The sequence below is a fragment of the Streptomyces sp. NPDC013187 genome, assembly GCF_042899705.1.
Classification (GTDB): domain Bacteria; phylum Actinomycetota; class Actinomycetes; order Streptomycetales; family Streptomycetaceae; genus Streptomyces; species Streptomyces hawaiiensis_A.
The window spans coordinates 279650-335893 of record NZ_JBIBAF010000005.1; the positions used below are offsets into that span (position 1 = coordinate 279650).

Genomic DNA, 56244 nt, shown 5'->3' on the forward strand with positions numbered 1-56244 from the left:
GCGGGCTTCGACTGGTCGGGCGCGGACGTGCTGTTCGTGTCCGCCGGCCTGGACCGCGCGGACCTCACCGAACCCGCCCGGCAGGCCCTGGACACCTTCCTGGACGGGCACGGCCTGGTCGGCCGGGGTGCTGCGGGAGCGGCCCTGAACGCGGCGGCGGGGCGGCTGGCGGTCAAGCCGGTGGAGGGCAACGCGGACGCGAACGGCGTGGTGCGGGTGCGCAATGCCGACGGCATCACGCGTGACGCACTGGCCCGCGGCTTCGTCTACGCCCCGCTCTGGTTCACCGACCCGGGCCCCGGTGTCCGCGTGGAGCAGTCGTACGCGACCGGGAACCCGCTGGTTGCCGGGCACTGGCGGCCGCTGCGGGACGGCTCCGGCGGTCCCGCCGCTGCCGCCGGGCAGGCCTCGGTCGTGAGCGGGGACCACACGGTCCTGTTCGGCACCGAACCACTCTTCCGGGGCCACCCCAAGGGAGAATTCCCGCAGGTGGCAAAGGCATTGTTCACAGTGGCACACAGCGCTTCAGTCAAGGAGAGCGGATGACGCAGGAGATCCACGGCAGCGTGGCGGACGACTTCGAGGCGGTGCGCGAGGAGTTCACCGCGTTCGTCGCCGGGGAGCGGGCCGACTACGAGGGGCAGCTGTGCGCCTACGTCCGCGGCCGGAAGGTCGTCGACCTGTGGGCGGGGACCGACGCCGACGCCCTCTACGGTGTGTTCTCGTCCACCAAGGGCGCCGCCTACCTGGTCGTGGCCCTGCTCGTCCAGGACGGCACGCTCGAACTGGACCGCAAGGTGACGTACTACTGGCCGGAGTTCGCGGCCGAGGGCAAGGGCGCCCTGACGGTGCGGGACCTGCTGGCGCACCGGGCGGGCGTGGTCGGTACCGACACCGGCTTCACGCTCGCGGAGCTGGCGGACGACCGCCAGCTCGCCGAACGTCTCGCCGACCAGCGGCCGTTCTGGCGCCCCGGCACGGCGTTCGGTTATCACGGGCTGGTCGCCGGTGCCCTGGCCGGGGAGGTGGTGCGCCGTGCGACCGGCCGCACCCTCCAAGAGGTCTACCAGGAGCGGATCAGGACCCCGTACGGGCTGGACTTCCACCTGGGCCTGCCCGCGCCCGAGGAACCGCGCTTCCGGGGCACCCAGCCGATGGCCCCGACCCCCGAGCAGCAGGCCGTGCTCGACGCGACGCCCACGGGCCCGCACACGCTGGCCTCGATCGCGTTCAACGGCAACGCGGCCGAGCCGACCGACCTCGTCTCCCTTCCGAACATGCCGCTGATCCGCGCCAAGGGCCCGGCGTCGGTGGGCGGGGTGGCGTCCGCGCGGGGCCTGGCGGGGATGTACGCGGCGGCGATCAGCGGGGTGGGCGAACAGCCGGCGCTGCTGAAGCCGGACACGGTGGCGGAGTTCGGGCAGGTCCACTCGGTCGGCTACGACCTGGTGGCCCGGGCCCACAGGTCCTTCGGGCTCGGCTTCCAGATGACGGCTGACACGTGGTACCCGTTCCTCGGTGCCGGGACGATCGGGCACGGCGGCGCGGGCGGCTCCCAGGCCTTCGCGGACCCGTGGAGCGGCCTCTCCTACGGTTACACGCGCCGCCGGTACGCCTTCCCCGGTGGGGCGGCCCCGGAGAACGGCCGGCTGGCACGGGCGGTCCACACGGCGGCGCTCGCCCTCTGAGGGCTTCTTTCACCACGAGCGCCCGATCGGGTGGTGTGGTGAAGGACCGCTGGGGCCCGGGCACGGGCGGAGGCCGCACCCCACGTCCAAGGGTGCGGCCTCCGCGTACGCAACGAGCGGGGTCAGACCAGCGTCACGGTGATGTTGCCGCGGGTCGCCTTCGAGTACGGGCAGACCTCGTGGGCCTTCTCGATCAGGGACCGGGCGGTGCCCCGGTCGACCTTCGGGATGTCGGCCGAGATCTCGACGATGATCCCGAAGCCGTCCCCGTTCTTGCCGAGGCCGACCTTGGCGGTGACAGTCGAACCGGAGAGGTCGGCCTTCTCCTGACGGGCGACGACACCGAGAGCGCCCTGGAAGCAGGCGCTGTACCCGGCGGCGAAGAGCTGCTCCGGGTTGGTGCCGGCGCCGCTCCCGCCCATCTCCTCGGGCGGGTTGACGACGACGTCGAGCTTGCCGTCGTCGGTGGCGACCCGGCCGTCGCGACCGTTCTCGGCGGTGGCGACGGCGGTGTACAGGACGTCGGACTGCTGGATCGGCATGCGGTTGGGTTCCTTAGGTGGTCCGCCGCGGCTCGCGCCCGGGCCGGGACGGATTCGGAAACAAGTTACCGCATGCCGGAATCCCGAAGGAAGGCGTCAGAGCTTGACGATCATCTTCCCGGTGTTGTCGCCGCGCAGCACACCGAGGAACGCCTCCAGGTTGTTCTCGATGCCCTCGACGACGGTCTCCCGGTACTTCAGCTCGCCGGAGGCGACCCAGGGGGCGACCTCCTGCACGAACTGCGGCTGCAGGTCGTAGTGGTCCCCGACCAGGAAGCCCTGGATACGGCCGCGGGTGGCGATCAGGCGGGCGAGGTTCTTCGGGCCCGGGGCGGGCTCGGTGTTGTTGTAGACGGAGATCATGCCGCAGACGGCGATCCGGCCGCCCTCGTTGAGGGAGCCGATGGCCGCCTCCAGGTGGTCACCGCCGACGTTGTCGAAGTAGACGTCGATCCCGTCGGGGGCGGCGGCGCGCAGCTGCTCGGCGACCGGCCCGTCCTTGTAGTTGAAGGCGGCGTCGAAGCCGTACTCCTCCGTGAGGAGCTTCACCTTCTCGTCCGAACCGGCGGAGCCGATGACGCGGGAGGCGCCCTTCAGCTTGGCGATCTGGCCGACCTGGCCGCCCACGGCGCCGGCGGCACCGGACACGAAGACGGTGTCGCCCTCCTTGAAGGCGGCGGTGCGCAGCAGGCCCGCGTAGGCGGTGAGGCCCGTCATGCCCAGCACCCCGAGGTACGTCGACAGCGGCGCGGCGTCCGGGTCCACCTTGACGGCGCTCTTCGCGCCGACGACCGCGTACTCACGCCACCCGAAGAAGTGCAGCACGTGATCCCCGACGGACAGTCCCTCGGCGTTCGACGCCACGACCTCGCCGACGGCACCGCCCTGCATGACCTTGCCGATCTCGAACGGGGCGACGTAGGACTTCGCGTCGCTCATCCGGCCGCGCATGTACGGGTCCACGGAGAGGTACTTGTTCCGGACGAGGACCTGACCCTCACCGGGCTGCGGTACGTCCACCTCGACGAAGGCGAAGTCCTCGGGCTTCGGCCAGCCGACGGGACGGCTCGCCAGGTGCCACTCGCGGCTGACGGCGGGGAGGGTGGGGGTGTCGGTCATGGTGCGCCTTACCTCACTGGCTCGATGTTTCAGTACCTGAAACAACCATGCTCCTGAATATTTCAGGTTGTCAAATAACCGGGTACCCTCGAAGGCATGGCTTCTACCACACCGACGCCCGAAATGACGGGCACCCGCCCGGATCAGCTGACTCTCGACGTCGTCGAGCTGATCGGGGAGGTCGTGGCGCGGTTCCACGAGGACTACGAGTCGGCGGCGGCGGAGCACGCCCTCACCGGCGCGCAGGCGCGGCTGCTCAGCCTGTTGTGCCTCGAGCCGCTGCCGATGCGGAGGCTGGCGCAGCAGCTGAAGTGCGAGCCGTCGAACGTCACCGGGATCGTGGACCGGCTGGAGGCGCGGGGCCTGGTCGAGCGGCAGCCGAACCCCTCCGACCGCCGGGTGAAGGTCGCGGCGGCGACGACGGAGGGGCGACAGGTGGCCCGGAGCCTGCGGGAGTCACTGCGGTTCGCCCGGGAGCCCCTGGCCGGACTCTCCGAGGAGGAGCGGGTGGCGCTGCGGGACACGCTGCGGCGCATGCTGGGCTGAGGCCGGACCCGGCCGTCAAAAGGCCTCGCAGCCCGGGACCGGGTACGGCGGCGGCCTGTTCGCGACGCGACGGTACGCGGCCGGCGCCGTCAGGAGAGTCGGTGCTCCGCGACGGGGCGCGACACCCCGTCCGCACTCGCCATCGGCGCCTCATTGTCGTGGCCCCGGGGCGAAACCGACCGAGCGGCCGCTACGTGCACCACCAGAGGAACCGTTTGCACGGCTCGGAGGCGGACGGCTCCGGCTCCGGGGGCTGAGTGGTCGGATCCGCGGTCGGGCCGGGGCCCGGGCCGGAGGTCGGCGGGGCGGCCGTGGGGGCGGGCGCCGGGCCGCTGGAGGCGCCTCCCGCCGCCGACTCGGGGTCCTTCGACGGTTCGCCGCTCTCCGGGGACTCCGAGCTCTCGTCCTTCGGGGACGCGGAAGCGGACGGCGTGTCAGATGCCGTCGGTGAAGCGGAGCCTGAGGGGTTGTCGGTCCCAGCCCTCCCGCCGCCCGAACCGCTGCCCGGTTCCCCCGCCTCGGGCGAGGCGTCCCCGTCCGCCGACTCGCCCCCGGCCGCGGCCGGTCTCGGTTTCGAGCCGGGGGCGTCCATGCCGAGTTCCGCGAGGCTCAGGCCGCCGGCCGCCAGTACGAACCCGGCGGCCACGAACAGGGTGCGGCGGCGCCGGCGGCGATGTGCCGCGGCCTTGCGGTCCCGCCGGCTCGACCCTCCCGGGCCGTCGGGGGCCGGGCCGCGCCCGCGTCCGCGCCGTCGGGCCGCGCGCCCCGCGCGCTCGCCGTCGTCGCCGTACGTGCCGTCGTCGTCATCGCCGTACGCGTCACTGGCGTCGTCGCCGTACGTGCCGTCGTCGTCATCGCCGTACGCGTCACTGGCGTCGTCGCCGTACGCGTCGTCGTGTCCGTCGTAGGGGGTGTGCGACTCGTGCGATCCCGCCGCCCCCTCCGGCATGCCGCCGACGTGTCCTGACGCGGTGGCATCGTATCCGCCGTACACCGGGTCGCGCCGACGCAGTGTTTCGGCCGAGGTGCCGCACCCCGGGCAGGCGAGGGCGCCGTTGAGGTGCCGTCGGCACGGGTCGCAGTAGTCCATGACGCGGGAAGATTAAGTTCCGCGCCGGTCACGTTCCTAGAGCCGCCTGTGAAGGTTCTGTACGGACACGGCCGCCACCTGGTTTCGAAACTGTCGAAACCGTTATGCGCGCGACCCATTGACACCCCCACCGCCCGATCCTTACTGTCACGCCAGCATTTCGAACGTGTGCCGAAATCTCGAACAGGCCGAGGCGCCGGAACGCGAACGGGACGCTGACGGAACAAACTGACAGAACGAGCCGACGAAGCTGCGAGGGAAAACCGCCGTGCGCATCACCGGAATCAGCACACACGTGGTCGGGACGCCGTGGCGCAACCTGACGTACGTCCAGGTGCACACCGACGAGGGGATCACCGGAGTCGGCGAGACCCGGATGCTGGGACACACCGACGCCCTTCTCGGCTACCTGAGGGAGGCCGAGGCCAACCACATCCTCGGCTCCGACCCCTTCGCCGTCGAGGACCTCGTCAAGCGCATGAAGTACGGCGACTACGGCCGTGCGGGCGAGATCGTCATGTCCGGCATCGCCGTGATCGAGATGGCCTGCTGGGACATCAAGGGCAAGGCCCTCGGAGTCCCCGTCTGGCAGCTGCTGGGCGGCAAGGTCACCGACAAGGTCAAGGCGTACGCCAACGGCTGGTACACCACCGAGCGCACCCCGGAGGCCTACCACAAGGCCGCCCAGGGCGTGATGGAGCGCGGCTACCGGGCGCTGAAGATCGACCCCTTCGGCACCGGCCACTTCGAGCTGGACCACCAGGAGACCCTGTACGCGGTCTCCCTGATCGAGGCCGTCCGCGACGCCATCGGCCCCGAGGCCGAGCTGATGCTGGAGATGCACGGCCGCTTCTCCCCCGCCACGGCCGTGCGCCTGGCCAAGGAACTGGCGCCGTTCAAGCCGGCGTGGCTGGAGGAGCCGGTCCCGCCGGAGAACCTCAAGGCGCTGGAGAAGGTCGCCGCCAAGGTCGACATGCCGGTCGCCACCGGTGAGCGCATCCACGACCGGATCGAGTTCCGCGAGCTGTTCGAGAGCCAGGCCGTCGACATCATCCAGCCGGACGTCGGCCACATCGGCGGAATCTGGGAGACCCGGAAGCTCGCGGCGACCGCCGAGACGCATTACATGCTGGTCGCCCCGCACAACGTGGGCGGCTCGGTGCTGACCGCCGCGTCCCTCCAGGTCGGCTTCACCTCCCCGAACTTCAAGATCCTGGAGCACTTCAACGACTTCGCCGACGCGGAGATCAAGAAGGTGGTCAAGGGCGCCCCGCAGGTGAACCCGGAGGACGGCTGCTTCCACCTCTCCGACGCCCCCGGCCTCGGTGTGGAGCTGGACGTCGACGCCGCCGCCGAGTTCCCGCAGCAGCAGGCCCGTTTCGACCTCTGGGCGGAGGGCTGGGAACAGCGCAAGCCGAAGGGCTCGCAGTGAGCACCGCCGTCGTCGTCGACGCCCCGGGCGAGCACCGTCTGGTGCCGCACGAGCCCCGGCGGCCCGAGGCCGGCGAGGCGCTGGTCCGGGTGCACGCCTCCGGGATCTGCGGCAGCGACCGCGAGGTCTACCAGGGCAACCGCCCCGAGGGCTACGTGCGTTACCCGCTGACCCCGGGCCACGAGTGGTCCGGGACGGTTCAGGCCGTGGGCGCCGGTGTCCCGGAGTCCCTCGTGGGCCGCAAGGTGGTCGGTGAGGGCTTTCGAAACTGTCAGGTCTGCGACCGCTGCCACGCGGGCGACACGACCCTGTGCACGGCCGGCTACGAGGAGACCGGGTTCACGCAGCCGGGCGCCATGGCGGCCACGCTGACCCTCCCGGCCCGTCTCCTGCACGCCCTCCCGGACGACTGCGACCTGACGGCCGCGGCCCTCCTGGAACCCGCCGCCTGTATCGCGGCCGCCGCGCTGAAGGGCAACGCGCAGCCCGGTGAGCGCGTCGCCGTGGTCGGCACCGGAACCCTCGGCATGTTCGCCGTGCAGTTCCTGAAGGCCAACTCACCGGCCGAGCTGCTGGTGATCGGCACCCGCCGGGACCGTGAGGCGCTCTCGCGTCAGTACGGTGCGACGGACTTCCGGACGAAGGACCAGCAACTCCCGGACGACATCGACGTGGTGATCGAGACGGCCGGGTCCGCGGACGCCGCCCGGATCTCCGCCGCTCTGCTCAGGCGCGGCGGGCGGCTGGTCCTGACCGGCATCCCGGCGCCGGGCGCCGAGGGCCTCGACCCGACCGACCTCGTCGTGAAGCAGCTGGAGGTGCACACCGTCTTCGGTGCGCCGCCGGACGCCTGGGCGCACACGGTGCGGGTGTTCGCCGCCGGTCTGCTCGATCCGCTGCCGCTGGTGACGCACGAGCTGCCGCTCACCGAGTTCTCGCAGGCCATCGAGCTGGTCGGGGCCGGTGATCCGAAGGTGGGCAAGGTCCTGCTCCGCCCCTAGACGTACGCCGGTACGGGGGCAACCTGACGGCTCCCGTACCGGCGTACACCCAGCTGCGCCCCCTGCCCGGCTGTGCCCACCGTCCAGCCGGGCCCCCGAGCCCAGCCGTGCCCCACCCAGAGCCGCGAACCTCGTCCGAAATATCGAACCGAAGGACAGTCCTGTGACCGACGCTTCCGCCACCGCAGCCCGCAGGCCCGGTGAGCCGGCGCTCTCCGCGCTGGGTCTGAGCGCGCCCGCCCCCGACCCCGCCGACGCCTCCGCGCACTCCTTCCCCGGCGGTGGCCGCTGGCGCACCGAGATCCCCTCCTGCGAGGGTCCCGAGGCGCTCGCGGTGGTTCTGAAGGAGGCCTCGCGGCTGGACGTGCCGATCCACCGGATCAGCCAGGGCAGCGGCGTGTGGATGCTGACCGACTCCGAGATCACCGAGATGGTCGAGTCGACCGGTGAACGCGACATCGAACTCTGCCTGTTCACCGGCCCGCGCGGCACCTGGGACATCGGCGGGTCCACGCGCACCGACTCACGGGGGGCCGGGCTGCGCGCCCGCGGCCACGACGCCGTCGCCGGTTGCGTCGAAGACGCCGTCCGGGCGACCGAGTTGGGCGTCAAGTGCCTGCTCGTCGCCGACGAGGGCGTGCTGTGGACGCTGCACCGGGCGCGGGCGGCCGGCATCATCCCGGCCGACACGACACTCAAGGTCTCCGCGCTCATCGGACCGGTCAACCCGGCCGCGTACGCGGTATACGAACGCCTCGGCGCCGACTCGGTCAACGTGCCCAGCGACCTGACGCTCGATCACCTGACCGAGATCCGCCGGGTGTCGGGCGCTCCGATGGACATGTACATCGAGGCCCCCGACGACCTCGGCGGCTACGTCCGCATGTACGAGGTGGCCGAACTCATCAGACGCGGGGCCCCGTTGTACCTGAAGTTCGGCCTGTCCAAGTCCCCCGGGATCTACCCCTACGGGCACCACATGCGGGAGCTGACCCTGGCCACCGCGAAGGAGCGGGTGCGGCGTGGCCGGCTCGCCCTGGACCTCCTGGCCCGCCACGGAGCGGACGGCGACATGGCGCCGCTCGGGTCCCGGCTGCCGGGTGATCTGCAACGGTTCGAAATCTCGTCATAACGTTCCGGATACTCGGCTTCACAAAAGAAGACACAGCCGACCACAATCCACCACATCTCTTCTCGGTCTTTCCGGCACGACCACCCGGATCGACTTCGCGCCTGAGACCGAGCCCTGCCACAGATCAAGGATGATGATCATGCGTAACCGCAGAGCCGCTCTCACCGCCATAGCCGGAGCCGCGTCCCTCGCCCTGACCCTGTCCGCCTGCGGCCAGAGCGGCGAGGGCGGCAGCAAGGAGAGCGAGGGCGACACCAAGGGCGCCACCATCGGCATCGCGATGCCGACCAAGTCCTCCGAGCGCTGGATCGCCGACGGCAAGAACGTCGTCACCGACCTCGAGTCCAAGGGCTACAAGACCAAGCTGGTCTACGGCGAGGACGACCCCGACCAGCAGGTCTCGCAGGTCGAGAACCTGATCACGCAGGGCGTCAAGGCGCTGATCATCGCCGCGATCGACAACAAGTCGATGAACAACGTGCTCCAGCAGGCCAAGGACGCGGGCATCCCGGTCATCTCCTACGACCGCCTGATCCTCGGCACGCAGAACGTCGACTACTACGCCTCCTTCGACAACGAGAAGGTCGGCGAGCTCCAGGGCACCTACATCGTCGAGAAGCTCGGCCTGAAGGACGGCTCCAAGAAGGGCCCCTTCAACATCGAGCTGTTCGCCGGCTCCAACGACGACAACAACACCCGCTACTTCTTCCAGGGCGCGATGAACGTCCTGCAGCCGTACATCGACAAGAAGCAGCTCGTCGTCCGCTCCGGCCAGACCAAGCTCAACCAGGTCACGACCCTGCGCTGGGACGGCGGCACCGCCCAGAAGCGCATGGACGACATCCTGACCTCGGCCTACAAGAGCGAGCGGGTCGACGCCGTCCTCTCCCCCTACGACGGCATCTCCATCGGCATCCTCTCGGCCCTGAAGTCCGACGACTACGGCTCCAAGAGCAAGCCGCTGCCGGTCGTGACGGGTCAGGACGCCGAGGTCGCCTCGGTGAAGTCGATCATCGCCGGCCAGCAGTCGATGACCGTCTACAAGGACACCCGTCAGCTCGCCAAGGTGTCCTCGAACATGGTCGACGCGCTGCTCAACAAGAAGAAGCCCGAGGTCAACGACACCAAGACCTACGACAACGGCTCGAAGGTCGTCCCCGCCTACCTGCTGGAGCCGGTCGCGGTCGACAAGTCGAACTACCAGAAGGAGGTCGTCGACTCCGGCTACATCAAGGAGAGCGACCTCAAGTAGTCCCCGCCACCGACCGACGCTCCACCACTGATTGGAAGGCACGACCATGGCGGGACCCGTCCTGGAAATGCGCTCGATCGTCAAGACCTTTCCCGGCGTCAAGGCGCTGTCGGACGTCACACTGACCGTCCGCCAGGGCGAGGTCCACGCCATCTGCGGGGAGAACGGCGCCGGCAAGTCGACCTTGATGAAGGTCCTCTCCGGCGTCCACCCGCACGGCACGTACGAGGGCGACATCCTCTTCGAGGGAGAGGTCTGCCAGTTCAAGGACATCCGGGCCAGCGAAGAACGCGGCATCGTGATCATCCACCAGGAACTGGCCCTGGTGCCCTACCTCTCCCTCGCGGAGAACATCTTCCTCGGCAACGAGCACGCCACCCGGGGGATCATCAGCTGGACCGAGACGCTGCGGCACGCGAGCGAACTGCTGCGCCGGGTCGGTCTGGCCGACCACCCCGACACCCGCGTCGCCGACATCGGCGTGGGCAAGCAGCAGCTCGTGGAGATCGCCAAGGCCCTGTCGAAGAAGGTGAAGCTGCTCATCCTCGATGAGCCGACCGCCGCGCTGAACGACGAGGACAGCGGCAAACTCCTGGACCTGATCCTGGAGTTGAAGAAGCAGGGCATCACCTCGATCATCATTTCCCACAAGCTCAACGAGATCCGCAAGGTCGCCGACTCGGTGACGATCCTCCGCGACGGCCAGACCATCGAGACCCTCGACGTGAAGGCCGCGGAGACCACCGAGGACCGGATCATCAGCGGCATGGTCGGCCGCGACCTGGAGCACCGCTTCCCGGAGCGGTCGCCGCACGAGCCCGAGGAGGGCGCCGCGCCGGCCCTGGAGATCCGGGGCTGGACCGTGCACCACCCGATCGACCAGCAGCGCAAGGTGTGCGACGACGTGTCGCTGCACGTGCGGCGCGGGGAGATCGTCGGTATCGCGGGCCTGATGGGCGCCGGCCGCACCGAACTCGCGATGAGCGTCTTCGGGCGGACCTACGGCCGGTACGCGGGCGGCACGGTCCTCAAGGACGGCAAGGAGATCCGTACGAAGACCGTCCCGGAGGCGGTCAAGCACGGCATCGCCTACGTCACCGAGGACCGCAAGCACTACGGCCTCAACCTCATCGACACCATCAACCGGAACATCTCGCTGAGCGCCCTGGGCAAGGTCGCCAAGCGCGGTGTGGTCGACGAGCACGAGGAGCGGCAGGTCGCCGAGGGCTTCCGCAAGTCCATGAACATCAAGGCGCCGACGGTGTTCGAGCCGGTGGGCAAGCTGTCCGGCGGCAACCAGCAGAAGGTCGTCCTCAGCAAGTGGATCTTCTCGGGTCCGGACGTGCTGATCCTGGACGAGCCCACGCGCGGTATCGACGTCGGCGCCAAGTACGAGATCTACACGGTCATCGACCAGTTGGCGGCCCAGGGCAAGGCGGTCGTCTTCATCTCCTCCGAGCTGCCCGAGCTGCTCGGCATGTGCGACCGCATCTACACGATGGCCGCGGGGCGGCTGACGGGTGAGTTCTCGCGGGCCGAGGCCTCCCAGGAATCGCTGATGCGTCAGATGACGAAGGACAAAGAGGTAACCCGATGAGCACGGACGTGACCGCCAAGAGCCCGGCCCCCGCGCCGCCGGGCAAGAGCGGAGGGGCCGCGGGCGACGGCCTGTTGCAGCTGGTGATGGAGGGCATGCGCCGCAACATGCGGCAGTACGGCATGCTCATCGCGCTGGGCCTGATCGTGGTCCTGTTCGCCGTCTGGACCGACGGCGACCTGCTGCTGCCGCGCAACGTGTCCAACCTGGTGCTGCAGAACAGCTACATCCTGATCCTCGCGATCGGCATGATGCTGGTCATCATCGCCGGCCACATCGACCTGTCGGTCGGATCGCTGACGGCGTTCGTCGGGTCGATGGCCGCGGTGTTCATGGTCAAACAGGATCTGCCCTGGCCCCTCGCGGTGGTGCTGTGCCTGGCCGTGGGCGCGGTCGCGGGTGCCGTGCAAGGGTTCTTCATCGCGTACGGCGGCATACCGTCGTTCATCGTGACCCTGGCGGGCATGCTGATCTTCCGCGGTCTGACGGAGATCTTCCTGGAGGGCCAGACCCTCGGCCCGTTCCCGGACGGTCTGCAGAAGGTCGCCAACGGGTTCCTGCCCGAGGTCGGCCCGAACACGAACTACCACAACCTGACCCTGCTGCTGGGCTTCGCGATGATCGCCTTCGTGATCTTCCAGGAGGTCCGTGACCGCAAGCGGCAGCAGGAGTTCAACCTGGACGTCCCGCCCGCCAAGCTGTTCCTGCTGAAGCTGGTCGCGATCGGCGCCGCGGTGCTGACGCTCACCATGCTGCTGGCCAGCTACAAGGGCGCCCCGATCGTGCTGCTCATCCTGGGCGTGCTGCTCGTCGGCTTCGGCTACGTCATGCGCAACGCGATCATCGGCCGCCACATCTACGCCATCGGCGGCAACCTCCCGGCGGCCAAGCTGTCGGGTGTGAAGGACAAGAAGGTCACCTTCCTTGTCTTCCTGAACATGGGCATGCTCGCGGCCCTGGCGGGTCTGGTCTTCGCCGCCCGCTTCAACGCGGCCTCTCCCAAGGCCGGCCTCAACTTCGAGCTGGAGGCGATCGCGGCCTCGTTCATCGGCGGTGCGTCGATGAGCGGCGGTGTCGGCACCGTCCTCGGCGCGATCATCGGTGGCCTGGTCCTGGGCGTGCTGAACAACGGTATGAACCTCGTCGGCATCGGCACCGACTGGCAGCAGGTCATCAAGGGCATGGTGCTGCTGGCGGCGGTCGGGTTCGACGTGTGGAACAAGCGCAAGGTCGGTTCGTAAGTCAGATCGGGGCCCCGCCACCAGGCGGGGCCCTCTCCTTATCGGGAGCCGCACACATGGAACTGAACAGACGCACGGTCATCGCGGGAGCAGCGGCGGCGGGCATAGCCGCCACCACGCTCGGCGGCACGGCACACGCCACGGGAGGCAGGAAGCCGGTGAAGACACTCTTCGGCAAGCTGGCCGACGGCACCAAGGTCTACAGCTGGTCGCTGGAGAACGGCGGCACCCGCCTGAAGGTCCTGTCCTGGGGCGGTGTCGTCCAGTCCCTGGAGATCCCCGACCGTCGCGGCCGGTACGCCAACGTCTCCGCGGGCTTCGACAACCTCGAGGACTACGTCGCGAAGACCCCGTACTTCGGCGCCCTGATCGGCCGGTACGGCAACCGCATCGGCAAGGGCAAGTTCACCCTCGACGGCAAGAACTACCAGCTCTCCGTGAACGACGGCGAGCAGAGCCTGCACGGCGGCACCCAGGGCTTCGACAAGCGCGTGTGGGACGTTGAGCCGTTCGTGAAGGGCTCCGACGTCGGCCTGCACCTGTACTACACGAGCGTCGACGGCGAGATGGGCTACCCGGGCACGCTCAAGACGAAGGTGACGTACACGCTCACCCGGCACGGTGAGTGGCGCATCGACTACGAGGCCACCACGGACAAGGCCACCGTCGTCAACCTCACCAGCCACGTCTACTTCAACCTCGCCGGTGAGGGCAGCGGCACGATCGAGGACCACGAGCTCCAGATCGCCGCCTCCCGCTACACGCCCACCGACGCGGGCCTGATCCCCACGGGCGAACTGGCGAAGGTCGCGGGCACCCCCTTCGACTTCCGCAAGGCCAAGCCGATCGGCCGGGACATCCGCGTCTCGCACCCGCAGCTGGTGACCGCCAAGGGCTTCGACCACAACTGGGTCCTCGACAAGGGCATCACCGCCCGGCCCGAGCACGTCGCGACTCTGCGCGACCCGGCCTCCGGCCGCACCATGAAGATCGCCACGAACGAGCCGGGCCTGCAGTTCTACTCCGGCAACTTCCTCGACGGCACGCTGACCGGCCCGTCCGGCCGCACCTACCGGCAGGGCGACGCGCTGTGCCTGGAGACGCAGCACTTCCCGGACTCGCCGAACAAGCCGAAGTTCCCGTCGACTGTCCTGCGGCCGGGGCAGACGTACCGCACGACCACGATCCACACGTTCGGCTGCTGAGACCACTGACAGTCCTTCACGGAAAGGACACACGTCCCGACCGTTTTACCGACGGTTGAACAGTGTCCCCGTGGCCTCCGTATGAAAGGGCGGCCCGCGCTCCCCCGCGCGGGCCGCCCTTAAACGTCGGGTCCGTCCGTCCCCAGCGGACCCGCCCCATACGGAGGTTCCATGGCCGACAACGTCACGTCGCTGTTCCGCAGTACCGCGGCACACAGCCCGTCGATGGCGGCTCTGACACGTGAGGGCGGCGAGGGAGCCGGCCCCGTGGACTTCTGTATCCCCTGCAACCCGTACTTCCCGACCCCGGCCATGTTCGAGGACATGGCGGGCCGGCTGCGCGACATCATCACGTACTACCCGAGCAGCGCCGACACCATCACGGCCGAGCTGTGCAGCCTGCTCCAGCTGCCGCCGCAGTGCGTGGCCATGGGCAACGGCTCGACCGAGCTCATCACCTGGATCGACCACCTGCTGGTCCGCGAGTCCCTCGCCGTGCCCGTCCCCACCTTCGGCCGCTGGACCGACCAGCCCATGGAGACCGGCAAGCGGGTCGACATGTTCCCGCTCCAGGAGTCCAGCGGTTTCGCCCTGGACCTCGCCCAGTACGCCGAGTTCATCCGGGCCCGCGGCACCCGCGTCGCCGTCATCTGCAACCCCAACAACCCCGACGGCGGCTTCCTGCACAAGCACGCCATCGTGCAGTTCATGGACGCCATGGCGGACCTCGACCTGGTCGTCATCGACGAGTCGTTCCTGGAGTTCGCGGACGCCGAGGCCGAACCGTCCGTCGTGCAGGAGGCGATGCTGCGGCCCAACGTCATCGTGCTGCGCAGCCTGGGGAAGAACTTCGGCCTGCACGGCATCCGCTTCGGCTACCTCGTCGCCAACCCGGCGCTCGCGGGCCGGGTCCGCGCGATGCTCCCGAAGTGGAACCTCAACTCCTTCGCCGAGCACGTCGTCTTCATGCTGAAGGAGCACGGCGCCGAGTACGCACAGAGCCTCCAGCAGGTGCGCCGCGACCGCCTCGACATGGCCGGCCAGCTGTCCTCCCTGCCCGGGCTGACGGTCTACCCGTCGCAGGGCAACTTCCTCTTCGTGCGCCTCCCCGTGGGCGCCGAGGGCACGGTGGTCCGGGACCGGATGCTCACCGAGCACCGGATCCTGGTCCGCGAGTGCGGCAACAAAATCGGTTCGTCCAGCCGCTTCCTGCGTCTCGTGGTGCGCCCCCAGGTGGACGTGCGTCGCCTGGTGTCCGGCCTGGAACAGGTGCTCTACGGGACGTCCAGGAGGGGAGCCGCCGTGCCCGAGCTGGGCAATGGGACCAGCTACAGCTCGGGTACGGCGGCCGTGGACCGGCTGGTGAGCGAGACGAACGGGTCGGGCATGCGGGGGCTCGCCGCGCAGGCGATGGGGATGGCCGCGCCTGCCCCCGCCGCGGCCACGGGGCCCGGGGGGCCGGGGCTCGCCCCGGCGGCCGCGAGCACGGGTGGGGTGGGGTTCGCTCCCGCCGCGGCGGCCGCCGCCCCGGCTCCCGCGCCGACGCCCGCTCCGGCCACCGGCATCGGCATGCCGCTCCCCGCCGCCGCGTCCGCCGTACCGGCGGGTGCGGGCGGCGGGATGCCGATGCCGGCTGCGGCGCAGATGCCCCAGCCGCAGATACCCCAGCCCCAGATGCCGCAGGCGGTGCCGCAGCCGGCCCCCCAGCCGGTGGCCGCCCCGGCGCCGCCCCTGGCGCCCGTGGCCCAGGCCCCGGCGCCGGTTCCCGCCCCGGCCCCCATCTCTGCTCCGGCCCCCGTGCCCGCGCCTTCGCCCATGGCCGCTCCGTTCACCGGGCCCACGCCGCCCGGTGTTCCGGCCCGTGGGGGCCTGACGGCGGCGCAGGTGCGGGGGACGAACGGGCTGACGCCGGCGCCGGCCACGGGGTGGCCCGCGGCGCAGAGCTGGCCGAACGCGGCGGGGATGGGACAGGCGGGGTAGTTCGGCGGGTGCGGGCGCGACGTGGCCTGTCGCGCCCACGCGGCGGAGCCGCACATGAAGCACGGCCCCGCGCCCCTGAGTTGCCTATGCCGCAGCCAGTTTCCACTGCTGGCAGTTGTTGTTGAGCCAGGACCACTGGCGTACGTCGGCACCGTCCGCCGTTGAACAACCGGCGACGTCCGCCACCTTCCCCGTGGCCTGGTTGGCGATACGGACGTAGCCGTTGTCCGTGGCCACGAAACGGAACCGCTGGCACGTGTTGTTCAGCCAGGACCACTGGCGCAGGTCGGCGCCGTCGGCCGTCGAGCAGTCGGCGGTGTCGAGGACCTTGCCGGTGGCGACGTTCACCAGGCGGTGGGTGTCGTCGCCGAGGTCCTCCAGGCGCCAGCGCTGGTTGGCACCCCCGTTGCACCCGTACTGCTGGACATTGGCCCCGTCGGCCGAGGAGCTCCCGGCCACCTCCAGGCACTTGCCGCTGTTGCGGTTGGTGACGGTGTAGGTCGTCGAGGCTGCCGACGGTTCACCGGAGGGGCCGGGGAGGGATGCCCCGAGCCGGACCGGCGTGCCGAAGTCCGGCGTGCCGTCGGAGTTCCAGGTGAACTTCTGCGCCCGGGTCGTACGGCCGTTGTCGCAGCCCTCGGAGGCCGAGTCGTTGGCGTGGTAGACGATCCAGTTCTCGCGGCCGTCCGGCGAGGTGAAGAAGCCGTTGTGACCGGGGCCGTACACCCCGTTGGCGTCACTGCGCTGGAAGACGGGCGTGGACTTCTTCGTCCAGGAGGAGGCCGACAGCGGGTCGGAGCCGGTCAGCTCCAGTTGCCCGAGCTTGTAGTCGGGCGTCCAGCAGCCGCTCGCCGAGTAGATCAGGAAGGTCCGGCCGTTCCGCTGAAGGATCTCCGCGCCCTCGTTGACCGTGCCGCCCTGCCGCTCCCATGCGTACGTCGGGGCCGAGATCGTCGAGTAGGAGCCGCTGACGGTGTACGGGTTGGACATGGGCGCTATGACCAGGTTCTGCGTCCCACCCGTCACGGCACTGCCCAGCATGTACAGCCGGCCGCCCACGTTCAGCACGCTCGGGTCGAGCATCCAGGCGCTGTTGAGCTGCCCTTTGTAGGTGTACGGGCCCATGGGGTCGGAGCCCGCGCTCTGCAGCACATGGCTGCGCTGCGTCGGGTTGTAGTCGGACACGTTCTGCCCGGCGACGTAGTACAGGTACCAGCGGCCGTTGAAGAGGTGCAGCTCCGGCGCCCAGATGTTGCAGCAGCGGGAGGCGGAGTCGCCCTTCCACACCTGGACGCTCGGCGCGGTGGAGAGCCCGGCCAGGGTGGTGGACTTGCGGATGGTGATGACGTCGGTCCAACTGGTCGTCACCAGGTAGTAGTTGCCGTCGTGGTACGAGATCCAGGGGTCGGCGCCCTTGACGGACTTGACCGGGTTGGAGAGGGAGGCGGCGCTCGCGGAGGGCTGGCCGACGCTCAGCGCGAGCAGCAGGGCCGCCAGCAGGGTCAGTAGGCGACGGGCCATCCGCTGCTCCAGTTCAGGAGGTTGATGCCCAGCTTGGGCGTACCGTTGTCGTTGCCGTCGTAGTAGTGATAGACGATCAGGTCGCCGTCGGCGTCCTTCAGGATCGACTGGCCGCCGGGGCCGATGACGCTGCCGTGCGACTCCAGGACGGGCGTGCCGCCGTTGTTCATCAGGTCGACGCCGTTCTTGTCGCGGTACGGCCCCGTGATGCTGGAGGCCCGCCCGACCTTCACCTTGTACGTCGAGCCGGTGCCGGCGCAGCAGGTGTCGTACGAGGCGAAGAGGTAGTAGTAGCCGCCCCGCTTGACGATGAAGGGTGCCTCGACGGCCTTGGTCCCGGTGGGGCGGGAGGCGAGCGAGTACCGGGTGGTGTTGGAGGAGAGCTGCTTCCCGGTGGACGGGTTGATCTGGATCATCTTGATGCCGGTCCACCAACTGCCGAACGACAGCCACCACTTGCCGTCGTCATTGACGAAGAGGTTCGGGTCGATGGCGTTGAAGTCGCTGGCGGAGTTCGACGTGTAGACCGTGCCCTGGTCGGTCCAGCTGCCCGGCTGGCCGGTGCTGGAGGTGGCGAGGCCGATGGCGGAGGTGTTCGAGCCGAACTTCGAGGCGGAGTAGTACATCAGGTACTTGCCGCCGTGGTACGAGATGTCCGGCGCCCAGGCCTCCGGCACGGACGAGTAGGTCCGCCACCAGCCCGGCCGACTGGAGAAGGCGTCGCTGCCGTTGCGGAAGGCGGTGCGGTCGCTGCTGGTCTTGCCGGCGATGCCGCCGCCGGTGGCGTAGAGCAGGTACTGGCCGGACGAGGTGCGGATCATCGACGGGTCGTGGGTGACGACGTCGCCGGTGACCCGGCCGGGGTTGGGGTACGCGGACGCCGTGCCCGGAACGAGGGCGAGCAGGAAGGCTGCGGGGAGGGCGAACAGGGCGGTTCTCTTGCGCAGGATGGAGCGGCTCATGCGGGTCCTCCTTGCGGTGGGGGTGACAACGCCGTCCGGCACATCGAACAGCGATCGCAAGTTCGAACGGACCGTAGAATCGAACCCGTTGCGCGTCAATGGTCCGCGCGGCAACAACCACGCGGATCACGGAAGTTCGGCTGGGACGCGGAGGTGTCATCCGGTCGGAAGTCCCAGTCCGTAGTACCTGACGTGATAGCCGTCCACGTACTCGGCCTCACCGCCGACGATCAGGCCGGCCGGCTCGGTCACCCCGGCCGCCCTGGCCGTCGCCACCAGCATCTCCGCGAGGGCGCGGCCCTTGGGTTCGCCGGGTCCTCCCGCGTCCACGCGCCACAGCGGATCGTCGTCGCGCCACACCGAGGCCGTACCCGGGTGCTCGGCGACGGTGCCCCAGCCGAGCGCAGCCGCGTCGACGCCGTCCGGAGCGAAGCAGCCGATCGACAGCCGGTCGCCGCACGTGACGTCGAAGAGGAGGGGCGCACCACCGCCGGTCCGCCCGTAGAACGGCATGCCGAAACCGACACCGAGGGCGACGGCCTCGGCGGGCAGGGCCCCCAGGAAGTCGCCCAGCGACCGGGTGACGGTCTCCCAGCTGCGGGCGGTCCAGCCGCCGGGGAAGCCGAGGCCGGCGTTGGCCGGGTCGCGGTTGCTGCCGAAGAAGCCGCTGATCGCGTGCTCTTCGCCGTGGCCCTGACGCCAGAACCAGTTCTCCGCCGGGTCGGTGGGCTGCAGGACCAGCTCCGGCCCCGCCTTCCCGGCGCGCAGCTCCAGGGTGTCCGTACTGCCGCGCCAGCGCAGGAAGGGGGCGCCCCACGACGGCCCGCTGTCGTAGAAAGGACCCATGTCGCCGTGCGACCCCATGATGGACGGCCGTCCCAGGGCCGAGGTCAGTTCCTCCGTGCCGACGGGACGCAGGCGGGCGTCACCCGAGGGCCGGCCGGGACCAGGACGGGATGGTCCGCCGTGCCGCCCCGGGCCCAGCCGAGCCCGTCGCTGCCCCGCTGTCCGTTCACGCGCTCATCGTGCCGCAGCCCTATCCCTCGATGTCGAGCGCTGTCCCGTACAGCCGCTCCACCTTCAGCCGGATGACGACGCGCCGCTCGTCGACCAGTTGCCGGAGGAAGGCGTCCTCGTCCTCCGGTTCGGCGCCCGCCGGGATCATCGCGAGCAGCTCCCGGCCGACCGAGTCGCCGGGGACCGTCGTGACGTCGGAGACCTCGGCGTCGCCCTCCGCCACGGCGAACGACCAGACGTCCCCGCCCTGCACGTGCAGCGCCGCACGGGGTGAGCGGCGCAGGTGCTTGACCTTGACGCGGTCGGCCGTCGTCGAGAACCGCACGGTGCGGGAGTCGGGGTCCCAGCTGTAGACCATGGTGGTCAGATGGGGGTGGCCACTGCGCTTGACGGTGGCGAGCGTGCCGAACTGCTGCGCGGCGAGCAGATCGGAAAGGGCTTCGTCGGACAGGAGGCGGGGTGTCGGTCTGTCGGTCATGCCATGACCAACACCCGTCAGGCGCCGATCATTTCGAGATCCGCTCCGTGATCCACTCCGGCAGATGAACCTCCGCGCGCACGGTCTTGCCGGGCGGCTCGCGGTCGAGCACCTCCCACCGGTCGGCCAGCGCGTCGACGAGGACGAACCCCCGCCCGTGCTCGTCGAGGGACCGGGGTGGCCGCACGGCCCCCGGAGCGGGCGGACGCGGCGGCCCACTGCGGGTGTCGGTCACCTCCACCCGGAGGCTGCCCGTGCCGATCGCCAGCCGCAGTTCGAAGTCCCGTCCCGGAACGCGCCCGTGCGTCACGGCGTTGGCCGCCAACTCGGCCACGATCGCGCCGGCCGCGTCGGAGACGTCCGTCCCGTAGGGGATTCCCCAGGTGTGCAACTGGTTCAGCGTGAGGTGCCGGGCCAGGCGGGCACCGCGCGGGGTGGAACTGAGGCGCTGCCTGAACACACGTACGGTGACCGGGCTCCGGGAGATGGACTGTGGCGTCATACGCCCAATCTGACGGCTGAGAGAGGCGATTCTCCAGGCTGCCGCCGCGTACGCTGCGACAGCGTACGCGGTGACGGACTGGACAGTACCGGTGACTACCCGTGACCATCCCTTCGGGAGGTGACCGACGGTGGTCGATGGCGCGGTGGGGACGGGCACGGGTGGCGAGCCGGAGTCGTCCGACAGTCTGCGGACGTTCGGAGCGGTGGTCCAAGGCCTGCGCGAGCACGCGGGGCTGAGCCGGGAGGAGTTCGGGGAGCTGGTGCGGTTCTCCAAACACACGGTGGCGTCTGTGGAGTTGGGGAGGAGGATGCCGGATGCGGAATTCGTGCAGCGTGCGGAGGAGGTGTTCGGGAGGACGGGGGCGTTGCAGAGGGCGGCGGGGTGCCTGGAGCGACAGCCGGGGCTGGCGGCGTGGTTTCGGCGGTGGGCTGCGTTGGAGCGGACCGCCATCACCATGTGCACGTACGAGTGCCGCATGGTCCCCGGCCTGTTGCAGACGCAGGCGTATATCCGGGCCCTCGCCGCCGACAACCTTCCGCCACTCGCCGACCAGCAGATTGAGGAACGGTGGGCAGCACGAGCCGAGCGGCAGAAGCTGCTGCGGGAGCGACCGAACACCGTGTTCAGCTTCATCGTCGAGGAGCACGCGTTCCTGCGATGCACAGGCGGCAGGGCAGTAACGCGGGATGTCATCGACCACGTGCTGGAGAGTTCCCAGCTACGCAACGTCGAGATCCAGGTGATGCCACTGGTATGCGCATCCCACTCGGGCCTCCAAGGCCCGTTCCACCTCCTGGAAACACCGGAGAACCAGTGGTTCGCCTACCTCGAAGGGCAGGAGAGCGGCCAGCTCGTCACCGACCGGAAAGTGGTCAGCGTGCTCCAGAGGAGGTATGCCAGGATGCGTGCACAGGCTCTCTCCCTCGAAGACTCGGTGAGCCTGTTGCAGCGCATGCGAGGAGACCTATGAACACCAGCGAACTGGCCTGGTACAAGTCCAGTTACAGCAGCAGCGCTTCCGGCGACTGCCTGGAGGTCGCCACCTGTCCTGACACCATCCACATCCGGGACTCGAAGAACCGGCAGGGCCCCGAGCTCCGCCTCTCCCCCACCGCCTGGTCCGCCTTCCTCACGCACGCCGCCGAGTAACCGCCGGAGGCGCCCGCTTCGCTGCTCAGCTCCGGGCGGCCCCGAACAGCCCGTCGACGATGCGCCGCAGTACGGCCTCCTCCTGACCGGTGTCTTCCCCCCGCTCGTACTCGGTCAGCGCGATGCCCGCGAGCGTGAACTCCTGTGTCAGCGCCCGCACCGCCCCCAGCAGGCCGTCGACGTCGAGCCCCCCGAGTTCCGGTGTGCCGACGGCCGGGAAGACCCGCGGGTCGAGGACGTCGAGGTCGATGTGGACGTAGACCGCCTCGGCGCCGGTCGCGCGCACCGCCGCAAGGAGCGGACCCGGTTCGGCCAGCTGCTCGACGCCGACGTGCCGAATGCCGCGACGCTCGACCAGGTCCCGCTCGCCCGGGTCCAGGGACCGGGCCCCCGCCAGCACCACGCGGTCGGGCGACACACTCCGCACGGGTCGCAGGCCCTCCGGTCCGTCGCCGATGAGCGCGCGCAGCACCATGCCGTGGAAGGCCCCGGAGGGCGACGACTCCGGTGTGTTGAGGTCTGCGTGCGCGTCGAACCACACCAGCGCCAGCCGGTCCCCGAACGCGGAGAGGGCGGTTTCGACGGGGGCGAGATCGACTCCGCAGTCGCCGCCGACGGTCACGATCATGTCACCCGGCGGAACCTCGGCCAGTGCCTCGCGCACTGCTCGCAGGTGCCGCTCCAGCACGTCGGCGTTCCGTACGCCGCCCCGCGAGTTCCCGACGCCGCCGTCGAGCGCGACCGCGCACCGCCGGCCTTCGGGCATCAACTCGGCAAGCCGGGCAGCCCCACTGCGCAACCGGCCGGCTGTGGCCGCTCCCGACCCCTGCCACTGCGCCACCTCAAGTACGACCCGACCGGACACGGGAATCTCCTCTCGACGGTGATCAACACAGCCTAGGGGCGGCAGGGACACGGACGGACGTGCCGCTGCGCCTCACCGTCGCCCGCCGAACTCCCAGTCATGCACCTCGATTGCGGCGTATCGCTCCGAGGTCAGCACCGAACGCGCCGCCTCCGCATCCGCGGCCCGCACGAGTACCGCCGTACCCACCCACACGGCACCGTCGTCGGACAGCAGCGGCCCGTACGCGATCAGTTCGTCCTGCCAGGCATCCGGCACATCGCGCTCGGCACCGTCCCCCGGGCCGAGCCCGAGAACGAGGTACCGCTTGCCGCCCGTCCGGCCACCGGGGAACTCCCACATGGTCCGCCCCAGCAGGTTCCGCCACCGTCGCACCAGCACATCCCGGTACGCCCCGGCCTGGTAGTTGGGCTCGTCGAAGGCGAACGCGCGGGCGGCGGCGGCATCCGGCAGGTCGACGATGTGCACGCTGCCCGTGACCGTCTCCCCGTCATCCGCAAAAGTCGGCCCCCGGGCGATCAACTCCGCCTCGTACCGGTCCATATACGCCCAGTGCGCCTCCCCCAGTTCCTCGCGCAGGGGCAGGGAGCCGGGCCGGTCGCGGTGGTAGCAGAAAAACTCCATGGCTCATCCAATCTCGGTGGCTACGCTCGTGTCTCCCGTCGTCGTGACCGCAGGAGAGCAGACCGTGCGCAGTGCCGCCGTAACGCCCGAGGGTGACCGGATCCGCTGGGTGGAACTGCCGGGGCAGGAGCCGCCGCGGGTCTACGTCCACGGGCTGGGCGCCACGTCACCGGCCTACTTCACGGAAGCAGCGGCCGACCCCAGGCTGTCCGGTCACCGCTCACTGCTCCTGGACCTCCTGGGCCACGGCATCAGCGACCGCCCGGCGCACTTCGACTACAAGCTGGAGTCGCACGCCGACACACTCGCCAACGCCCTGACGGCGGCGGGGGTTTCGGCCGCCGAGCTGATCGCCCACAGCATGGGCGGCTCGGTCGCGATCGTCCTGGCGGCCCGCCATCCCCACCTCGTCTCCCGGCTGGTGCTCATCGACGCCAATCTCGACCCGATTCCGCGTACGCCCGGCGCCTCGGGCAGCAGCGGCATCGCCGCCTACTCCGAGGAGGAGTTCGTCACGGGCGGCGGCTGGGAGGAGGTCCGTGACCGGGTCGGCCCGCACTGGTGGTCCACGATGCGCCTGGCCGGCCGCGAGGCTCTGCACCGCAGCGCGTTCCACCTCACCCGGGGCTCCGACCCGACCATGCGTGAACTCCTGCTGGAGCTGAAGATCCCCCGTACCTTCCTGCTCCCGGAGTCCGACGGCCCGCTCCCGGGCACCGAGGCCCTCACGGAGGCCGGCGTGTCCGTCGTTCCGATCCCCGACTGCGGTCACAACATCATGCTGGACAACCCGGAGGCCTTCGTGGCGGCCACCGCGGCAGCGCTCACGCCCCAGGACTGACCGGCCCTCCCCGAGGAACGAGGAGCCCCGCCATGCGACACGCACGGATCGTCAAGGGCGCCGTCACCGTGACCGTCGCCACGGCCGTCTGCCACACCCTGATGACCGCCGGCTACGCCTGGGCCGGCGCCAAGGCGGCGACGGGAGAGGCGACGATCTTCGCCGGCGCCTTCGAGTCGCTGGTGACCACGGCCGGTACCTGGTCTCTCATGCCTCTCCTGCTGGGGGCCGGGATGCGCGCCCTGGGAGAGCGCGGCAACACCACGCTGATGGTCGGCGGCGGGCTGCTCTGGGCGTTGCTCTCGCTGTCCTTGGTCGACGAGATCGACAGCCCGGACGGGTCCATGCCGCTGCCCTTCCTCGCCTTCTACGTACTGGCCGGGACGGGACTGGCCGGGGCTGGGGCCGGGGGCGGGGCCGGGGGCGGGCGCGGTTCGGAACGCCGCGGCTAGGGGGCTCCGCGACCCCGTGAGGGGCGGCCCGCCGACAGGCGGGCCGCCCCTCACACCGTCACGACTTCTTCGGGGGGCACTCCTTCCACGCCAGGTGGTAGACCGTGCTGATGTCCCCGTCCGTGGAGTCCATCGTCATGAAGCTGACCTTGTTGGCCGACTGGGTGCCGGCGTTGACGCGGAGTTCGGTGTTGATGTTGAAGTTGCGCTGCACTCCGCAGGGCGCGTAGACCAGCTGGGCCCAGTCCGTCTCGTCGGTGGCCTGCCAGTTGTCGTTGTAGGGGCCGCTGAAGGGGTGGTTCTTGTACACCGTGCTGGGCGAGCCCTGGAAGTAGTACGAGGCCCGCTGGGAAGCGCTCGCGCCGGGCTGGAGGGCGGCGAAGCCCCGGTAGTCGGCGCTCGCGATGGCGTAGGTGAAGCCGCCGGGGACGTGGACGATCAGGCTGAGCTGGCAGTTCCTGCGGAACGCGGTCGGGTCGGAGTTCCCGCCGGCCTGGGCGAGGTAGTCGCTGTAGGTCACCGTGAACGCCGTGTTGTCCTCGGAGACGGCGACCGCTGCCGTGCCCTGCGGGCAGCCGGAGCCGTTCACCGTGGCGACCTTGATGACGATCTTGTCCGGGGGCGGGTCGTCGAACCCGGAGGACGGGGATTGCGCGGGAAGTGCGCTGGTGAGCAGCGCGGCGATCGCGCCACTCAGGAGCAGGCCACCGGCCATGGTTCTCCCATTCCGTTCGTGGGGGGTGGATCAGGCGACAGGCATGATGCATTTGCATGGGCATGTCAAAGCGACAGTGCATGCACCCCCGGTCTGTGACCGTTCCATGAAGGAGCTGTGAAGGCCGGGAGCGGTCGCATCGTACGCAGGGGGGCACGAGCGGGCCAGGTAGCTCTCCGGCCATTCACACTGGCGGGAATTCACCCGGGACGCCGGGGGGCGCATAGGGTGCGTTGCACCAGTGCGTCAGACCGAGGACACCCCGAGGACGGAATGAGGATCACGCACAGCGCCGCACCCGGCGGCTCAGGGGTTCTCCCAGGCCGCCGGTTCCGCCGCCAGCCGCTCCACCGGCTCGGGCAGCGCCCCGGCCGCGAGGTCGGCGACCGTCACACCCTCCAGGATCCTGCGCACGTTGGCCCGCAGGGCGATCCACAGCGGCAGCAGCGGCTCGGCGGTGCCGGAGTAGGCGAGACCGGTCGGCCGTTCGCCGCGCACCGAGACGATCGGCCCGTCCACGGCGCGGATCACGTCCGCGACCGTGATCTCCGCGGCCTCCCGGGCCAGCCGGTAGCCGCCGCCCCCGCCGCGCCGGCTGTCGACGACACCGCCCCGGCGCAGATCGCCGAGGATCCCCTCCAGGAACTTGTGGGGGATGTCCTGCGCGGTGGCGACGGTCTCCGCCTTGACCGACCCCTCCCCCTGCCGGACGGCCAGCTCCACGACCGCTCGTACCGCGTAGTCCGCACGTGCCGAGATCCTCATAGGACCATTGTCGCCGTCACCCTGTAGACATTGAGCACGCGCACCTCGCGACACATCGCACACACGCACCTCGTCACACATCGCACACGCACCTCGCACCACGTATCGCAAAGGCACAACAGGAGGCGCTCCCTTGGAGCTCAGCAGGCGTACCTTCCACGCTCTGGCCGGCACGGCGGCGCTCGGCTTCGCGCTGACCGGCAGCGGGTCGCCGACCTCCGCCAACCCGGCCCGCACCGCGCCCACCGGCCCCCCGCCCCCCGTGCCCAGCGCGGACGGCCGGCCGCACGAGATCGGCTTGGACCACCACTCGCTGATCGTCGACGGCCGTCGCCTGGTCCTGTGGTCGGGTGAGATGCACCCCTTCCGGCTGCCGAGCCCGTCGCTGTGGCGGGACGTGCTGCAGAAGATGCGCGCGCACGGCTACAACGCCGTCAGCGTGTACGTCGCCTGGAACCACCACTCCTCCGCCCCCGGCCGGTACGACTTCACCGGCGTGCGCGACCTGGACCTGTTCCTGCGGACGGCCGCCGAGACGGGGATGTACGTGATCCTGCGGCCCGGGCCGTACATCAACGCCGAGGTCGACGCCGGCGGCTTCCCCGGCTGGCTGACCGCCACCGAGGGCCGGGCCCGGACCTCCGACCCGACCTATCTGCGCCATGTCGACGAGTGGCTGACCGCGGTGAACGCCATCGTCGCCAAGCGCCTGTTCACCCGGGGCACGGGCACGGTCCTGCTCTACCAGATCGAGAACGAGTACGACGCGCACGTCGACGAGCCGTCCGGGCGCGCCTACATGTCGTACCTGTACGAGAAGGTCCGCGCCGACGGCATCGACGTGCCGCTGTTCCACAACGACAAGGGGCGCAACGGCGCTTGGACGCCGGGGTCGTTCGGCACCGGCGGGGAGAAGGGGCGCTGGCTGTACGGGTTCGACGGGTACCCGGAGCCGGACCGAGTGCCGCCGGACTGGGGGGCGTTCGGGGCCGGCGGCAAGAAGGGCGGGGCGACGGCCAGTCCGCGCACACCCGGGTTCGTGCCGGAGTTCGGCGGCGGCTGGTTCGACCCGTGGGGCGGGTCCACGTTCGACGGCAAGGGGTACGCCGAGGCGCGCCGGACCCGGGACGCGGCGTACGAGCGGCGCTTCTACCTCACCAACCTCGCCAACGGCATCACGCTGCACAACGTCTACATGACCTACGGGGGCACCTCGTGGGGCTGGCTGCCCGCGCCGGTCGTCTACACCTCGTACGACTACGGGGCGGCGTTCGACGAGGCCCGCAACGCCACGCCGAAGTCCGCCACGATGCACCAGATCGGGCAGATGCTGCGGCACGTCCCGGACCTGGCCAGACTGAACAGGGCGAAGACCGTACGGGCCACGGACGAGCGAATCAAGGTCTATCACCTGGCCAACCCCGACACCGGCGCCCACGTCTACGTCCTGCGCAACGACTCCGACGAGGCGGTCACCTCGATGCTGCCCGACGCCGGGATCGACGTGCCCGTCACCGTCCCGGCGCGGGACGCCAAGCTGATCACCGCCGGGCTGCGGCTCGGGAAGCGGACCATGGTGCACTCCACCGCGCAGCCCATGATGTGCCTGACCGCCGGGCGGCAGGACATCGCGGTGTTCGCGGGTCGGTACGGCGACCTCGCACAGGTCGTGCTGGAGTGCGCGGACGAGCCGACACCCATGCGGCTGGACCCGGAGCCGGCGTGGGCGTACAACCTCGGCAAGCTGAACGTCAGCGTTCCGCTGGGCGTCGGCGAGCTGAGCCGGGTGATGGTCGAGGGCGACGGCGTGGACACGCCGATGCTGCTGCTGTTCGCCGACGACACGACGTCCGTGCGGCTGTGGCCGTACGAGACCCCGTCGGGTCAGCTCCTCGTCTACGGCCCGGCGCTGCTGCGGTCGGCGACGCTGGAGGGTTCGACGGTCCACCTCACCGGCGACACCATCGAGCGGACCGGCCTGGAGGTGTGGGGGCCACGCGGGATCACCCATGTCACCTGGAACGGGCGGGCGGTGCCCACGCGGATCAGCGGCTCCGGCAGTCTGCTGGCGCTCCGGCCGCTGCCTGGTGTGACCAGGCCGGCCCTGCCCGCCCTCGGCGGCTGGCGGCGGCGGACCGAGAACCCGGAGGCCGAACCCGGCTTCGACGACTCCGGCTGGACGACGGCCGACCGCACGACGTCGTTCAGTTCGACGCCCGTGCCCGACGGGCAGCCCGTGCTGTTCGCCGACGACTACGGCTTCCACTACGGCGACGTCTGGTACCGGGGCGAGTGGAGCGGCGACGACGACATCGCGTCCGTGTCCCTCGCCTACAGCACGGGCACGCAGGGCCTGCTGATGGCCTGGCTGGACGGCGAGCCGCTGGGCACGCACCGGATGCCGGTGCCGGACAGCGACCGGGCACGGCAGGGGACGTGGACCGCGAAGGCCGACTTCGACCTGCCGAAGAAGCTGCGCGAGAAGTTCCGGGAGGAGAGCCGGGAGGAGAGCCGGGAGGAGAGCCGGGAGGAGCGGCACGTGCTGTCCGTGCTCGTGCGGCGGATGCAGCACGACATGGACGGCGAGGCGCTCGATACGCACAAGGCCGCGCGCGGTCTGACCGCCGTCACCTTCGAGGGCGACTCCCCCGAGGTGACGTGGCGTATCCAGGGCGCCGCCATGCCGGATCCCGTGCGCGGTCCGATGAACAACGGCGGGCTGCACGGGGAGCGCGAGGGCTGGCATCTGCCCGAGTACGACGACGGGGACTGGGAGGACGCCGGGCTTCCCCGGTCCGAGCGGCGGCAGGGCGTCACCTGGTACCGGACGGACTTCCGGCTGGACGTCGCCCCCGGCGTCGACGCATCGGTCGGGCTCGTCCTCGACGACGACCCGGGCCGCGCCTACCGCGTGCAGATCTTCCTCAACGGCTGGAACATGGGCCAGTACATCAACGACGTAGGCCCGCAGCACACCTTCGTGCTGCCGAACGGAATCCTGCGCACACGTGGTGCCAACACACTGGCGTTGGCGGTGTTGTCCGACGGGACCACACCGTCCGGGCCCGGGGAGGTACGGCTGACGCTGCTGGGCGCGGCGGCCGGAGGGGTGCCCGTCGAACCGGTGTGACCGGATCGAGCCGTCCTCGCGCATTGCCTTCTGCGGCAGGCTGGTTCACCGTGTTGACCCTTCAGCGCTGCCGACGGGGAGGGGACCCTGATGCGGAGACGGCGATTCATCAGCGGATTAGCCGGTGTCGGGGCGGGTCTGGGACTCGTCCCGGCCAGTGCCGGGCCGGTCGGCGCGGCGGCCCGCCGGGTGACCGGGGAGGCCCGTGCGTGGCAGGCCGTGCCGGCACCGGACGGCGCACCGGCCGCCCAGTTGCGGGACGTCGCCGCGGCCGGGGACGGCCTGGCGTGGGCGGTGGGTGAGGAGGGCCGCAGCGGAGGCACCCTCGGCTCGCCGCTGGCTCTGGTGTGGGACGGCACGGCATGGGCGCGGACCGGCCTCACCCACCTGGGTTTCCGCGGTTATCTGCACTCGGTCGCCGGGACGTGCGCCCGCTCGGCATGGGCGATCGGCACCGACACGGCCGGCATCACGCACCTGCTGGCGTGGGACGGCGGAACCTGGCGGGAGACCGACTTCCCGGGCCGGGGCCGGTCCGGCACCTCCCTCACCGGCGTCGCGGTCGACCCGGGCGGCGGAGCCTGGTTCTCCGGGCGCAACGCCGACGGCAGGGTGCTCCTGCACCACGACGGCGGCGCCTGGACCTGGCTCCCCGCACCGCCCGGCGCACCCGCGGCCACGCCCTCGGGTGTCCAGCTCACCCCGCGCGGCGACGTCTGGCTGTACGGCGTGGGCATCGTGGCCCGCTGGAACGGCTCCACGTGGACCGAACTGTCCGCCTACCAGGGCATCCGCGCGACCGTCACGGGGCTGCTGCCGGTCGCCGACGACGACCTGTGGCTGGTCGGCTACGACTACGGCGTGGGCGGCCCGGTCGGCAAGCCCCCGGGCGTGCTGCTCCTGCACGGTGACGGCAGCACCTGGCAGGGCGTCACCGAGCCTTTCCGCGTCGGCATGCTCAACGGGATCGTCGCCGACGCGCAGGGGCGTCCGGACCGGATCGCCGGCTGGGACTTCTGGGACCAGACCCGGGCCCACTACCTGCGCTGGGACGGCGCGGCCTGGGTGAGCGAGCGGGGGCCGGTGGCCTCGGCCCCCGTCGTCATGAACGCCCTGGCCGGTGTGCCGGGTTCGGACGGCTACTGGGCGGTCGGGACGACCTCGACCTCGGCTTCCTCGGCCGCCCTGCCGCGCATCGAACGCTGACCGGAGCCTGTCACGCCAGCCGGATGATGTTCCAGGACAGCGGCTCCAGGACGGCGCTGAGCGTGCCGTCTTTCAGGGCCGTGCCGTCGACCGGGTGGGGGGCGACCCGGTCGGGGTCGTCGAGGGTGTTGCGGGCGTCGGGGTCGGCGTCCGCGAGGGCGCTGTGCTCGACGACCCGCGTCAGGTCGAGGCCGCTCAGGGCGACTTCGAGGGGCAAGGCGTCGGTGCGGCTGCGGTTGACGGCGAAGACGGTGACGGTGCCGTCCTCGGCGCGCACGGCGGTGGCGTGCAGCAGATCGGTCTCGCCGTACTTCTTCGTCTCGTACGTCGGGGAGTCCACACGGACGTCCAGGACCCGGCCGCGGCCGTACCGGGACGCCTGCGCGAACGGGAAGAACGTGGTCTGGCGCCAGGCTGGGCCGCCGGGCTCGGTCATGATCGGCGCGATGACGTTGACGAGCTGGGCGAGGCAGGCGACCGTGACGCGGTCGGCGTGCCGGAGCAGGGCGATGAGGAGCGAGCCGAAGACGACCGCGTCCAGCACGCTGTAGTTGTCCTCCAGGAGGCGGGGGGCCTCGGCCCAGTCCCGCGCACCGGAGTTCTCGATCTCGTGCCACTCCGAGATGTACCAGACGTTCCACTCGTCGAAGGAGAGGTTGATCTTCTTCTTCGACTTCAGTTTCGCGCCGATGTGGTCGGCGGTGGCGACCACGTTCTCGATGAAGGACTCCATGTCGACGGCGGAGGCCAGGAAGGAGTCGAGGTCGCCGTCCTCGGGCTGGTAGTAGGCGTGCAGGGAGATGTGGTCGACGAGGTCGTAGGTCTCCTCCAGGACCGTCGCCTCCCACGCGGCGAAGGTCGGCATGGACTGGCTGGAGGAGCCGCAGGCGACGAGTTCGACGCCGGGGTCCATCTGGCGCATGGCCCGGGCCGTCTCGGCGGCGAGACGGCCGTACTCCTCGGCCGTCTTGTGGCCGGTCTGCCAGGGGCCGTCCATCTCGTTGCCGAGGCACCAGAGGTTGATGCCGAAGGGGTCCTTGTCGCCGTGCGCGGCACGGAGGTCGGACAGGGCCGTGCCGGCGGGGTGGTTGGCGTACTCCTGGAGTTCGAGGGCCTCGGCGACACCCCGGGTGCCGAGATTGAGGGCCATCATGGGCTCGGCCTGGGGGCCGATCTTCTTCAGGAAGGCGATGTACTCGGAGAGGCCGAAGCGGTTGGTCTCGGTGGAGCGCCAGGCGAGGTCGAGGCGGCGGGGGCGGTCCTCGACCGGGCCGACCGAGTCCTCCCACTTGTAGCCGGAGACGAAGTTGCCGCCGGGGTAGCGGATGGCGGTGACGCCGAGTTCCTTGACGAGGTCCAGGACGTCCTGGCGGAGGCCGGCTTCGTCGGCTGTGGGGTGGTCGGGTTCGAAGATGCCGGTGTAGACGCAGCGGCCCAGGTGTTCCACGAAGCTGCCGAAGAGGCGAGGGTTGACCTCGCCGACCGTGAATGCGGGGTCGAGGGTGAAGCGGGCCTTTTGCATGTTCGCCTTTCGGGGTGGGTGGTTCGTCTTTCGTGGGCGGCTGCGGGTGCGTGGGGGCTGGCCGCGCAGTTCCCCGCGCCCCTGGAGGGCGATCGTCTACTGGCCCGCCAGACCGGTATGGGCGACACCCGCCACGATCTGCCTCTGGAAGAAGACGAAGACGATGATCAGCGGCAGGCCCGCCATCAGGCCGCCGGCCATGAGCTGGGCCCATTGGATCCCGTAGGAGTTCATCACGGTGGCGATGCCGTTCGGCATGGTCATCAGGTCGGGGTTGTTGGTCACCATGTACGGCCAGAGGAAGTTGTTCCACGAGGCGATGAAGGTGAAGATGCCGACCGCCGCCAGGGAGGGGCGGGACAGCGGGAGGACGATGGTGAAGAAGACGCGCCAGCGGCCGGCGCCGTCGATGAAGGCGGCCTCCTCCAGTTCACGCGGGATGCCCTGGAAGAACTTGTAGAGGATGTAGACCATCGCGGCGGGCGCGCACTGCGGCAGGATCATGCCCCAGTAGGTGTCGACCATGCCCATCTGCTGGACGGTGGTGAAGAGCGGCACGCCGAGGACGGCGGGCGAGATCATCAGGCCCGCCATGACCAGGCCCATCAGGACGCCCTTGCCGCGGAACTCGGTGCGGGCGAAGCCGTAGCCGGCCAGGGCGCTCACCAGCAGGACGACGGACGTCACGCAGACCGAGACGACCAGGGAGTTCACGAACCAGTTGGTGATGTTGCCGGAGTCGAACAGGGCCTGCCAGGCCTGGCCGGTCCAGTCCTCGGGGAGCCAGCGCGGCGGGACCTGCACAGCCTCGGTCTCGGACTTGAGCGAGGTGAACAGGCCCCAGGCGAAGGGGGCCAGGAAGACGGCCGCCACGGCCGTACCGAGGAGGGTGAGCAGGATCTGGCCGGGCGTCCACGCCTTGGTGGTCATCGGGCGCTCTCCTCACGGTTGCGCAGCAGCCACATCCGGGCGAGGGCGACGGCCGCGATGATCACGAAGAAGATGACGGAGATCGCGGAGGCGTAGCCCACGCGGTAGCTGGTGAAGCCCTCTTCGAGGGTGAACTGCACGAAGGTGCGGGTCGATTCCTCGGGGCCGGGGCCGAAGTCCATCATCACCACGGCCTGGTCGAAGACCTGGAGCGAGGCGAGGATCTGCAGGGCGATGACGAGGCCGGTGATGTTGCGGAGCATCGGCAGGGTGATGTGGACCGTGCGGTGCCAGGCGTTCGCCCCGTCCAGCCTGGCGGCCTCGTAGAGGTGGCCCGGGATGCCCTGGAGCGCGGCGAGGTAGAGCAGGAAGCTGAAGCCGACCGTCCACCACAGGGTCGTGATGACGATGGCGAGCATGGCGTACGACGTGTCGGTCAGCCAGGGCGTGTCGAGGCCGAAGACGTGGTTGACCATGCCGGTGCCGGGGTTGAACAGCCACTGCCAGAGGTTGCCCGCGACGGTGGACGGCAGCAGGAAGGGGGCGAAGAAGCACAGCCGCCACAGCCATGTGGCGCGTTCGATGTGGTGCGCCAGCATCGCGAGGAGGAAGGCGAGGACGGTGATGCACGGCACGACCAGGAGCGTGAAGTACGCGCTGTGGCCGAGGGAGTCCCACATCAGGGGGTCCTGGAGGGCCTCGCGGTAGTTGTCGAGGCCGACGAAGCTCGCGCCCTCGCCCGTGATGTTGGCGTCCGTGAAGCTGAGGTAGACGCCCCTCAGGAGCGGCCAGATCACGAACAGGGCGAAGAGGAGCAGGAACGGGGCCACGAACCAGCCGCCGTGCTGGAAGCCCTGACCGCGGCGCAGGGTGGCGCTCGCGGCGGCGGTCTTCGCGCGTGCGGGTGCGGGGGCGGCGATGGCCCGGGCGATGGTGTGCGCGCCGGTCTGGGGGCTGGTCGTCATGCGGCCGCGCCTCCTTCCGCGGCGGTCATGCCGTCCATGGGGTTCTTCATGGCCAGCAGCTGGGTGAGTGCGCCCTTCATGCGGCGGGCGGCGTTCTCGGGCGGGGTGGAGCCCATCGTCGAGGCGGCGACGATCGGGCCGACGCGCTGGGCGAGGATGCCGGTGGAGCCCGCGAACCACACCTTCGGCTCGGTGGCCTGGTGGTTCATGGCGGAGACGTATTCGCTCTGCGGGTCCAGCTTCTGGTACGCCGCCGTGGACAGCGTGGGCGTGTACGCGGGGATGTGGCCGCCGGCCGCCCACTGCCGGGAGTGGGTGACGACGTAGGCGGCGAGCCGGTGGGCGGCCTCGTCGGTGGCGCCGCCGCGGTCGGACTGGTGCGGCAGGACGAAGGCGTGCGACTCGGCGTGCGTGGCCTGCTCGCCGAAGACGGGCGGCAGCGGGGTCGCGCCGTAGTCGAGCTTCGCGCCGGAGTAGACCGGGACCGACCAGTTGCCCTCCCAGACGAAGGGGGAGCCGTTGAGGAACTGTTCGGCGCCTGCGGGGCCCGAGAAGCCCGGGTCGGCGTAGCCGTCGGTGAGGTGCCGGCGCAGGAACGTGAGGACCTGGGCGGCCTTGTCGGTGTCGAAGGTGACCTCGGTGTTCCCGGCGTTGAACCAGGTGCCGCCGAGCTGGGTGTAGAAGGCGACGAAGAACCACCACTGGAAGTTCTGGTCGTTGGCCCACAGGCCGATGGTCTGGAGTCCCTTCTTCGTGGCCCGCTTGGCCTCCTTGAGGACGTCGAACCACTCGTCGGCGGAGGTGACCGGCACGATCCGGCCGTCGGTGCCCAGCAGCCCGGCCTTCTTGAGCACGTCCTTCCGGTAGAAGCAGAGCTGGACGTGGACGTCGAGCGGGAGGGCGTAGAGCTTGCCGTCCACGACGGCGCGCTTCCACAGGGCGGGGTTGAAGTCCTCCTGGCGGACGCCGTACTTGGCCAGCAGGCCGACGTCCCAGGGGTCGAGGAGACGGCCGGGCGAGAAGCCGGTGACGCGGCCCAGGTGCATGACGCCGAGGTCGGGGGCGCGGTTGCCCGCGGCCGCCATGGCGAGCTTGGTGTAGAAGGGGTTGCCCCACTGGAGGGTGGAGTCCTTGACGGCGATGTCCGGGTTGGCCTGGCGGAAGGCGTCCAGCATCGCGATCATGTTGGAGCCGTCGCCGCCGCTGAAGAGGTTCCAGTAACGCACGCGCGGGTGTGCGCCGGCGGCGAGTGCGTCGGCTCCGGTGCCGAGCGCGGCGAAGCCGAAGCCGCCGGCGACGAGGAGTCCGCCGAGCCCGCCGAGAAGCTGCCTGCGATTCAGGTCAGGTCGTCCCATGCCCTGCCCTTACGGTCGATGACGGAGATGCGTTCGGTATTTCGGATGACGCTCGTCACTTCGAACGGGACCGTAAATTCGAAGCGCTTGCGCGTCAATGGTCCGGCCAGACTTCGGTCGGGACTTTTCCGGACAGGAACGGTCGTTCCTCATGGAACATCGGACGTCGGATCGCATGACGCGCACACTTTCGGGCGCGTAGTCTCGGACGCGCCGGCAGGCCTCGGCCGGCGCCGAGAAGGGGGAGCGATGGACATCGCGGGCGCGCGAGTCAGGGCCGCCCGAGTCACCGCCGCGCTCAGGCGCTCACGCAGTGGCTCAGCCATGCGCGGCCTGGCCGCCGAACTCGCCACCGCGGTCCGCAAGAGACCCCAGCGCCCCACCGACGTACGGTCGCTGTGCCGGGCGCTGTGCGAGGAGATGAGCGCGCGGCGCGGCGGACGGCCCGTGGAGCTGCGGTTCGAGCGGTTTCCCGACGAGATAGAAGTGACCGGCCTGTGGGTGGAGTTCCAGGACTTCGACCTCGTCATCGTGGAGGAGCGGGCCGAGGCCGTGCAGCAGCTGGTCATCCTCGGGCACGAGCTGTGGCATCTGCACGCGGGGCACGTGCATCACCACGGGGCGGGTGCGGCGGCGGCCCACGCGTTCGCCGACCGGCCGGGGTGGGAGGACGTCGCGCTGGCGGTGGCCGCCCGCCACGGCTCCCGGGAACGGGACGAGGCCGAGGCCGATGCCTTCGGGCACCGGCTGGCGGCGGGGTGCCGGGCGCTGCTGCCGGGCGGGCGCGACCCGGACGTACCCCTCGAACCCGTACAGCGGTCGCTGTACTACCGGGGGCCGCGAGGAGGTGCGGCACCATGACGACGATGGCGCTGACCCCGGCCGAGTTCGTCAACCAGTTCTATCCGAACTTCTGGTGGATCCCCGCGGGGGTCCTGGCCGCCGCCCTGGCCATCAAGCTGCCGAGCATCATCCGGCTCTGGAAGGATCCGATGCTGCGCGCGGTCGGCGGGCTGCTGCTGCTCGCCTGCGCGGTGTTCGTCTTCGTGGCGCCGTCGACGATCGCCCGGGTCAACCGGCTCACCGGGGTGGCGAACTTCTCCGGCCCCTGGGTGTACTCGCTGCTCACCGCGTTCTGCGCCTTCTGCCTGCTGCTGATCATCTCCTGGCGCAACGGTCTCTCGGACCGCTCGGACCGCACGCGGCGCGCGATGCGCGGGGTCGTGGCGGTCTACTCGGGTGTGATCGTCGCGATGTGGGTGCTGTTCGCTCTCGCGGACGTGCCGGTGGAGCGGCTGCGGGACCTCGACACGTACTACGCGAACACCCCGTACATGCGCGAGGTGATCGTGCTGTACCTGCTCGCGCACACCGTGGCCGCGCTGGTCACCAACGGGCTGATCTGGAACTGGGTCCGCACGGACGGGCTCGACTCGCTGCTGCGCTGGGGGCTGAAGTTCCTCGGCGTGGGCTACGCGGCGCAGTTGCTCTTCGACGCGGCCAAGATCAGCGCAGTGGCGGCCCGTTGGGCCGGGCGGGACGTGGACTGGCTGAGCACGGCCGTCGCGCCGCCGCTCGCCTGCCTGTCCGCCGTGCTCATCGCGGTCGGCTTCATCCTTCCGCACGCCGGACAGTATCTGCACGGCCGCTGGCACGTCCGGCTCGCGCACCACGAACTGCGGCCGCTGTACCTGCTGATGAGGACGGTCAACGGCGAGGGGGTGCCGTTCCTGCTGCGTGCGACGCCGGAACTGCGCCTGGTCCGCCGGGAGACGTTCATCCGCGACGTGCTGCTGCCGCTCGCCCGGCACATCGACGAGGACCGGCGCGAACGGTTCCACGACGCCGCCCTCGCCCTCGGCCACCCGCCCGACCGGGCGAAGGCACTCGCCGCCACCGCGGCGATCCTGGACGCGGCCGACGCCAGGAGCCGGGCACGGGAGGACGACGGCACCGGTGCCCGCGACACCACGGACCTGCTGCGCGAGATCGGCGCCGTGTCCCGGGCCCTGCGCCGCACGGAGGACCTCCGGGCGATCCGCGCCTTGGCGCGTGACCACACGGACGGCAGGTCGCTCACCGGCTGACGACGGCCCGGGCGGCTCCCGGCGCGCTCGGGGGTCGCGGCCGGTTCCTCGCCGGGCCGGGTGCGCGGACGAGACCCCGCACGAAAGGCCGCGGGCACGGAACGTGAAGGTACGGTGAGAGCCGTCCGGAACGAGGCCCGCATGGCTCGAAACCGCTGTCTCCGCATGGGTGTTGTGCGGCGCACGGCTGTGCCCGGGCGTCGGGGAATGCCCTCAGGGCAAAGGAGCCTTCATGGCTGAGTGCGAGGAGTCGCATGTCGCGTAGAGCTGTCGTCATCGGTGCGGGTCTGGCCGGCATGCTGGCCGCGGCGGCCCTGTCCGCCGTAGCGGACGAGGTGGTCGTGCTCGACCGCGACGATCTGCCCGAGGGGCCGGAGCACCGCAAGGGCCTGCCGCAGGGACGTCACGCGCATCTCCTCATGGCCGGCGGTCTGGCCTCCATAAAGGACCTGGTGCCGGGTGTGAGCATGCGCAAGCATCTGCTCGCCGCCGGGGCGCACGAGATTCCGCTCGGCTCGGGCATGGTGGCCCTCACCCCCGAGGGCTGGTTGCGGCGCTGGCGTCACTCCGGACCGCACATGCTGACCTGTACCCGGGCCCTGCTCGACTGGGCGGTGCGGGGCGCCGTGCTGGACAGCACCGGGGTGGTGGTCCGCAAGGCGCGGGTGCTGGAGCTGACGGGGTCACGGCACTGTGTGACCGGGGTCCGTCTCTCGACCGCCGCCGGGGAGGAGGAACTCGCCGCGGACTTCGTGATCGACGCGAGCGGACGCGGGTCGCGGATCGTGACCTGGCTGGCGGGGCTGGGCGTCGACGACGTGCGCGAGAAGACGGTGGACGCCGGCCTGGTGAACGCCACCCGTCTCTACCGCACGCCCGAGGGGGCCGGGCGTTTCCCGCTGACCATGGTGCAGGCCGATCCGTATCGGGGGCGGCCCGGCCGCAGCGGCATGGTGCTGCCGATCGAGGGCGACCGCTGGATGGTCAGCCTGGCCGGCACACGGGGCGGCGGCGAACCGCCGTCCGACCCGGACGCGTTCCTCCGGTACACCCTGGACCTGCCCGACCCCATCGTGGGCCGGCTGATATCCGGCGCGGAACCGCTCACCGATGTCCATGTCAGCCGCAGCACCAGCAATCACCGCCGGTACCTGGAGAAGGTCCGCTCCTGGCCCGACCGCCTCGTCGTCCTCGGTGACGCGCTGGCCACGTTCAACCCCGCCTACGGCCAGGGCATGTCGGTGGCCGCGCTGGGCGCCGGGGAGCTGGATCGGGAGCTGCGGCGGTCCGGCCTCGGCGAGCCCGGGCTCGCCCGGCGGGTGCAGCGGCGGGTGGCCAGGCCGGTGGAGGCCGCGTGGACGATGGCGGTGAGTCAGGACGTCTGGTACCCCGGGACGCGTGGCGGCTCGCCCGGGATCGCCGACCGTCTGGTCACCGCCTACACCCGTCGCATGATCCGCACGGCGACCGGTTCGTACACGGCGGCGTCGGCGCTCTGGGACGTGATGAGCATGACGACGGGGCCGGCGCGGCTGCTGCGGCCCTCGACGGTCCTGGCGACGCTGAGCGGGCCGCCGTTGCCGGCGGCGGTGGGGGCGCCGCTGACGGAGGACGAGCGGGCGGTCCTGCGGCGGCTGGACCGGACGGGACGTTGAGGGCGGTGGCGCCCCCACCGCCGTAGGAGTGGGCGGCGAGCACGACGGGCTCCTCGCCGGCCTCGATGGCGGCCCGGCCGGGTACCGCGGCCCCGTCGGCGTCCTCGCGTGCGGGCGGCACAGGGGCCGTCCGGCCCCTGTGCCGCCCGTCCGCTGCTCGCCGCTGTGACTTCCCTCGTCAGCCGGCGAACGCGGGCTGCGCCAGTCCCTTGCCCGCCCCCGGCACCACGAACAGGGATCCGGCCAGCGCGGGAGGCTCGGTCAGGCCCACCCGGGCCGTCGTCACGTACAGGTCGGTCAGCCCGTCCCCGCCGAACGCACAGGCCGTCACCAGCGGCACCGGCAGCTCGATCACCCGGTCCAGCTCACCGTCGGGCGTGTACCGCCGCACCGCCGAGCCCTGCCACAGGGCGACCCACACGCACCCCTCGGCGTCCACCGTCAGCCCGTCCGGGAAGCCCGCGCTCTCCTCGATCTCGGCGAAGGTTCGCCGCCCGGAGATCCGCCCGTCCGCGTGGTCGAAGACGTCGAGGCGCCGGGTCGGTGAGTCGACGTAGTACATGAGCCGCCCGTCGGGGCTCCACCCCGTGCCGTTGCTGACGGCCACGTCGTCGAGCACGACCTCGGCCGTGCCGTCCCCGGTGACGCGGGACAGCGTGCCGCCTCCGGGCGCCTCGTCGTAGCGCATCGTGCCCGCCCACAGCGCGCCGTCGGGCGCGACGGCGGCGTCGTTGGCGCGGCGGCCGGGGACCGGCTCGTGGTGGAGCCAGCGGAAGGTGCCGTCGGGGTCGAGGAGGCCGACCCCGTCGCGCAGGTTCAGCACCAGTCCGCCGCCGGCGCGCGGCTTGACGGCGCCGATGTGCTGTTCCGTGCGGCGCAGGGTGCGGCGCCCGGTGACGGGGTCGTAGGTGTGCAGGCGGGAGCCCAGGATGTCGATCCACAGCAGCCGGCCGGTCACCGCGTCCCAGGTGGGGCCCTCGCCGAGTTCGGCCTCGGCGCGCACCGCGACCTCGTACGGCGCCGTCACGCCACGCTCCGGTGGCCGAGGTGCTCGGACAGCTCGGCGGCGCCCTTGACGGCGAGCTGCTCCAGCTCCGCCCGGCGCTCCTCGCTCCAGCGGATCATGGGCACGGAGATCGACAGGGCGGCGACGACCTGTCCGGTGCGGTCGCGGACCGGCGCGGCCACGCAGGACACGTCCGGGTTGGACTCGCGGTTCTCCACGGCGAGGCCCCGCTCACGGATCTCGGCCAGGGCCTCGCGCAGGGCGGCCGGGTCGGTGATGCTGTTGGGGGTCATCGCGACCAGCTCGGCGCTGTCGGGGATGCGCGCGGTGAGCTCCGGCTCCGGAAGGGAGGCCAGCAGCATCTTGCCGACGGAGGTGCAGTGGGCGGGCAGCCTGCGCCCGGCGGCCGACACCATCCGCACGGCGTGCGTGGAGTCGACCTTGGCGATGTAGATGACGTCCGTGTCCTCCAGGATCGCCACGTGCACGGTCTCGTCGCAGGTCTCGGCGACGGACCGGGCGACCTGCTGCCCCTCGGCCGCGAGGTCGAGCTGCTCGGAGTAGCGGGCACCGAGCTGGTACGGGCGCACGCCGAGCCGGTAGCGTCCGGGCTGGCCGGGCACCGGAACGATGTACTTCCGGGCGGCGAGCGTGGTCACCAGCTCGTGCACGGTGGTGCGCGGCAGCTGGAGCCGGCGCACGATGTCGGGGGCGGAGAGCGTCCCGTCCCCGTCGAGAAAGAGCTCGAGAATGTCGAGAGCCCGGGTCACGGCTGGTACGAGGCGTCCCACGACCGGCCCCCTCCCTATATGTCTCAGGCGCCTGTGTTCCGGATCCCGGTGTTCGAGATATCAACAGGCGATCGGCATGACGAACACAGGCTAGCCATAGAGGTATGTCCGGGCAATGGCGGAGCCCCGGGCGCGGAAACTCACGAGCACCCCACGTGCACGTTGTGTGCACATTAAAGTGCTGGATGTGCGGCACGTCACACACGTGTCGCAGGGTGGGGGGATTTCTGTGCGCGACATGACCATGGGCTCGAACGTGTCCTTGACGGCCCTGAGCGAGAACGTCGGCTCCGCGATCGTGAGTCTGGGCTGGTCGAGCCCGACCGGGGAGGGCGACGCCGACGTGTCCGTCCTGCTCCTGAACGGCGACGGCAAGGTACGCAGCGACGCCGACTTCTACTTCTACAACAACCCGGTGGCCGCCGACTGCAGCGTGCAGCTGCTCGGCAAGGAGCCGACCGGGGACGGCAGTGAGGACCGGATCAGCTTCGACCTCACCGCGGTTCCGGCCGAGGTGGAGCGGATCGTCGTCGCCGCGAGCCGCTATGAGGGGGCGCGCTTCGGCGAACTGGACGACCTGCAGGTGACGCTGGCCGACGCGGGCGGTGAGAGCCTCCTCCGGTTCGTCATCGAGGACGCCGGCCAGGTGAGCGCGATCATCTTCGGTGAGCTGTACCGGCGGGGCGCGGAGTGGAAGTTCCGGGCCGTCGGTCAGGGCTACGAAAGCGGACTTGCGGGGCTGGCGACGGACTTCGGCGTCGACATCGAGGACGACGAGGCGGACCCGGCGACGGAGGCGGCCGAGGAACCCGCCGCCGGCGCCGCCGGAGCTCCACCGGCGGTGACACGGGAGGCGACACTCCAGGCCGTTCCGGCACCGCGCCCACCGGCCGAGGAGGCGGCCGCGCCGAAGAAGCGGACAGCCCGGCCCCGGACCGCGAAGAAGAAGGTCACGCCACCCGGGCCGCCCGCCAGGAGCCTCGCGGAGAACGAGTCCTGGAGGCAGGCTCGCCTGTTTCCGGTGTCAGCGCTGAAGAACGACCGGGACCGGGAGACGCGGGCCACGTCGGTGCTGCTGTCGGTGATGGCCCAGGTGCCCCGGTTCGGCAGACGCATCACCGCTCCCTTCGGCGCTCCTTCCGGCCGGATGGAGACGTTCACCGAAGTCTCCCTGCCGCACGGCGACACGCCCCGGCGCCCGGACGGGGTGATCCGCGTCGAGCGCGCCGGCAAGTTGTGGACGGCGCTCGTCGAGACCAAGACCAACGGCAACCCCCTGAAGTCCGACCAGGTACAGGCCTACATGGACATCGCGGCCCGGCGTGGCTACGAGGCCGTGATCACCCTGTCGAACGACGTCGCGCTGGAGGGCAGCCCGCTGGTCGACGTGAAGATCGACCGGCGCCGCAAGCACCAGGTGGCCCTCTGGCACCTCTCGTGGGCCGAAGTGGCCCACCAGGCCCAGATGCTCATCCGGCACGAGGGCGTAGGCAACGCGGCGCGCACCTGGTTGCTCCAGGATCTGCTGCACTACCTCCAGCACGACAACTCCGGCTGTCACGGTTTCCAGAACATGGGCGCGGCCTGGGTCCCCGTACGCAACGGGATCAGCGACGAGACCCTCTGTCAGGGCGATCCGCGCGCCCTGGAGGTCGTGGAGAGCTGGGAGCGGCTCATCCGGCAGGTGTGCCTGCGGCTCGGGGGCGAGCTCGGGCAGAAGGTACTGCCCGCCCAGCGCACCCGGCGGGGTACCGATCCCGGGGCCCGCCGCGCACGCCTGGCCGACCAGTTGTGCGCGGAAGGCCGGCTCCAGGCGGAGTTGCGTGTCGAGGGCGCGCCCGGCCTGCTCACCATCAGCGCCGATCTGCGGACCGCGAAGCTGCGCACGTCGGTGGAGATCCCGGCACCCGAGCAGGGCTACCCCCTCACCTGGGCCAAGCGTCTGGTCCGCCGCCTCGCCGAGGCACCGGCGGACCTGCACGTGGAGACCCTGGTGGAGGGCGAGACGGGCGGCCCGCGGGGCACGCTGGAGCGGCTGCGTCCAGAACCCGCGGACCTGCTCCCGAAGGACGGCTCGACCCGCATCACCGGATTCCGTCTGTCTCTCTTCAAAGGCATGGGGAGTGGCCGCGGCAGCGCCGAGTCCGGCTTCATCCGCAGCGTCGACGACGCCGTGCACCGCTTCTACACCTCCGTGGTGGTGCACCTGGACGCTCCGGCTTCCGGGCGCTCCGCGGGGAAGGAGCGGGCCACGGTGTGACGCCGGGGCGGCGGTGGTCGTCGCCGGGTGAGCCGGCCGGCTCACCGCCGTCCCCGCTTCGCCCCCAGCTCCCCCCTCAACCTCTGCGCCCGCAGCACCAGTTCCAGTTCGAAGCGGCGGTCGGGGTCGTCGATCTCGTCGCCCCACAGTTCGCGGATCTGGCGCAGACGGTAGCGGACCGTCTGCGGGTGGACGCCGAGGCGGGTGGCGACCTCGGGGGCGCCGCCGCGGGTCTCCAGCCAGGCCAGGAGGGTTTCGGCGAGTCGGCGGCCGTGCGTGGGGCCGCAGTGGGTGAGTGGGGCCAGGCACCTCAGGGCCAGGTCGTCGATGAGTTCCTCGGGCTGGAGGAGGACCAGGGCCTCGGTGTGCTCGGTGCAGTAGAGGACCTCGCCGGAGGGCAGGAGGTCCCGTTCCATCAGGCGGACCGCGGCCTCCGCCCAGCGCAGGGACTTCGCCGCGTCGGTGAGCGGGACCGGTGGGCCGATCGCGCCGGACCAGCCGGCCAGGGCCCGGTGCAGGAGCTCGGGGCGGCCCGCCGCGTCCGGCTCGGGCACGACCATGCGGGGCTGCTCGTACTCCATGTCGAGCAGGACGCCCTGGCCGACCGCGGGGGCCATCGCCTCGCGGGCCGGGCGGAGCAGGACGCCGACCGCGACCTTGGCCGGTAAGGGCCAGCCGATGCGGGCGGCGCGTTCGGTCAGGGCCTCGGCGGGGTCGCCGCGGTGGTGCTCGGCGAGGAGGAGCTCCATGAGACGGCGTTGCAGGCGCAGGCGTTCACCGGCCTGGCGGGCGGCGGCCTCGGCGTAGCCGCGTACGGACTGGTCGACCAGGCCGTCCAGGTACTCGTAGCCCGCGTCGACGAGTTCGTACATCGCCGGGGGCGGGATCTCCACGCGCTGGCCGATGTCGGCGAAGCGGCGCCAGGCCAGCCGTACGCCCATGCGGTAGATGGCCTGGAGGGAGTCGAGGGAGCGGCCGTCTCTGCCCTCCCCGCGGCCGAAGTCCTGGAACACCCCGGGCGGGACGGTCGGGCGTCCCTCCGAGTGCTCCAGGTGCTGCACGAAGACCTCGATGGCCCGGCGGATTCCGACCAGCGCCATCGGCTCGCCGGAGTCGTCGAGGACGACGGGCAGGTGCGGGTACTCGCGCTGGATCTCGCGGAGGATCTCCTCGGCGAGTGCGGGCGCCTCGGCCATGGCGATGGCGGCGAACCGGCGCACCTGGAAGCGCGGTACGTCGTGCCAGGCGGAGCGCGTCGTGACGGTTGCGGTGCGGGCGGCCGTCATCCGTCAGCTCCCCTGACCGGCCTGCTCGTAGGTGATCAAGGGCGTGTTCGGCTGGTCGGGTGTGGCTTCGAGCAGCGCGACCACGCCCAGCGCGGCGCCCACGGCGAGGGCGGCGGCGAGCGCGACGGTCAGCGCGGCAGCGAGCAGTCTGGACATCGCAGGGTCAGCCTCTCTGTCCGGATTCGTCCGGATATGGTCCGGAGGTTGCCCCACCCCGGCACCCCGTCCCTGCCTGTCGCGCCCAGTCTCGACAAGCATTGACACCCCGTCAAGAGCGGCCTACGGTTCCCGGCCCAGCCGCACGCGCGCATCCCGCCGCCGTGCCGGCCCTCTCGTACGTCGAGCCGTCCCAAGCCACTGGAGTGCCCGGATGCGCCGTACAACCTCTCCCTTTTCCCTGGTCCTGCTGGGTCTCGGCACGTTCCTGCTGGTGCTGGCGCCGCTGCTCGCCTGGTACGTGCAACCGCGTGCCGCGGTCAACCCGATCGACATCGACACCACCGCCGTCTACACCGGCCGGGGCAGCGTCTTCGACACCGACCGGATCGAGACGGTGCCCGACCGGAAGATCACCGTGACCCAGCGGGTGCGGGGCAACGTCGAGGACAGCGAACGCAGCGGCAACGCCGTCTGGGACGTGACGACCACGGTCGACACCGACAAGTCCCTGCCGGCCGCCGATCCGCACGACGCTCTGAACTTCGTGCCGCACCGCTGGGTGATGGACCGCGAGACCACGCGGCCCGTGCACTGCTGCGGGGAGAAGCCCTACATCGAGGGCGAGGCGTATCTGAAGTTCCCCTTCGACGTGCAGAAACGCTCCTACCAGTGGTGGGACAACACGCTCGGCGACACGGTCGTGCTGCGCTACCGGGGCACCGCGAAGATCCAGGGCTACACCGGCTACCGGTTCACCGGCTCCGTGCCGCCGACGAGGACCGGCACGCGCATGGTGCCCGGCAGCCTCGTCGACCAGCCGAACCGGCCGCAGGTGCAGGCCGAGGAGTGGTACTCCAACCACGGCTTCGAGCTGGTCGTGGACCAGGCGACGGGCCGCGTGATCTACGCGCAGACCGGCCCGCGGCAGACGCTGCGGGCGCCGGGCGGGAAGAAGGACGCGGCGGTGCTGCTGGACAGCCGGAAGGTCTCGTTCACCACCGGGACGCAGAAGGAAGCGGTCCGGCAGGCCAAGCGGGACAGCGGGCAGCTGCGACTGGTGGGCACCACGCTGCCGATCGGGGCCGCTGCGGCCGGCTTCGTGCTCGCCGTGGTGGGTGGCGTTCTCGTGGCGCGTGGGCGGAAGGAGCCGGAGAACCCCGTTCCGGCAGAAAGGTCCGATACGCCCCAGCCCACCCTCACGATGTGATGTGACGTCAGCTCCAACAAAGCCCGAAATTGTCACGTCGGTGAGTAGCCGTGGCGAACGTCCGGGCGAAAACTGTCCAACCCCACCCGAGCACATCCCGTCCACACTCCCCTCCCAGGAAGAGCTCAGGCTCCGCGCAGACCGACCCCCTGTGACGACCACACCCCCCACGTTTCCCCACGCTGAGTTCCGCACCCCGACACGAGTTGGAGCACCCATGCCCCAGCACGTACCGTCCCGGCTGCGTGCCGCGCTCCCCAGTGCGTCGCAGCACCTTCCGGCGCTCCCCCCACATCCGCGCCGGATCGTTTTTCTCGCCCATCGTGATCTGGACAACCCCTCAGCCGGCGGCTCCGAGCTGCTGGTCGACAGACTCGCCGACGGCCTGACCCGGCTGGGTCACCAGGTGACCCTGCTGTGCGGAGGGCCGGCCTCCCCCAAGCTCTCGGCTTCGCTCGAGCAGGGAGGTGCCCCCCTCCGCGACTACCGCGTCGTCTCCGCGGGCGGCCCCTACGGCCACTATCTGCGGGCCCGGTCGGCCTTCACCCGGCACGTCGGCGACTGTGACCTGCTGGTCGAGGTGTGCAACGGCATGCCCTACCTGGCGCCGCTGTGGCACCGCGGGCCGACGCTGACCCTGGTCAACCACGTCCACACGGACCTGTGGCCCATGCGTTTCGGCGGGCCGCTGGCCCCGGCGGCACGGATCGGCCGAAGACTCGAACACTGGGCGCTGACCGGGGCGCAACAGCGGAGTCTGCTCGTCGCCGTGTCCTCCTCGACCGCGCACGCGCTGCGGGCGATCGGCGTCGAACGGGACCGGATCCGGGTCGTGCACAACGGAGTCGAGGAGCCGGGGCCCAGGGCCGAGCGTTCGCCGGAGCCGTTGTTCGTCGCCGTCGGGCGGCTCGTCGAGTACAAGAGGATCGATCTGCTGCTGCGGCTGTGGGAGCGGGTACGGCCGGTGACCGGCGGACGGCTGGTGATCATCGGGGACGGGCCCGAGCGGGGCCGTCTGGAGCAACTGGCCGGACCTGGCGTCGAGTTCACCGGGTACGTACCCGAAGCCGAGAAGCACCGGCTGCTGTGTGCGGCCTGGTTGCTGCTGCACCCGTCCGCGGTGGAGGGGTGGGGGCTGGTCGTGACGGAGGCCGCGGCCCGCGAGACGCCTGCCGTCGCCTTCGACGTGCCGGGGCTCAAGGACTCCGTGGTCGACGGTGAGACCGGTGTCCTCGCGCAGGGCGAGTCCTCCTTCGCCGCGGCATGGTGCGCGCTGGCTCTCTCCGGGCGGCGGCGGGAGTTGATGGGGAAGGCGGCGCGGGAGCGGGCCGCACAGTTCCGGTGGGACCGGACGGTGCGCCAGTTCCGGGCGGTGGCCGCCGAGGCGGTGAGGGACTGGGGGCCGTGAGGCGGCTTACGGCCCGTCGTGGCTGGTCACGCGCACGCGGCGGAGCCGCACATGGTGCAGCCCCGCGCCCCTATGACCACGACCCTTCCCTTCGAAGATCTGTTGCCCTGTTCCGTGCCTTCCTCCACGAGCAGGACGATCCCGAGGCCTGCTACTCGCTGCTCGCCCGCGACGCCGTCGACCAGGTCGAGTCCTACGACGGTCCCGTCGCCGGGCGTACCGTCCTCGATGTCGGTGGCGGCAGCGGGTACTTCACCGAGGAGTTCCGGCGCCGCGGGGCGAACGCGTTCCTCTTCGAGCCCGACCCGGCCGAACTCGGCGGGAAGCCCCCCGACTCGGCCGTCGTCGCCGACGGGTACCTGCTGCCCGTGCGGGACGGCGTCGCCGACGTCACCTTCTCCTCCAACGTGCTGGAGCACGTGGCCGATCCGGAGACGTTCCTCAGCGAGCTGGCCCGGGTGACGCGGCCGGGCGGGCTGATCTACGTGTCGTTCACCAACTGGCTGTCGCCGTGGGGCGGGCACGAGTGGGCCCCGTGGCACTGGTTCGGCGCCGAGCGGGCCCGGGCCCGCTACCTGCGGCGGACGGGTAGGCCCGCCAAGCACACGCTCGGCGAGAACCTGTTCGCGGTGCACATCGGCTCCACCCTGCGGCAGGTGCGCGCCCGCGACGACGTCACGATCGTCTCGGCGCGCTCCCGCTACTGGCCGTTCCTCGCGGAGACCGTCGTCAAGGCGCCCGGCATCCGCGAGTTCGCCACCTGGAACCTCCTTCTCATTCTGCGGCGGTGTCCTTCATGACAACCACGGTCCAGGCTCCTCCCCCGGCAGCCGTCCCCACCACCGCGACCACCGCGGGCCCGCCCGACGGCCCGCGGTCGCGGCGCTGGCTGCTGGGTTTCTGGGCCGTGGTGTTCGTGTTGTTCCTCGCGGTGCGGCCGGGGCGGCAGACCTTCGACACCAAGCTCGGTGTCACGGTCGATCCGGGGCAGTTCCTCGCCGATCTGGGCCAGTTGTGGCACGACCGGGCCGGGTTCGGCGGGATCCAGGACCAGTACGTCGGCTATCTGTGGCCGATGCTGCCGTTCTACTGGCTGTGCGACCTCGTACGGCTGCCGGTGTGGCTGGCGGAGCGGCTGTGGCTGTCGCTGATCGTGTCCGTCGCCTTCTGGGGGGCGCTGCGGCTGGCGGAGCGGCTGCGGGTGGGCAGCGGGGCGTCCCGGCTGCTGGGGGCCGTGGCCTATGCGCTGTGGCCGGTGTTCACCACGGTCATCGGATCGACGTCGGCCGCCGCGCTGCCCGGGGCGTTCCTGCCGTGGGTGCTGCTGCCGCTGGCGAACGAGCGGTACGCCGCCCGGGTCGCGGCCCTGCGGTCGGCGCTGCTCGTGCCGTTCATGGGCGGGGTGAACGCGTCGGCGACCCTGGCCTCGCTGCTGCCGGTCGGGCTGTACCTGTTGTCCCGGCCGCCCGGGCCGCGGCAGCGCAAGCTGATCGCCTGGTGGGCACCCGCCGTGATCGTGGTGACGGCCTGGTGGTGGGTGCCGTTGCTGCTGCTCGGCGTCTACGGCGAGAACTTCCTCCCCTATATAGAGACCGCGCGGACGACGACGGACACCATGGCGGCGACCGAGGCGCTGCGCGGTGCCGGGAACTGGGTCGCCTATCTGCACCTCGGTGAGGCGTGGCTGCCGGCCGGCTGGGCCGTGGCCTCCTCCGTCCTCGTCATCGTGTGCTCGGCGCTCGCCGCCGGACTCGGGCTCGCCGGACTCGCGCGGCGGGACATGCCCGAGCGGCGGTGGCTGGTGCTGACGGTGGTCGTGGCCGTGCTGGTGCTGCTCGCCGGGTACGGCGGGGCGTTCGGGGCGCCGTTCCACGGGGTCGTGCAGGGCTGGCTGGACGGGTGGCTGTCGCCGTTCCGGAACATCTACAAGTTCCAGACCGGTGTGGCGCTGGCGCTCGCACTGGGACTGGCCCATCTGGTGGGGGTGGCCGCCGAGCCGCACGGGGCCCGGCGGGTGCGCGGGCGGCGCTTCGCCCCGCTGGTCGCGGCCGTGCTGATCCTGCCCGGACTGCTGTGGCCGTACCTCAACGGTTCGATCCTGAACCCGGGTTCGTTCCAGAAGCTCCCCACGTACTGGCAGGCCACGGCCGACTGGCTGGAGAAGTACTCGCCCGACTCACGTGCCCTGGTCGTGCCGGCGACCGCGCACGGCCTCTACACCTGGGGCTCCCCCGTCGACCAGCCGCTCGACGTGCTCGCCGAGTCGCGGTGGGCGCAGCGGGACTACGTGCCCTTCGGCACCCCCGGCAACCGGCGCGCGATGGACGCCGTCGAGCAGGCGCTGATGTCCGGGGCCGAAGTCCCGGGACTGGCCGACTACTTGAGCCGGGCCGGGCTGTACTACGTCGTCGTACGCAATGACCTCGACCCCGACCAGGTCGGTTACGTGCCCACCACGACCGTCAAGCGCACCCTGGAGCAGTCGGGGTACGAGCGGGTGACGGGACTCGGGCCGGTGATGACCGGCGGCCGGATCGCGCAGGACGCGCCGCTCCAGGTCGAGGGACTGTACCCGCGGCAGCGGGCCGTGGAGGTCTACCGGCCGACGGGTGCGGACGTGGTCCGGCCGGGGCAGGCCGGGCTCGCCCCGGTCGCCGACACGGCCGTGGTGTCCGGCGGGCCGGAGGCGCTGCTGCCGCTGGCGGAGCGGCTGCGCGGGCGGGCGACCGTCCTGACCGGCGACAACCATCCGGGGCTCGGCACCCCGGCCGTGCAGGTGCTGGGTGACGGGCTGCGGCGGGCGGACACCCGGTTCGGGCTGGTCAACGCCGGTACGTCGTACACGTACACGCGCGACGAGCGCAACGCGCCCGACGCCCTGCAGGACCCGGGTGAGAAGCCGCGGCAGATCCTGCCCGCCGAGGGCACGGACCATCAGACGGTGGCCGAACTGCGCGGCGCCCGCTCGGTGTCGGCTTCCTCGTACGGCAACTGGCTCTTCCACCTCCCGCAGTACGACCCGGTGAACGCCTTCGACGGCAACCCGGACACCGCGTGGGCGGAGGGTGCGCCGGACACGCCGGACGGTCAGTGGCTGCGCATCGGTTTCACGGGCTCCTACGACATGCCGTCGTCCTTCAAGGTCACGCCGCTGCCGCAGGGCAGCGTGCGGGCGGCGGCGACGAAGGTGCGGGTGGAGACCGAGAAGGGCGAGAAGACCAGTTTCCTCCAGTCGAACGGCAAGACGCAGCGGATCAAGGCGCCCGAGGGCGCGACGGGTTGGATGAAGCTGACGATCGTGGACTCCGTGGCGCGCCGGGCCGGTCTGACCGGCGCGGGCTTCTCCGAGATCGACCTGCCGGACGTGCAGGTGACCCGGCTGCTGCGGCTCCCGGTGGACGCCGAGGACGCCACGTCGGCCGCGACCGTCGTCTCCCTGCACCGCGCCGCGGACCCGACGGGTCTGTCCGCGGCCGGCACCGAGGCGGGTCTGCACCGCCGCTTCACGACCCCGGCGGCCGGGACGTACGAGGTGAAGGCGAGCGCGGTGCCCGTGCCGGGCACGGAACTCGACGAGCTGCTCTACGAGGTCGCGCCCGAGCAGCAGGCCCGGATCGTCGCCACCGCCGACTCCACGGCGAGCCTCGGCGCGGGCCTCGCGGCACGCAACCTCACCGACGGCGACCTCACGACGGCGTGGATCGCGGGCGACCGGGCGACGATCCACCTGCGCTGGGAGGGCAAGCAGCCGGTCGGCGAACTGGTCCTGGCCCCCGCGGGCGGTCTGTCCGCCCGCGCGACCGAGGTGCACATCAGCTCCCCGGACGGCGCGGCGATCGCCGGTGCCGACAAGAACGGCTGGGTGCGCTTCCCGCCGATCACCACCGACCGGCTCGACATCACCATCACCGAGACGGCCCCGCTGACGCTGCACAACCCGGTCGCCGACGAGGACCTGCGCCTCCCGGTGGGCCTCACGGAGGCGTACGTCCCGTCCCTCGACCAGTACCGCACCCCGCAGCCGGACGGCACCCGGAAGTTCTCCCTGCCCTGCGGCAAGGGCCCGGTGGTGGCGCTGGACGGCGAGCTGTACGAGACCGGCGCGAAGGGGACCGTGCGGGACCTGGTCGAGCGGCGGGGTGTGGAGGTGACGCTCTGCCAGGAGGGCCGTGACGGCACCGAGGTGCGGCTGGACGCCGGTGAGCACCGCCTGGAGGGCGGCGACTCGGGCCCGCTCGCGCTCACGGACGTGACCCTGACCCGCGGCACGGTCCCGGAGGCCGCGGCTGCCGGGCGTGACCTGCGGATCCGGGACTGGCTGGGCGACCGGCGCGCGGTGACGGTCGGCTCGGGCGCGGCCTCGTACCTCACCACGTACGAGAACTACAACGACGGCTGGCGGGCCACGCTGAACGGCAAGGAGCTGACCCCGGTGCGGCTGGACGGCTGGCAGCAGGGCTGGCGGGTCCCGGCCGGGGCGGGCGGCGAGGTCACGCTGTCGTACGAGCCGGCCACGACGTACGACGCCGCCCTGATCGGCAGCGGCGCCGGCATCGCGGTCCTGCTGGGCCTGGCGCTGTGGCGCCGCCGCGCCCCCAACCCCGACGCCCCGCAGCCGGCCCCGCCGCTGCCCGGGCTGTGGCTGGGCACGGTGGCGCTGACACTGGTCGGGGTGGTGATCGCGGGCTGGTTCGCCCTGCTGGTTCCGGCCCTGGCACTGCTCGCCGCGCGGCGGCACGCCCTGCTGGTGCCGATCGCTTTCGCCGCCCTGGCGGGAGCCGGGATCGTCGCGGCCTTCGGCGCCGGGGAACCCGTGGGCGCGGGCGAGGGGGCGTTCGGGCACCTGGCCCAACTGCTGGCGCTGATCGGCCTGTTCGCGGGACTGGTCAGCCTGCGCGAAGGGCCGCCGCCCGCGGAGGAGCCGACGCGGGAACTGCCGAGGACGGACGCCGGGGAGGGCAAAACCGTATGACGGCACCGGTACGCATCCCGTTCCCGGTGGTGGACGAGGTGTCCCGGCACTGCCTCCAGGAGGCGGAACCGGAGACGGTCCACATCGAGGTGCACCTCCCGGGCCCCCTCGACCAGGGGCGTCTGCGCAAGGCGTTCCTGGAGGCCCTGCATCGGCATCCGCGGATCCTGATGCGGGAGGCGCGGGGGCCCTGGTACCGGCGGCGGTACGAGTGGGAGCTGACGCCGGAGCCCGACGTGGAGGTGGTGACCTTCGTCCCTCCTGGCCCGCGAGCCCTGCCGGACGCCAGGACCCGGGCCCTCACGCACGCGCCTCCCCTGTCGATGTCCCCGCCGATCCGGCTGGACGTGGTGGACTCGGTCCTGCTGCTCACCATCAACCACACCGCCCTGGACGGCCCGGCCTGCCTCCGTGTCCTGGCCACGGCCGCCGAGCTGTACGGGGGCCGGGACAACTCCCCGGCGGCGCCCCCGACGCGCCCCGCCGAACCCCGGCGGGAAGTCCCGGACACGCCGGGCGGCTGGTCGCCCCCCGCGCGGGTGGCGCACGGCAGGCCCGAGCCCTCTCCCGGCAACGGCGTGCTCGTCACCGAGCTGCCCCTCCCGCACCGCCCCAAGGGCTCCCCGTACACCGTCAACGACCAGCTCATGGTGACCACGGCCCTGACCATCGCCCACTGGAACAGGGAGCACGGTGCCCGCCCCCGCCCCCTGCGCATCACGATGCCGGTGGACGACCGGCCCCGCGACACCTCGATGCCCATCGGCAACGGCACCCGCCTGGTGGAAGTCCCGTTCGCGCCGCGGGAACTGGACGTCACCGACATGCCGGCCCTGCTGCGCCGCACCGCGGAGCGCACCCGCGCCCTCAAATCCCTCCCCCGCCCCCAACTCGGCCACGGAGCCGCCCTGCTGACCGCGCCCTGGGCGCCCGTCGCGGCCCGGGCGGCCCTCACCCGCAGCCTGCGCAGGGCCGCAGCGCCCTGGACGTCGACGACCCTGCTCAGCAACATCGGCCGGATCCCGTACCCGCTGGACTTCGGGGAGGAGGCGGGCCGGGCGCACGCGGTCTGGTTCTCCGCCCCGGCCCGGATGCCGCGCGGCCTGACCGTGACCACCGCCTCCACGGCCGGCCGGCTGCATCTGGCCCTGCGCTGGTCGAAGGCGCTGCTCAGCAGCGGTGACGGCGCCCACCTCCGCGACCTCTTCGAGCACTATCTGCACACCACGGAGGTGACCCCGTGACGGCACCGACCACGACCGGCGCCCCGCCCCGCGACCTGCGCGACTTCTACGAGAACCCCGCCGTGCCGGTCGCCTCCGGCACCCCGCGCAGCCTCCGCCAGGCCCGCATGCTGGCCCGGGCCCTGAGCGGCCCGGCGACGTCGGGCCCCCGGACGATCATCGACATCGGCTGCGGGGACGGCACCGCCGCCGCCACCGCCGCCCCGCTCCTGCCCGGTCACCGCGTCATCGGCGTCGACTGGTCCCAGGACGCCCTGCGCCGCGCCCGCACCCGCATCCCGTACGCGGTGCGCGGCGAACTCACGGGCGGCGGACTGCCGTTCGCGTCCGGCTCGGCCGACGCGGTGCTGTTCAGCGAGGTCGTCGAGCACCTCGTCGATCCGGACGCGGCCCTCGACGAGATCCGCCGGATCCTGCGCCCCGGCGGGCATCTGATGCTGTCCACGCCGAACCTGGCCGCCTGGTACAACCGCGGCCTGCTGCTGGCCGGGGTGCAGCCCGTGTTCTCGGAGGTGAGCCTGCGCGGCATCCACGGCCGCCCGGGCAAGGAGGTCGTGGGGCATCTGCGGCTGTACACCGCCCGCGCGCTCAAGGAGTTCGTCGCCGCGTCCGGATTCACGGTCGAACGGCTCGAAGGGGCTCCCTTCCACGGCGTGCCGCGCCCGCTGCGCCCGCTGGACCGGCTGGCCTGCGCCCGGCCGCAGCTCGCGTCGATCCTGCTGCTGCACGCCAGGAGGACGTGACCCATGTGGTGGGGAGTGGCCGCGGCCCTGCTGGCGAACACCCTGTACAGCCTGGGCTTCGTGCTGGAGAAGCGGGCGCTCACCTCTCTCCCCGAGGTGAGCATCCGGCAACCGGCCCGGCTGCTGCGCCTCGTCCTCGGCAGCCCCCTGTGGATCGGCGGGTCCCTCGCCCTGGCCGCGGGTTTCGCCGCGCAACTCGTCGTCTACCGCACCCTGCCGATCGCCGCCGCGCAGGGCATCTTCGTGTCCGGGCTGGTGCTGCTCGTACTGCTGTCGGCGCGGCTGCTCGGTGAGGAGACGTCCGGCCGGGAGCGGTACGCGCTGGGCGCGATCCTGCTGGCGCTGCTGATGGTGGTGCTGTCGCTGCGGGAAGGGTCGGACACCGTCAGCCAGGACGCGCCCTACCCGCTGGTCCTGCTGGTGTGCGTGCCGTCGCTGGCGGCCGGGGTGTGGCTGTACGGCTCCGCCGAACGGCGCACCCGCAACCGGCACCGGCGCCCGACGACCGGCGTCGAGTACGGCGTGGCGGTGGGCCTGCTGTACGGGGTCAGCTCGCTGGCGATCAAGGGCGTCGCCGGCCATCTGACGACCGACGGCATCGGCGGTGCGGTCCTGGACCTGCTGAGCTCCCCGTACCCCTATCTCCTGGCGTTCACCGGTGTGTTCGGCCTGGTGATGTCGCAGGCGGCGCTGCAGCGTTGCCGGGCCTCGCTGATCGTGCCGGTGTGCACGACCGTGACCAGTCTGTTCACGGCGGTGCTCGGCACGCTGTCGTTCGGCGAGGCCCTGCCGGACGAGCCGCTGCGGCTCGCGCTGCGGGTGGCGGGCACGGCCCTGGCGGTGGCCGTGCTGCTGACCATGCCGAAGCACGACGCTTCTCCCCAACCCTCCCCACCCGCCAAGGAGCTGACCTCACCGTGAAGCCCGACGACCCGCTGCTGAAGATCCTGGCGTGCCCGATCGACAAGGGCCCGCTGCACCTGCTGGCCGAGGAGGCCGGGCGGGAGGAGGCGCTGTACAACCCGCGTCTGCACCGCCGTTACCCGATCAGCGACGGCATTCCGCAGCTGCTGCCGTCCTCGGGCGAACAGGTGCCGGACGACGAACACGAGGAACTCCTGAAGAGGATGGCGCCGTGACCAGCCTGGCGGCCCGTGTCGCCCCCTTGCTGCCCACCCGTCTGGTGGCCGCGACGGCCCGCGCGCTGTACCCCCGGTTCGAACCGGAGCTGGCCCGGCTCGCCGAGCTGTGCCCGCCGGGCTGCGGCACGGCGGTGGACGTGGGCGGCTGGTACGGGCCCTGGACGCACCGCCTGGCCGGTCTGGCCGAACAGGTCGTGACCATCGAGCCGGTGCCCCATCTGGCCCGGCTGCTGGCCGCCGCCGCCCCGCCGAACGTCCGGGTGATCCGGGCGGCGGCCTCGGACCGGCCGGGCATCGCCCGGCTGTGGCTGCCGCCGGACGACTCGGGCGACCGGGGCGTGTCCTCGCTGGTCCGCCGCGACATCCACGGCCGTGCGCTGGACGTGCACTGCGTGACGCTGGACGAGCTGGGGCTGCGCGACGTCGGCTTCATCAAGATCGACGTGGACGGCAACGAAGCCGCCGTGCTGCGCGGGGCGACGGGCCTGCTGGCCCGTGACCGGCCGGCCCTGTTCGTGGAGCTGGAGTCCCGCATCCAGCCGATCGCGCCGGTGGTGACCTACCTGTCCCTGCTCGGCTACGACGGCTGGGTCCTGCCCGGCGACACCTGGGTGCCGCTGGCGAAGTTCCCGCTGGAGAACCACCAGGCGGACGCGTCCTACGTCGTCTCCCACGGCCTGCTCCGCCGTGTCCTGCCCTCCCCGCTCCTGCGCGGCCCGCGCTACGTCAACTCCGTCCTGTTCCTGCCCGACGGCCGACGCCCCGGCAGGGCCCCGGTGGGCGACGATGGGTCCCATGCCCTCCGGAAAGCACCCCGCTAGCCCCTTCACCCCGCTCGACTTCCAGCTGGTGCTGCTGCGCCGCATGGCCGACCACAACCCCGGGCTCGTGGAGGACGCCCGCCACGAGCTGGGGGTGTCGATCGCGGACATGCGCGAGGCGAACAAGCGCTGGCAGGCGATGGTCCGCTCCCCGCGCTCCCGTGCGCCCCTGTCCCGCTACCACTCGGTGCTGGGCGAGCCCGAGTCCCGTACGCCCCGCCGGATCGGCGACCTCGACTGCGAGGCCTGGCTGTGGCCCGTGCCGCTCTGGCCCGCCCTGCGCTTCGAGGTGCTGACCGCCCCGAACCGCGCGGTGTGGAACGAGTGGCTGGTCCGCGCCCCGGGCGCGGAGGGCCCCGAGCTGCGCACGCTGGACGACCTCACCCCCTGGTCCTGCACGGTCGACGAGGCGGCCCGTGCCTTCGCCCCCGCCCGTCCCCTGGAGGGCACGGCACCGACCCGGTGGGGACTGGCGTTCACCGCGCCGGACGCGCACGGCGTGCGCTGGGAGGCGGTCGCGGAGTTCACCTGGGGGCTGGTGCAGCGGGTGTCCGTCACCGGACGTCAGGACTGAGGCGCTCCGACCCGGTCGAGGGCAGGACCCGCACCCTGACCCGGCGGTCGGCGATGGCCTGT

Annotated in this window: 53 protein-coding genes (2 of these 53 only partly in view); 31 read left to right on the plus strand and 22 right to left on the minus strand. The window is 71.3% G+C overall.

What is annotated here, in order from left to right; all coding sequences use genetic code 11:
- Together ACFY5B_RS12525 and ACFY5B_RS12530 are read left to right on the plus strand one after the other, a co-directional pair.
- A protein-coding gene (locus ACFY5B_RS12525) for a M14 family zinc carboxypeptidase (RefSeq protein ID WP_389968170.1) crosses the window boundary here: on the plus strand, window positions 1-546 show its final stretch. Its footprint begins 2028 nt before the window's first position; 546 of the gene's 2574 nt are visible here — the last part of the coding sequence; its start codon lies off the left edge, out of view; its stop codon occupies window positions 544-546.
- Entirely contained in the window at window positions 543-1688 is a 1146-nt protein-coding gene (locus ACFY5B_RS12530) for a serine hydrolase domain-containing protein (protein ID WP_389968172.1), read from the plus strand. Before ACFY5B_RS12525 ends, ACFY5B_RS12530 begins: the two co-directional genes overlap by 4 nt.
- A gap of 122 nt (window positions 1689-1810) precedes the next feature.
- Here the strand turns inward: ACFY5B_RS12530 and ACFY5B_RS12535 are convergent, their stop codons facing one another.
- Together ACFY5B_RS12535 and ACFY5B_RS12540 are read right to left on the minus strand one after the other, a co-directional pair.
- Window positions 1811-2230 carry an organic hydroperoxide resistance protein gene (locus ACFY5B_RS12535; RefSeq protein WP_389968173.1) on the minus strand — a complete coding sequence of 140 codons (420 nt, stop codon included), beginning with the start codon at window positions 2228-2230 and terminating at the stop codon, window positions 1811-1813.
- A gap of 96 nt (window positions 2231-2326) precedes the next feature.
- Entirely contained in the window at window positions 2327-3349 is a 1023-nt protein-coding gene (locus ACFY5B_RS12540) for an NADP-dependent oxidoreductase (protein ID WP_344453054.1), read from the minus strand.
- 96 nt (window positions 3350-3445) lie between these two features.
- Here ACFY5B_RS12540 and ACFY5B_RS12545 point away from each other — a divergent pair, with 96 nt between their 5' ends.
- Window positions 3446-3895, plus strand: a complete 450-nt coding sequence (locus tag ACFY5B_RS12545; RefSeq protein ID WP_389968176.1) for a MarR family winged helix-turn-helix transcriptional regulator — start codon at window positions 3446-3448, stop codon at window positions 3893-3895.
- Between the two features lie 190 nt (window positions 3896-4085).
- On the opposite strand, the gene ACFY5B_RS12550 is transcribed toward ACFY5B_RS12545, so the two are convergent.
- On the minus strand, window positions 4086-4985 hold the full coding sequence (locus ACFY5B_RS12550) for a hypothetical protein (protein ID WP_389968178.1): 900 nt from the start codon (window positions 4983-4985) through the stop codon (window positions 4086-4088).
- Window positions 4986-5253: 268 nt separating this feature from the next.
- On the opposite strand from ACFY5B_RS12550, the gene ACFY5B_RS12555 reads away from it, so the two are divergent.
- From ACFY5B_RS12555 to ACFY5B_RS12590, 8 genes are all read left to right on the plus strand, one after another.
- Window positions 5254-6417: a mandelate racemase/muconate lactonizing enzyme family protein gene (locus tag ACFY5B_RS12555; RefSeq protein ID WP_389968180.1), complete on the plus strand. Its 1164-nt coding sequence runs from the start codon at window positions 5254-5256 to the stop codon at window positions 6415-6417.
- Window positions 6414-7418 carry a zinc-binding dehydrogenase gene (locus ACFY5B_RS12560; RefSeq protein ID WP_389968182.1) on the plus strand — a complete coding sequence of 335 codons (1005 nt, stop codon included), beginning with the start codon at window positions 6414-6416 and terminating at the stop codon, window positions 7416-7418. Before ACFY5B_RS12555 ends, ACFY5B_RS12560 begins: the two co-directional genes overlap by 4 nt.
- A gap of 163 nt (window positions 7419-7581) precedes the next feature.
- Window positions 7582-8550 carry a hypothetical protein gene (locus ACFY5B_RS12565; protein WP_389968183.1) on the plus strand — a complete coding sequence of 323 codons (969 nt, stop codon included), beginning with the start codon at window positions 7582-7584 and terminating at the stop codon, window positions 8548-8550.
- 139 nt (window positions 8551-8689) lie between these two features.
- Window positions 8690-9802 (plus strand): multiple monosaccharide ABC transporter substrate-binding protein, encoded by a 1113-nt coding sequence (gene chvE, locus ACFY5B_RS12570; RefSeq protein ID WP_389968185.1) that lies wholly within the window; start codon window positions 8690-8692, stop codon window positions 9800-9802.
- A 46-nt stretch (window positions 9803-9848) separates the two neighbouring features.
- The gene (gene mmsA / locus ACFY5B_RS12575) at window positions 9849-11399 is read left to right on the plus strand and encodes a multiple monosaccharide ABC transporter ATP-binding protein (RefSeq protein WP_389968187.1); all 1551 of its coding nucleotides are present in this window, start codon (window positions 9849-9851) and stop codon (window positions 11397-11399) included.
- Window positions 11396-12640, plus strand: a complete 1245-nt coding sequence (gene mmsB, locus ACFY5B_RS12580) for a multiple monosaccharide ABC transporter permease (protein WP_107454755.1) — start codon at window positions 11396-11398, stop codon at window positions 12638-12640. The genes mmsA and mmsB overlap by 4 nt, the downstream gene beginning before the upstream one ends.
- Before the next feature lie 56 nt (window positions 12641-12696).
- Complete coding sequence (locus ACFY5B_RS12585; RefSeq protein ID WP_359628676.1) at window positions 12697-13845, plus strand: aldose epimerase family protein; 1149 nt, start codon at window positions 12697-12699, stop codon at window positions 13843-13845.
- 171 nt (window positions 13846-14016) lie between these two features.
- Window positions 14017-15825 (plus strand): pyridoxal phosphate-dependent aminotransferase, encoded by a 1809-nt coding sequence (locus tag ACFY5B_RS12590; protein ID WP_389968190.1) that lies wholly within the window; start codon window positions 14017-14019, stop codon window positions 15823-15825.
- Window positions 15826-15909: 84 nt separating this feature from the next.
- On the opposite strand, the gene ACFY5B_RS12595 is transcribed toward ACFY5B_RS12590, so the two are convergent.
- The 6 genes from ACFY5B_RS12595 to ACFY5B_RS12620 form a co-directional block, all read right to left on the minus strand.
- Window positions 15910-17346: a family 43 glycosylhydrolase gene (locus ACFY5B_RS12595; RefSeq protein ID WP_389968192.1), complete on the minus strand. Its 1437-nt coding sequence runs from the start codon at window positions 17344-17346 to the stop codon at window positions 15910-15912.
- On the minus strand, window positions 17328-18308 hold the full coding sequence (locus tag ACFY5B_RS12600) for an arabinan endo-1,5-alpha-L-arabinosidase (protein ID WP_389968194.1): 981 nt from the start codon (window positions 18306-18308) through the stop codon (window positions 17328-17330). Before ACFY5B_RS12600 ends, ACFY5B_RS12595 begins: the two co-directional genes overlap by 19 nt.
- Before the next feature lie 156 nt (window positions 18309-18464).
- Window positions 18465-19154: a hypothetical protein gene (locus ACFY5B_RS12605; RefSeq protein ID WP_389968196.1), complete on the minus strand. Its 690-nt coding sequence runs from the start codon at window positions 19152-19154 to the stop codon at window positions 18465-18467.
- 44 nt (window positions 19155-19198) lie between these two features.
- A complete protein-coding gene (locus ACFY5B_RS12610) occupies window positions 19199-19324 on the minus strand; it encodes a hypothetical protein (RefSeq protein ID WP_389968198.1) in 126 nt (41 codons plus the stop codon).
- 20 nt (window positions 19325-19344) lie between these two features.
- Window positions 19345-19803, minus strand: a complete 459-nt coding sequence (locus ACFY5B_RS12615) for a PPOX class F420-dependent oxidoreductase (protein ID WP_389968200.1) — start codon at window positions 19801-19803, stop codon at window positions 19345-19347.
- 28 nt (window positions 19804-19831) lie between these two features.
- On the minus strand, window positions 19832-20305 hold the full coding sequence (locus ACFY5B_RS12620) for an ATP-binding protein (RefSeq protein ID WP_389968202.1): 474 nt from the start codon (window positions 20303-20305) through the stop codon (window positions 19832-19834).
- A gap of 130 nt (window positions 20306-20435) precedes the next feature.
- Here ACFY5B_RS12620 and ACFY5B_RS12625 point away from each other — a divergent pair, with 130 nt between their 5' ends.
- Together ACFY5B_RS12625 and ACFY5B_RS12630 are read left to right on the plus strand one after the other, a co-directional pair.
- A complete protein-coding gene (locus ACFY5B_RS12625) occupies window positions 20436-21278 on the plus strand; it encodes a Scr1 family TA system antitoxin-like transcriptional regulator (RefSeq protein ID WP_389968204.1) in 843 nt (280 codons plus the stop codon).
- Window positions 21275-21457: a DUF397 domain-containing protein gene (locus tag ACFY5B_RS12630; protein WP_389968206.1), complete on the plus strand. Its 183-nt coding sequence runs from the start codon at window positions 21275-21277 to the stop codon at window positions 21455-21457. The genes ACFY5B_RS12625 and ACFY5B_RS12630 overlap by 4 nt, the downstream gene beginning before the upstream one ends.
- Window positions 21458-21482: 25 nt before the next feature.
- On the opposite strand, the gene ACFY5B_RS12635 is transcribed toward ACFY5B_RS12630, so the two are convergent.
- Complete coding sequence (locus ACFY5B_RS12635; protein WP_389968208.1) at window positions 21483-22322, minus strand: arginase family protein; 840 nt, start codon at window positions 22320-22322, stop codon at window positions 21483-21485.
- Window positions 22323-22394: 72 nt separating this feature from the next.
- Entirely contained in the window at window positions 22395-22946 is a 552-nt protein-coding gene (locus ACFY5B_RS12640) for a YciI family protein (RefSeq protein ID WP_389968210.1), read from the minus strand.
- A gap of 64 nt (window positions 22947-23010) precedes the next feature.
- On the opposite strand from ACFY5B_RS12640, the gene ACFY5B_RS12645 reads away from it, so the two are divergent.
- Both ACFY5B_RS12645 and ACFY5B_RS12650 read left to right on the plus strand, forming a co-directional pair.
- Window positions 23011-23787 carry an alpha/beta fold hydrolase gene (locus tag ACFY5B_RS12645; RefSeq protein ID WP_389968507.1) on the plus strand — a complete coding sequence of 259 codons (777 nt, stop codon included), beginning with the start codon at window positions 23011-23013 and terminating at the stop codon, window positions 23785-23787.
- A gap of 32 nt (window positions 23788-23819) precedes the next feature.
- On the plus strand, window positions 23820-24239 hold the full coding sequence (locus ACFY5B_RS12650) for a hypothetical protein (protein WP_389968212.1): 420 nt from the start codon (window positions 23820-23822) through the stop codon (window positions 24237-24239).
- A 58-nt stretch (window positions 24240-24297) separates the two neighbouring features.
- On the opposite strand, the gene ACFY5B_RS12655 is transcribed toward ACFY5B_RS12650, so the two are convergent.
- Together ACFY5B_RS12655 and ACFY5B_RS12660 are read right to left on the minus strand one after the other, a co-directional pair.
- Window positions 24298-24954, minus strand: a complete 657-nt coding sequence (locus tag ACFY5B_RS12655) for a DUF4360 domain-containing protein (protein WP_389968214.1) — start codon at window positions 24952-24954, stop codon at window positions 24298-24300.
- Between the two features lie 306 nt (window positions 24955-25260).
- Complete coding sequence (locus ACFY5B_RS12660; protein ID WP_389968216.1) at window positions 25261-25719, minus strand: RrF2 family transcriptional regulator; 459 nt, start codon at window positions 25717-25719, stop codon at window positions 25261-25263.
- Between the two features lie 133 nt (window positions 25720-25852).
- Here ACFY5B_RS12660 and ACFY5B_RS12665 point away from each other — a divergent pair, with 133 nt between their 5' ends.
- Together ACFY5B_RS12665 and ACFY5B_RS12670 are read left to right on the plus strand one after the other, a co-directional pair.
- A complete protein-coding gene (locus ACFY5B_RS12665) occupies window positions 25853-28849 on the plus strand; it encodes a beta-galactosidase (protein ID WP_389968218.1) in 2997 nt (998 codons plus the stop codon).
- Between the two features lie 90 nt (window positions 28850-28939).
- Window positions 28940-30055, plus strand: coding sequence for a hypothetical protein (locus tag ACFY5B_RS12670; protein WP_389968220.1), 1116 nt, complete (start codon window positions 28940-28942; stop codon window positions 30053-30055).
- A gap of 10 nt (window positions 30056-30065) precedes the next feature.
- Here ACFY5B_RS12670 and ACFY5B_RS12675 read toward each other — a convergent pair whose 3' ends face one another.
- The 4 genes from ACFY5B_RS12675 to ACFY5B_RS12690 form a co-directional block, all read right to left on the minus strand.
- A complete protein-coding gene (locus ACFY5B_RS12675) occupies window positions 30066-31577 on the minus strand; it encodes an alpha-N-arabinofuranosidase (RefSeq protein WP_389968221.1) in 1512 nt (503 codons plus the stop codon).
- Window positions 31578-31673: 96 nt separating this feature from the next.
- Complete coding sequence (locus tag ACFY5B_RS12680) at window positions 31674-32507, minus strand: carbohydrate ABC transporter permease (protein WP_389968223.1); 834 nt, start codon at window positions 32505-32507, stop codon at window positions 31674-31676.
- Window positions 32504-33472 (minus strand): carbohydrate ABC transporter permease, encoded by a 969-nt coding sequence (locus tag ACFY5B_RS12685; RefSeq protein WP_389968225.1) that lies wholly within the window; start codon window positions 33470-33472, stop codon window positions 32504-32506. The genes ACFY5B_RS12680 and ACFY5B_RS12685 overlap by 4 nt, the downstream gene beginning before the upstream one ends.
- Window positions 33469-34827: an extracellular solute-binding protein gene (locus ACFY5B_RS12690; RefSeq protein ID WP_389968227.1), complete on the minus strand. Its 1359-nt coding sequence runs from the start codon at window positions 34825-34827 to the stop codon at window positions 33469-33471. The genes ACFY5B_RS12685 and ACFY5B_RS12690 overlap by 4 nt, the downstream gene beginning before the upstream one ends.
- A 249-nt stretch (window positions 34828-35076) precedes the next feature.
- Here ACFY5B_RS12690 and ACFY5B_RS12695 point away from each other — a divergent pair, with 249 nt between their 5' ends.
- The 3 genes from ACFY5B_RS12695 (at window position 35077) to ACFY5B_RS12705 (ending at window position 38569) form a co-directional block, all read left to right on the plus strand.
- Entirely contained in the window at window positions 35077-35688 is a 612-nt protein-coding gene (locus tag ACFY5B_RS12695) for a toxin-antitoxin system, toxin component family protein (RefSeq protein WP_389968229.1), read from the plus strand.
- Window positions 35685-36914 carry a DUF6545 domain-containing protein gene (locus tag ACFY5B_RS12700; RefSeq protein WP_389968231.1) on the plus strand — a complete coding sequence of 410 codons (1230 nt, stop codon included), beginning with the start codon at window positions 35685-35687 and terminating at the stop codon, window positions 36912-36914. The genes ACFY5B_RS12695 and ACFY5B_RS12700 overlap by 4 nt, the downstream gene beginning before the upstream one ends.
- 254 nt (window positions 36915-37168) lie before the next feature.
- Complete coding sequence (locus ACFY5B_RS12705) at window positions 37169-38569, plus strand: NAD(P)/FAD-dependent oxidoreductase (protein ID WP_389968233.1); 1401 nt, start codon at window positions 37169-37171, stop codon at window positions 38567-38569.
- Between the two features lie 178 nt (window positions 38570-38747).
- On the opposite strand, the gene ACFY5B_RS12710 is transcribed toward ACFY5B_RS12705, so the two are convergent.
- Entirely contained in the window at window positions 38748-39596 is an 849-nt protein-coding gene (locus ACFY5B_RS12710; RefSeq protein ID WP_389968235.1) for an SMP-30/gluconolactonase/LRE family protein, read from the minus strand.
- Window positions 39593-40366: an IclR family transcriptional regulator gene (locus ACFY5B_RS12715; RefSeq protein ID WP_389968237.1), complete on the minus strand. Its 774-nt coding sequence runs from the start codon at window positions 40364-40366 to the stop codon at window positions 39593-39595. Before ACFY5B_RS12715 ends, ACFY5B_RS12710 begins: the two co-directional genes overlap by 4 nt.
- A 238-nt stretch (window positions 40367-40604) precedes the next feature.
- Here ACFY5B_RS12715 and ACFY5B_RS12720 point away from each other — a divergent pair, with 238 nt between their 5' ends.
- Window positions 40605-42626: a TerD family protein gene (locus tag ACFY5B_RS12720; RefSeq protein WP_389968509.1), complete on the plus strand. Its 2022-nt coding sequence runs from the start codon at window positions 40605-40607 to the stop codon at window positions 42624-42626.
- 41 nt (window positions 42627-42667) lie between these two features.
- On the opposite strand, the gene ACFY5B_RS12725 is transcribed toward ACFY5B_RS12720, so the two are convergent.
- Together ACFY5B_RS12725 and ACFY5B_RS12730 are read right to left on the minus strand one after the other, a co-directional pair.
- Entirely contained in the window at window positions 42668-43912 is a 1245-nt protein-coding gene (locus tag ACFY5B_RS12725; protein ID WP_389968239.1) for a PucR family transcriptional regulator, read from the minus strand.
- 3 nt (window positions 43913-43915) lie between these two features.
- Window positions 43916-44068: a hypothetical protein gene (locus ACFY5B_RS12730; protein ID WP_010042314.1), complete on the minus strand. Its 153-nt coding sequence runs from the start codon at window positions 44066-44068 to the stop codon at window positions 43916-43918.
- Between the two features lie 214 nt (window positions 44069-44282).
- Here ACFY5B_RS12730 and ACFY5B_RS12735 point away from each other — a divergent pair, with 214 nt between their 5' ends.
- From ACFY5B_RS12735 to ACFY5B_RS12780, 10 genes are all read left to right on the plus strand, one after another.
- Window positions 44283-45278, plus strand: coding sequence for a DUF3068 domain-containing protein (locus ACFY5B_RS12735; RefSeq protein WP_389968241.1), 996 nt, complete (start codon window positions 44283-44285; stop codon window positions 45276-45278).
- Between the two features lie 217 nt (window positions 45279-45495).
- Window positions 45496-46686, plus strand: a complete 1191-nt coding sequence (locus tag ACFY5B_RS12740; RefSeq protein ID WP_389968243.1) for a glycosyltransferase family 4 protein — start codon at window positions 45496-45498, stop codon at window positions 46684-46686.
- On the plus strand, window positions 46683-47486 hold the full coding sequence (locus ACFY5B_RS12745) for a class I SAM-dependent methyltransferase (RefSeq protein WP_389968245.1): 804 nt from the start codon (window positions 46683-46685) through the stop codon (window positions 47484-47486). Before ACFY5B_RS12740 ends, ACFY5B_RS12745 begins: the two co-directional genes overlap by 4 nt.
- Entirely contained in the window at window positions 47483-51658 is a 4176-nt protein-coding gene (locus ACFY5B_RS12750; RefSeq protein WP_389968247.1) for an alpha-(1->3)-arabinofuranosyltransferase family protein, read from the plus strand. The genes ACFY5B_RS12745 and ACFY5B_RS12750 overlap by 4 nt, the downstream gene beginning before the upstream one ends.
- A complete protein-coding gene (locus ACFY5B_RS12755) occupies window positions 51655-52902 on the plus strand; it encodes a condensation protein (protein ID WP_389968248.1) in 1248 nt (415 codons plus the stop codon). Before ACFY5B_RS12750 ends, ACFY5B_RS12755 begins: the two co-directional genes overlap by 4 nt.
- Complete coding sequence (locus tag ACFY5B_RS12760) at window positions 52899-53645, plus strand: class I SAM-dependent methyltransferase (RefSeq protein WP_389968250.1); 747 nt, start codon at window positions 52899-52901, stop codon at window positions 53643-53645. Before ACFY5B_RS12755 ends, ACFY5B_RS12760 begins: the two co-directional genes overlap by 4 nt.
- Window positions 53646-53660: 15 nt before the next feature.
- Window positions 53661-54566 (plus strand): hypothetical protein, encoded by a 906-nt coding sequence (locus ACFY5B_RS12765; RefSeq protein ID WP_389968511.1) that lies wholly within the window; start codon window positions 53661-53663, stop codon window positions 54564-54566.
- A complete protein-coding gene (locus ACFY5B_RS12770; RefSeq protein ID WP_389968252.1) occupies window positions 54563-54784 on the plus strand; it encodes a Trm112 family protein in 222 nt (73 codons plus the stop codon). Before ACFY5B_RS12765 ends, ACFY5B_RS12770 begins: the two co-directional genes overlap by 4 nt.
- Window positions 54781-55608: an FkbM family methyltransferase gene (locus ACFY5B_RS12775; RefSeq protein WP_389968254.1), complete on the plus strand. Its 828-nt coding sequence runs from the start codon at window positions 54781-54783 to the stop codon at window positions 55606-55608. Before ACFY5B_RS12770 ends, ACFY5B_RS12775 begins: the two co-directional genes overlap by 4 nt.
- Complete coding sequence (locus ACFY5B_RS12780) at window positions 55574-56182, plus strand: hypothetical protein (RefSeq protein WP_389968256.1); 609 nt, start codon at window positions 55574-55576, stop codon at window positions 56180-56182. The genes ACFY5B_RS12775 and ACFY5B_RS12780 overlap by 35 nt, the downstream gene beginning before the upstream one ends.
- On the opposite strand, the gene ACFY5B_RS12785 is transcribed toward ACFY5B_RS12780, so the two are convergent.
- On the minus strand, window positions 56163-56244 hold the 3' portion of the coding sequence (locus tag ACFY5B_RS12785) for a hypothetical protein (protein WP_389968258.1). Its footprint extends 401 nt past the window's final position; 82 of the gene's 483 nt are visible here — the last part of the coding sequence; its start codon lies beyond the right edge, outside the window — the gene reads right to left on this strand; the stop codon is at window positions 56163-56165. The two genes, ACFY5B_RS12780 and ACFY5B_RS12785, sit on opposite strands and share 20 nt — an antisense overlap.

Excerpts from the sequence above, each read along its gene's own strand:
- ACFY5B_RS12590 (WP_389968190.1), top strand. The coding sequence starts at position 14,017 with ATGGCCGACAACGTCACGTCGCTGTTCCGCAGTACCGCGGCACACAGC.
- ACFY5B_RS12685 (WP_389968225.1), bottom strand. The coding sequence starts at position 33,472 with ATGACGACCAGCCCCCAGACCGGCGCGCACACCATCGCCCGGGCCATC.
- ACFY5B_RS12545 (WP_389968176.1), top strand. The coding sequence starts at position 3,446 with ATGGCTTCTACCACACCGACGCCCGAAATGACGGGCACCCGCCCGGAT.
- ACFY5B_RS12595 (WP_389968192.1), bottom strand. The coding sequence starts at position 17,346 with ATGGCCCGTCGCCTACTGACCCTGCTGGCGGCCCTGCTGCTCGCGCTG.
- ACFY5B_RS12600 (WP_389968194.1), bottom strand. The coding sequence starts at position 18,308 with ATGAGCCGCTCCATCCTGCGCAAGAGAACCGCCCTGTTCGCCCTCCCC.
- mmsB (WP_107454755.1), top strand. The coding sequence starts at position 11,396 with ATGAGCACGGACGTGACCGCCAAGAGCCCGGCCCCCGCGCCGCCGGGC.
- ACFY5B_RS12650 (WP_389968212.1), top strand. The coding sequence starts at position 23,820 with ATGCGACACGCACGGATCGTCAAGGGCGCCGTCACCGTGACCGTCGCC.
- ACFY5B_RS12700 (WP_389968231.1), top strand. The coding sequence starts at position 35,685 with ATGACGACGATGGCGCTGACCCCGGCCGAGTTCGTCAACCAGTTCTAT.
- ACFY5B_RS12630 (WP_389968206.1), top strand. The coding sequence starts at position 21,275 with ATGAACACCAGCGAACTGGCCTGGTACAAGTCCAGTTACAGCAGCAGC.
- ACFY5B_RS12720 (WP_389968509.1), top strand. The coding sequence starts at position 40,605 with ATGACCATGGGCTCGAACGTGTCCTTGACGGCCCTGAGCGAGAACGTC.
- ACFY5B_RS12585 (WP_359628676.1), top strand. The coding sequence starts at position 12,697 with ATGGAACTGAACAGACGCACGGTCATCGCGGGAGCAGCGGCGGCGGGC.
- ACFY5B_RS12695 (WP_389968229.1), top strand. The coding sequence starts at position 35,077 with ATGGACATCGCGGGCGCGCGAGTCAGGGCCGCCCGAGTCACCGCCGCG.
- ACFY5B_RS12735 (WP_389968241.1), top strand. The coding sequence starts at position 44,283 with ATGCGCCGTACAACCTCTCCCTTTTCCCTGGTCCTGCTGGGTCTCGGC.
- ACFY5B_RS12615 (WP_389968200.1), bottom strand. The coding sequence starts at position 19,803 with ATGACCGACAGACCGACACCCCGCCTCCTGTCCGACGAAGCCCTTTCC.
- ACFY5B_RS12605 (WP_389968196.1), bottom strand. The coding sequence starts at position 19,154 with ATGGGTCCTTTCTACGACAGCGGGCCGTCGTGGGGCGCCCCCTTCCTG.
- ACFY5B_RS12725 (WP_389968239.1), bottom strand. The coding sequence starts at position 43,912 with ATGACGGCCGCCCGCACCGCAACCGTCACGACGCGCTCCGCCTGGCAC.
- ACFY5B_RS12690 (WP_389968227.1), bottom strand. The coding sequence starts at position 34,827 with ATGGGACGACCTGACCTGAATCGCAGGCAGCTTCTCGGCGGGCTCGGC.
- ACFY5B_RS12680 (WP_389968223.1), bottom strand. The coding sequence starts at position 32,507 with ATGACCACCAAGGCGTGGACGCCCGGCCAGATCCTGCTCACCCTCCTC.
- ACFY5B_RS12780 (WP_389968256.1), top strand. The coding sequence starts at position 55,574 with ATGGGTCCCATGCCCTCCGGAAAGCACCCCGCTAGCCCCTTCACCCCG.
- ACFY5B_RS12755 (WP_389968248.1), top strand. The coding sequence starts at position 51,655 with ATGACGGCACCGGTACGCATCCCGTTCCCGGTGGTGGACGAGGTGTCC.
- mmsA (WP_389968187.1), top strand. The coding sequence starts at position 9,849 with ATGGCGGGACCCGTCCTGGAAATGCGCTCGATCGTCAAGACCTTTCCC.
- ACFY5B_RS12730 (WP_010042314.1), bottom strand. The coding sequence starts at position 44,068 with ATGTCCAGACTGCTCGCTGCCGCGCTGACCGTCGCGCTCGCCGCCGCC.
- ACFY5B_RS12750 (WP_389968247.1), top strand. The coding sequence starts at position 47,483 with ATGACAACCACGGTCCAGGCTCCTCCCCCGGCAGCCGTCCCCACCACC.
- ACFY5B_RS12740 (WP_389968243.1), top strand. The coding sequence starts at position 45,496 with ATGCCCCAGCACGTACCGTCCCGGCTGCGTGCCGCGCTCCCCAGTGCG.
- ACFY5B_RS12655 (WP_389968214.1), bottom strand. The coding sequence starts at position 24,954 with ATGGCCGGTGGCCTGCTCCTGAGTGGCGCGATCGCCGCGCTGCTCACC.
- ACFY5B_RS12535 (WP_389968173.1), bottom strand. The coding sequence starts at position 2,230 with ATGCCGATCCAGCAGTCCGACGTCCTGTACACCGCCGTCGCCACCGCC.
- ACFY5B_RS12705 (WP_389968233.1), top strand. The coding sequence starts at position 37,169 with ATGTCGCGTAGAGCTGTCGTCATCGGTGCGGGTCTGGCCGGCATGCTG.
- ACFY5B_RS12550 (WP_389968178.1), bottom strand. The coding sequence starts at position 4,985 with ATGGACTACTGCGACCCGTGCCGACGGCACCTCAACGGCGCCCTCGCC.
- ACFY5B_RS12530 (WP_389968172.1), top strand. The coding sequence starts at position 543 with ATGACGCAGGAGATCCACGGCAGCGTGGCGGACGACTTCGAGGCGGTG.
- ACFY5B_RS12640 (WP_389968210.1), bottom strand. The coding sequence starts at position 22,946 with ATGGAGTTTTTCTGCTACCACCGCGACCGGCCCGGCTCCCTGCCCCTG.
- ACFY5B_RS12540 (WP_344453054.1), bottom strand. The coding sequence starts at position 3,349 with ATGACCGACACCCCCACCCTCCCCGCCGTCAGCCGCGAGTGGCACCTG.
- ACFY5B_RS12660 (WP_389968216.1), bottom strand. The coding sequence starts at position 25,719 with ATGAGGATCTCGGCACGTGCGGACTACGCGGTACGAGCGGTCGTGGAG.
- ACFY5B_RS12675 (WP_389968221.1), bottom strand. The coding sequence starts at position 31,577 with ATGCAAAAGGCCCGCTTCACCCTCGACCCCGCATTCACGGTCGGCGAG.
- ACFY5B_RS12670 (WP_389968220.1), top strand. The coding sequence starts at position 28,940 with ATGCGGAGACGGCGATTCATCAGCGGATTAGCCGGTGTCGGGGCGGGT.
- ACFY5B_RS12620 (WP_389968202.1), bottom strand. The coding sequence starts at position 20,305 with ATGACGCCACAGTCCATCTCCCGGAGCCCGGTCACCGTACGTGTGTTC.
- chvE (WP_389968185.1), top strand. The coding sequence starts at position 8,690 with ATGCGTAACCGCAGAGCCGCTCTCACCGCCATAGCCGGAGCCGCGTCC.